The 56942-nt window shown below is 70.2% G+C and carries 54 protein-coding genes (1 of these 54 running past the window's edge); 32 read left to right on the forward strand and 22 right to left on the reverse strand.

Annotation, left to right across the window (positions count from 1 at the left end):
• From JHN45_RS12160 to JHN45_RS12205, 10 genes are all read left to right on the forward strand, one after another.
• Positions 1–426 (forward strand): NAD(P)/FAD-dependent oxidoreductase (locus tag JHN45_RS12160; protein ID WP_201049036.1); only part of this gene is annotated, 426 nt, incomplete at its 5' end.
• A 2-nt stretch (positions 427–428) separates the two neighbouring features.
• Positions 429–749 (forward strand): ferredoxin, encoded by a 321-nt coding sequence (fdxA, locus tag JHN45_RS12165; RefSeq protein WP_200709221.1) that lies wholly within the window; start codon positions 429–431, stop codon positions 747–749.
• A gap of 156 nt (positions 750–905) precedes the next feature.
• Positions 906–2243 (forward strand): amidohydrolase family protein, encoded by a 1338-nt coding sequence (locus tag JHN45_RS12170; protein WP_234467604.1) that lies wholly within the window; start codon positions 906–908, stop codon positions 2241–2243.
• 10 nt (positions 2244–2253) lie between these two features.
• The gene (locus JHN45_RS12175; RefSeq protein ID WP_200709222.1) at positions 2254–3216 is read left to right on the forward strand and encodes an ABC transporter permease; all 963 of its coding nucleotides are present in this window, start codon (positions 2254–2256) and stop codon (positions 3214–3216) included.
• Positions 3206–4084, forward strand: coding sequence for an ABC transporter permease (locus tag JHN45_RS52915; RefSeq protein WP_200709223.1), 879 nt, complete (start codon positions 3206–3208; stop codon positions 4082–4084). The genes JHN45_RS12175 and JHN45_RS52915 overlap by 11 nt, the downstream gene beginning before the upstream one ends.
• Positions 4085–4141: 57 nt before the next feature.
• Positions 4142–5722, forward strand: a complete 1581-nt coding sequence (locus tag JHN45_RS12185) for an ABC transporter substrate-binding protein (protein WP_200709224.1) — start codon at positions 4142–4144, stop codon at positions 5720–5722.
• Entirely contained in the window at positions 5719–6756 is a 1038-nt protein-coding gene (locus JHN45_RS12190; RefSeq protein WP_201049037.1) for an ABC transporter ATP-binding protein, read from the forward strand. Before JHN45_RS12185 ends, JHN45_RS12190 begins: the two co-directional genes overlap by 4 nt.
• Positions 6749–7735 carry an ABC transporter ATP-binding protein gene (locus tag JHN45_RS12195; RefSeq protein ID WP_201049038.1) on the forward strand — a complete coding sequence of 329 codons (987 nt, stop codon included), beginning with the start codon at positions 6749–6751 and terminating at the stop codon, positions 7733–7735. Before JHN45_RS12190 ends, JHN45_RS12195 begins: the two co-directional genes overlap by 8 nt.
• Positions 7735–8526 (forward strand): alpha/beta fold hydrolase, encoded by a 792-nt coding sequence (locus JHN45_RS12200; protein ID WP_201049039.1) that lies wholly within the window; start codon positions 7735–7737, stop codon positions 8524–8526. The genes JHN45_RS12195 and JHN45_RS12200 overlap by 1 nt, the downstream gene beginning before the upstream one ends.
• A complete protein-coding gene (locus tag JHN45_RS12205; RefSeq protein WP_201049040.1) occupies positions 8523–9311 on the forward strand; it encodes an IclR family transcriptional regulator in 789 nt (262 codons plus the stop codon). The genes JHN45_RS12200 and JHN45_RS12205 overlap by 4 nt, the downstream gene beginning before the upstream one ends.
• Here JHN45_RS12205 and JHN45_RS12210 read toward each other — a convergent pair.
• Positions 9265–10071 carry an alpha/beta fold hydrolase gene (locus JHN45_RS12210; protein ID WP_201049041.1) on the reverse strand — a complete coding sequence of 269 codons (807 nt, stop codon included), beginning with the start codon at positions 10069–10071 and terminating at the stop codon, positions 9265–9267. The two genes, JHN45_RS12205 and JHN45_RS12210, sit on opposite strands and share 47 nt — an antisense overlap.
• A 41-nt stretch (positions 10072–10112) precedes the next feature.
• Positions 10113–11276: an Lrp/AsnC family transcriptional regulator gene (locus tag JHN45_RS12215; RefSeq protein WP_201049042.1), complete on the reverse strand. Its 1164-nt coding sequence runs from the start codon at positions 11274–11276 to the stop codon at positions 10113–10115.
• Positions 11277–11359: 83 nt separating this feature from the next.
• Between JHN45_RS12215 and JHN45_RS12220 the strand changes: the two genes are divergently transcribed.
• Entirely contained in the window at positions 11360–12640 is a 1281-nt protein-coding gene (locus JHN45_RS12220; RefSeq protein WP_201049043.1) for an amidohydrolase family protein, read from the forward strand.
• A gap of 5 nt (positions 12641–12645) precedes the next feature.
• Here the strand turns inward: JHN45_RS12220 and JHN45_RS12225 are convergent, their stop codons facing one another.
• On the reverse strand, positions 12646–13716 hold the full coding sequence (locus JHN45_RS12225; protein WP_201049044.1) for an LLM class flavin-dependent oxidoreductase: 1071 nt from the start codon (positions 13714–13716) through the stop codon (positions 12646–12648).
• Between the two features lie 145 nt (positions 13717–13861).
• Here JHN45_RS12225 and mgrA point away from each other — a divergent pair, with 145 nt between their 5' ends.
• The 9 genes from mgrA to JHN45_RS12270 all read left to right on the forward strand — a co-directional run bounded on the left by mgrA (position 13862) and on the right by JHN45_RS12270 (position 23584).
• Positions 13862–14905 carry an L-glyceraldehyde 3-phosphate reductase gene (gene mgrA, locus JHN45_RS12230; RefSeq protein WP_201049045.1) on the forward strand — a complete coding sequence of 348 codons (1044 nt, stop codon included), beginning with the start codon at positions 13862–13864 and terminating at the stop codon, positions 14903–14905.
• Between the two features lie 52 nt (positions 14906–14957).
• A complete protein-coding gene (locus JHN45_RS12235; RefSeq protein ID WP_201049046.1) occupies positions 14958–15956 on the forward strand; it encodes a Dyp-type peroxidase in 999 nt (332 codons plus the stop codon).
• Between the two features lie 110 nt (positions 15957–16066).
• Positions 16067–16948 carry a xanthine dehydrogenase family protein subunit M gene (locus tag JHN45_RS12240; RefSeq protein ID WP_201049047.1) on the forward strand — a complete coding sequence of 294 codons (882 nt, stop codon included), beginning with the start codon at positions 16067–16069 and terminating at the stop codon, positions 16946–16948.
• Positions 16949–16950: 2 nt separating this feature from the next.
• Positions 16951–17460, forward strand: a complete 510-nt coding sequence (locus JHN45_RS12245) for a 2Fe-2S iron-sulfur cluster-binding protein (protein WP_307783089.1) — start codon at positions 16951–16953, stop codon at positions 17458–17460.
• A complete protein-coding gene (locus JHN45_RS12250) occupies positions 17457–19853 on the forward strand; it encodes an aerobic carbon-monoxide dehydrogenase large subunit (protein WP_201049048.1) in 2397 nt (798 codons plus the stop codon). Before JHN45_RS12245 ends, JHN45_RS12250 begins: the two co-directional genes overlap by 4 nt.
• An 11-nt stretch (positions 19854–19864) precedes the next feature.
• Positions 19865–20740: an XdhC family protein gene (locus JHN45_RS12255; protein WP_201049049.1), complete on the forward strand. Its 876-nt coding sequence runs from the start codon at positions 19865–19867 to the stop codon at positions 20738–20740.
• On the forward strand, positions 20737–21630 hold the full coding sequence (locus tag JHN45_RS12260) for a MoxR family ATPase (RefSeq protein WP_201049050.1): 894 nt from the start codon (positions 20737–20739) through the stop codon (positions 21628–21630). Before JHN45_RS12255 ends, JHN45_RS12260 begins: the two co-directional genes overlap by 4 nt.
• The gene (locus JHN45_RS53990) at positions 21627–22271 is read left to right on the forward strand and encodes an SRPBCC family protein (protein ID WP_200709239.1); all 645 of its coding nucleotides are present in this window, start codon (positions 21627–21629) and stop codon (positions 22269–22271) included. The genes JHN45_RS12260 and JHN45_RS53990 overlap by 4 nt, the downstream gene beginning before the upstream one ends.
• Positions 22268–23584, forward strand: a complete 1317-nt coding sequence (locus JHN45_RS12270) for a VWA domain-containing protein (protein WP_201049051.1) — start codon at positions 22268–22270, stop codon at positions 23582–23584. The genes JHN45_RS53990 and JHN45_RS12270 overlap by 4 nt, the downstream gene beginning before the upstream one ends.
• On the opposite strand, the gene JHN45_RS12275 is transcribed toward JHN45_RS12270, so the two are convergent.
• Positions 23559–24551: a LysR family transcriptional regulator gene (locus JHN45_RS12275; RefSeq protein ID WP_234467607.1), complete on the reverse strand. Its 993-nt coding sequence runs from the start codon at positions 24549–24551 to the stop codon at positions 23559–23561. The genes JHN45_RS12270 and JHN45_RS12275 overlap by 26 nt on opposite strands.
• A 278-nt stretch (positions 24552–24829) precedes the next feature.
• Here JHN45_RS12275 and JHN45_RS12280 point away from each other — a divergent pair, with 278 nt between their 5' ends.
• Complete coding sequence (locus JHN45_RS12280) at positions 24830–25582, forward strand: NPP1 family protein (RefSeq protein WP_201049072.1); 753 nt, start codon at positions 24830–24832, stop codon at positions 25580–25582.
• 25 nt (positions 25583–25607) lie between these two features.
• Here the strand turns inward: JHN45_RS12280 and JHN45_RS12285 are convergent, their stop codons facing one another.
• The 3 genes from JHN45_RS12285 to JHN45_RS12295 form a co-directional block, all read right to left on the reverse strand.
• On the reverse strand, positions 25608–27023 hold the full coding sequence (locus tag JHN45_RS12285) for an FAD-binding oxidoreductase (protein WP_201049052.1): 1416 nt from the start codon (positions 27021–27023) through the stop codon (positions 25608–25610).
• A 102-nt stretch (positions 27024–27125) separates the two neighbouring features.
• Complete coding sequence (locus JHN45_RS12290; protein ID WP_201049053.1) at positions 27126–29729, reverse strand: helix-turn-helix transcriptional regulator; 2604 nt, start codon at positions 29727–29729, stop codon at positions 27126–27128.
• Positions 29730–29793: 64 nt separating this feature from the next.
• Positions 29794–30303 (reverse strand): hypothetical protein, encoded by a 510-nt coding sequence (locus tag JHN45_RS12295; RefSeq protein ID WP_200709244.1) that lies wholly within the window; start codon positions 30301–30303, stop codon positions 29794–29796.
• A 306-nt stretch (positions 30304–30609) separates the two neighbouring features.
• Between JHN45_RS12295 and JHN45_RS12300 the strand changes: the two genes are divergently transcribed.
• The 6 genes from JHN45_RS12300 to JHN45_RS12325 all read left to right on the forward strand — a co-directional run bounded on the left by JHN45_RS12300 (position 30610) and on the right by JHN45_RS12325 (position 37641).
• Positions 30610–31980, forward strand: a complete 1371-nt coding sequence (locus JHN45_RS12300; RefSeq protein WP_201049054.1) for a chitinase — start codon at positions 30610–30612, stop codon at positions 31978–31980.
• Between the two features lie 53 nt (positions 31981–32033).
• Positions 32034–34259 (forward strand): RICIN domain-containing protein, encoded by a 2226-nt coding sequence (locus JHN45_RS12305; protein WP_374195609.1) that lies wholly within the window; start codon positions 32034–32036, stop codon positions 34257–34259.
• Between the two features lie 33 nt (positions 34260–34292).
• A complete protein-coding gene (locus JHN45_RS12310) occupies positions 34293–35591 on the forward strand; it encodes a ThuA domain-containing protein (RefSeq protein WP_200709246.1) in 1299 nt (432 codons plus the stop codon).
• A 119-nt stretch (positions 35592–35710) separates the two neighbouring features.
• On the forward strand, positions 35711–36418 hold the full coding sequence (locus JHN45_RS12315) for a TetR/AcrR family transcriptional regulator (RefSeq protein ID WP_201049055.1): 708 nt from the start codon (positions 35711–35713) through the stop codon (positions 36416–36418).
• The gene (locus JHN45_RS12320) at positions 36411–37157 is read left to right on the forward strand and encodes an SDR family oxidoreductase (RefSeq protein ID WP_200709248.1); all 747 of its coding nucleotides are present in this window, start codon (positions 36411–36413) and stop codon (positions 37155–37157) included. The genes JHN45_RS12315 and JHN45_RS12320 overlap by 8 nt, the downstream gene beginning before the upstream one ends.
• 19 nt (positions 37158–37176) lie before the next feature.
• The gene (locus JHN45_RS12325; RefSeq protein WP_201049056.1) at positions 37177–37641 is read left to right on the forward strand and encodes a hypothetical protein; all 465 of its coding nucleotides are present in this window, start codon (positions 37177–37179) and stop codon (positions 37639–37641) included.
• Here the strand turns inward: JHN45_RS12325 and JHN45_RS12330 are convergent, their stop codons facing one another.
• The 4 genes from JHN45_RS12330 to JHN45_RS12345 all read right to left on the reverse strand — a co-directional run bounded on the left by JHN45_RS12330 (position 37642) and on the right by JHN45_RS12345 (position 41472).
• Positions 37642–38400 carry an IclR family transcriptional regulator gene (locus JHN45_RS12330; RefSeq protein ID WP_200709291.1) on the reverse strand — a complete coding sequence of 253 codons (759 nt, stop codon included), beginning with the start codon at positions 38398–38400 and terminating at the stop codon, positions 37642–37644.
• Positions 38401–38645: 245 nt separating this feature from the next.
• Positions 38646–39656 (reverse strand): 4-hydroxy-2-oxovalerate aldolase, encoded by a 1011-nt coding sequence (gene dmpG, locus JHN45_RS12335; protein ID WP_201049057.1) that lies wholly within the window; start codon positions 39654–39656, stop codon positions 38646–38648.
• The gene (locus JHN45_RS12340) at positions 39653–40603 is read right to left on the reverse strand and encodes an acetaldehyde dehydrogenase (acetylating) (protein WP_200709251.1); all 951 of its coding nucleotides are present in this window, start codon (positions 40601–40603) and stop codon (positions 39653–39655) included. Before JHN45_RS12340 ends, dmpG begins: the two co-directional genes overlap by 4 nt.
• Positions 40600–41472, reverse strand: coding sequence for a 2-keto-4-pentenoate hydratase (locus JHN45_RS12345; RefSeq protein WP_201049058.1), 873 nt, complete (start codon positions 41470–41472; stop codon positions 40600–40602). The genes JHN45_RS12340 and JHN45_RS12345 overlap by 4 nt, the downstream gene beginning before the upstream one ends.
• 230 nt (positions 41473–41702) lie before the next feature.
• Here JHN45_RS12345 and JHN45_RS12350 point away from each other — a divergent pair, with 230 nt between their 5' ends.
• Positions 41703–43310: an FAD-dependent oxidoreductase gene (locus JHN45_RS12350; protein ID WP_201049059.1), complete on the forward strand. Its 1608-nt coding sequence runs from the start codon at positions 41703–41705 to the stop codon at positions 43308–43310.
• A gap of 54 nt (positions 43311–43364) precedes the next feature.
• Here JHN45_RS12350 and JHN45_RS12355 read toward each other — a convergent pair whose 3' ends face one another.
• Positions 43365–43979 (reverse strand): TetR/AcrR family transcriptional regulator, encoded by a 615-nt coding sequence (locus tag JHN45_RS12355; RefSeq protein WP_307783090.1) that lies wholly within the window; start codon positions 43977–43979, stop codon positions 43365–43367.
• Positions 43980–44015: 36 nt separating this feature from the next.
• The gene (locus JHN45_RS12360; RefSeq protein WP_200709254.1) at positions 44016–44876 is read right to left on the reverse strand and encodes an alpha/beta fold hydrolase; all 861 of its coding nucleotides are present in this window, start codon (positions 44874–44876) and stop codon (positions 44016–44018) included.
• A gap of 169 nt (positions 44877–45045) precedes the next feature.
• On the opposite strand from JHN45_RS12360, the gene JHN45_RS12365 reads away from it, so the two are divergent.
• Positions 45046–45918 (forward strand): VOC family protein, encoded by an 873-nt coding sequence (locus JHN45_RS12365; RefSeq protein WP_201049060.1) that lies wholly within the window; start codon positions 45046–45048, stop codon positions 45916–45918.
• A 54-nt stretch (positions 45919–45972) separates the two neighbouring features.
• On the opposite strand, the gene JHN45_RS12370 is transcribed toward JHN45_RS12365, so the two are convergent.
• From JHN45_RS12370 to JHN45_RS12385, 4 genes are read right to left on the reverse strand one after another with little or no spacing between them, the layout of a single operon-like run.
• A complete protein-coding gene (locus tag JHN45_RS12370; protein WP_200709256.1) occupies positions 45973–46164 on the reverse strand; it encodes a ferredoxin in 192 nt (63 codons plus the stop codon).
• Between the two features lie 13 nt (positions 46165–46177).
• Positions 46178–46990 (reverse strand): mycofactocin-coupled SDR family oxidoreductase, encoded by an 813-nt coding sequence (locus JHN45_RS12375; protein ID WP_200709257.1) that lies wholly within the window; start codon positions 46988–46990, stop codon positions 46178–46180.
• A gap of 16 nt (positions 46991–47006) precedes the next feature.
• Entirely contained in the window at positions 47007–47216 is a 210-nt protein-coding gene (locus JHN45_RS12380; RefSeq protein ID WP_200709258.1) for a hypothetical protein, read from the reverse strand.
• Positions 47213–48358 carry an amidohydrolase family protein gene (locus JHN45_RS12385; protein WP_236583613.1) on the reverse strand — a complete coding sequence of 382 codons (1146 nt, stop codon included), beginning with the start codon at positions 48356–48358 and terminating at the stop codon, positions 47213–47215. The genes JHN45_RS12380 and JHN45_RS12385 overlap by 4 nt, the downstream gene beginning before the upstream one ends.
• A 181-nt stretch (positions 48359–48539) precedes the next feature.
• Here JHN45_RS12385 and JHN45_RS12390 point away from each other — a divergent pair, with 181 nt between their 5' ends.
• Entirely contained in the window at positions 48540–49403 is an 864-nt protein-coding gene (locus tag JHN45_RS12390) for a mycofactocin-coupled SDR family oxidoreductase (protein WP_201049061.1), read from the forward strand.
• Between the two features lie 25 nt (positions 49404–49428).
• Here JHN45_RS12390 and JHN45_RS12395 read toward each other — a convergent pair whose 3' ends face one another.
• From JHN45_RS12395 to JHN45_RS12415, 5 genes are all read right to left on the reverse strand, one after another.
• Positions 49429–50406: an NADPH:quinone oxidoreductase family protein gene (locus JHN45_RS12395; protein ID WP_201049062.1), complete on the reverse strand. Its 978-nt coding sequence runs from the start codon at positions 50404–50406 to the stop codon at positions 49429–49431.
• Positions 50403–51590, reverse strand: a complete 1188-nt coding sequence (locus JHN45_RS12400) for an acyl-CoA dehydrogenase family protein (protein WP_200709261.1) — start codon at positions 51588–51590, stop codon at positions 50403–50405. Before JHN45_RS12400 ends, JHN45_RS12395 begins: the two co-directional genes overlap by 4 nt.
• Complete coding sequence (locus JHN45_RS12405; protein ID WP_201049063.1) at positions 51587–52354, reverse strand: SDR family NAD(P)-dependent oxidoreductase; 768 nt, start codon at positions 52352–52354, stop codon at positions 51587–51589. Before JHN45_RS12405 ends, JHN45_RS12400 begins: the two co-directional genes overlap by 4 nt.
• A gap of 27 nt (positions 52355–52381) precedes the next feature.
• The gene (locus JHN45_RS12410) at positions 52382–53530 is read right to left on the reverse strand and encodes an acyl-CoA dehydrogenase family protein (protein ID WP_201049064.1); all 1149 of its coding nucleotides are present in this window, start codon (positions 53528–53530) and stop codon (positions 52382–52384) included.
• Between the two features lie 139 nt (positions 53531–53669).
• A complete protein-coding gene (locus JHN45_RS12415) occupies positions 53670–55142 on the reverse strand; it encodes a FadR/GntR family transcriptional regulator (RefSeq protein ID WP_201049065.1) in 1473 nt (490 codons plus the stop codon).
• 192 nt (positions 55143–55334) lie between these two features.
• Between JHN45_RS12415 and JHN45_RS12420 the strand changes: the two genes are divergently transcribed.
• Positions 55335–56534 (forward strand): acyl-CoA dehydrogenase family protein, encoded by a 1200-nt coding sequence (locus tag JHN45_RS12420; protein WP_201049066.1) that lies wholly within the window; start codon positions 55335–55337, stop codon positions 56532–56534.
• 139 nt (positions 56535–56673) lie between these two features.
• Positions 56674–56942: the start of a cytochrome P450 gene (locus JHN45_RS12425; RefSeq protein ID WP_201049067.1), read on the forward strand. It continues 973 nt past the right edge of the window; the window shows 269 of its 1242 coding nt (coding positions 1–269); its start codon is at positions 56674–56676; its stop codon lies beyond the right edge, outside the window.

Raw genomic sequence — 56942 nt, forward strand, 5'->3', positions numbered from 1 at the left:
CGGGCGCACGCGGCGAGCGTGGAGAAGGTGCGCGCGCTCGGCATCGAGATCGTCACCGACTCCGAAGTGAGCGCGCTGCAGGGCGAGTTGGGGGTGGAGCGGGTCGAGGTGCGGCACCGGGTGGAGAAGACCGTCCGGCTGCTGCCGGCCCGTACCGTCGTCGCCGCCCTCGGTTTCATCGCCGATCTTGGACCGCTCCAGACCTGGGGACTGGAACTCCAGGCCCGGCGGATCGCCGTCGACACCCGCATGGCCACCAACCTCCCCCGCGTGTTCGCCGCCGGCGACATCACCGACTACCCGGGCAAGGTCCGGCTGATCTCGGTGGGCTTCGGCGAGGCCGCCACCGCCGTGAACAACGCGGCCACCGTCATCGACCCGGAGGCAGCGCTGTTCCCCGGGCATTCCACCGAGAAGGAGAGCTAGTCATGGCCTACGTCATCGGATCGGCCTGCGTCGACATCATGGACCGGTCCTGCATGGAGGAGTGCCCGGTCGACTGCATCTACGAGGGCGAGCGCAAGCTCTACATCAACCCGGTGGAGTGCATCGACTGCGGCGCCTGCGAGACGGCCTGCCCCGAGCAGGCGATCACCGTGGACCGGCTCGCCGACCCGGAGCACCGGGCCGACAACCGCCGCTTCTTCGAGGAACCCCTGTCCGGCCGTACGGCCCCCCTGGGCACCCCCGGCGGGGCGACCGCCCTGGGCCCGGTGGGCGCCGACACGGCGTTCGTGAGCGCCCTGTGAGCCGCCGCGGGTGGCGCAAATCTGCGCTTCCAGGGGTGGCGCATTCCTGCGCGTCCCGCGTGAATTCCAAGCGAATGCTGCACCGCAACACGGCTACACCACAGCCGACCCACACTCCTCCTTACCAGTCCCACGGAGGGGAGTGAACACGGTCCCATGACGGAGCGAACAGTCCTGGCGGGAATGACGTTGGTCGACGGCACAGGAGGTGCCGCACGGACCGACATGGCCGTGGTGATCGACGGTGCCGTGATCACCGAGGTTGGTGCCGCGGAAACGGTGGCGACACACCCGGCGGACACGGTGTACGACCTGCGGGGGATGACCCTGCTGCCCGGACTCATCGACTGCCATGTGCATCTGCGGTCCAACGCGGGCACCCGGCCGCAGGACGTGCAGCTGTGGAACATGCTGACCTCGACGGAGGAACAGACCCTGCATGCCGCGGCCAACGCCCGTGAGGCGCTGCGGTCGGGTTTCACCACGGTCCGGGACACCGCGGGCTCGCTGCCCGAGGTGGCCGTCAAGCACGTGATGGACGAGCACGTCCTCGACGGGGCGCGGGTCGTCGCCTCGGGGCTCGTGGGCATGACGGCGGGGCACGGCGACATGTTCTGCCCGGCCACGCTCGACGAGAAGCGGATGTGGCCGCCGGCGGACGGAGCGGACGAGTGCCGCAAGCGGGTCCGGCAGTACGCCCGGATGGGCGTGGACCTGATCAAGATCTGTACCAGTGGGGGCACGCTCTCGGTCGGCGACAAGACCGGGTGGCGCAACTACACGGACGCCGAGATCGACGCGATCGTCGACGAGGCGCACGCCCTGGACCTGCGGGTGGCGGCCCACGCGCACACACGGGCCGGGATCACGGCGGCGCTGGTCGCCGGGGTGGACACCCTGGAGCACGGCTCCGACCTCGACGAGGACCTCGTGGAGCTGATGCTGGGGCAGGGCACGTTCCTGTGCCCGACCCTGTCGATCAGCGAGTTCATGACGGAGCACGGCTCCGAACGCGGTCTGGTCGCCGAGCAGTTGGACAAGGCGGAGGCGCTGCGTGAGCGCCGGCTGGAGTCGGTGCGCCGGGCCCATCGGGCCGGAGTGCGGATCATCGCGGGCAGCGACTCCTCCAACACGATGCGTTTCGGGAACCACGCCCGCGAGCTGCAGCTGCTGCACGAGCAGATCGGCATGACTCCGGCGGAGGTCCTGGTCGCGGCGACCTCCGCCGCCGCCGAGGCCCTCGGGCTCGGTGCCAGGACGGGGACGGTCGCGCCCGGCAGGTGGGCGGACCTGCTGCTGGTGGACGGCGACCCGCTCGCCGACCTGAGTGTGCTCGCCGACCGGCGGCGGCTGCGCGCGGTGTTCCGCGAGGGCCGGGCCTTCGACCCGAACGCGGCCGAGGCCGTGCCCGGCGCGCTGGCCGCGCGACACCGCACTTCCGATCCGGACCGCCCGACTACGGCCCGGGCGTCGGCACCCGCCGTCGCGATCTAGGAGAGATCCAGTGCTGCGCTACCTCTCGATCCGTCTGGTCCGCTCGCTCACGGTGGTCCTCTGTCTCAGCGCCATCGTGTTCGCCCTGGCGCACCTGGTCCCCGGCGACCCGGCGGCCCTGATCGCCGGCGAGAACTCGACTCCCCAGCTGCGCGCCCAGATCACCCATCAACTGGGGCTCGACCAGCCCGTGTGGTCGCAGTACCTGAGCTGGATCGGGCACGCCGTGCGGGGCGACCTCGGTTCGTCCCTGCTGGACGGGCAGAGCGTCGGCGCCCAGGTCGCCGCCCGCCTCCCGGTGAGCCTGGAACTCGCCGTCTACGCGGCGGTGATCGCGGTCCTGTGGGGCATTCCGGCGGGCATCTGGTCGGCCATGTACCAGGGGCGCGCCAGGGACCGGGTGGTCAACAGCGCCGCGTTCCTCGGACTCGCCGTCCCGCCGTTCGTGGTCGGCACGGTCATGGTCCTGCTGTTCAGCACGCTGGCACCGGCCTGGCCGCTGTTCTCCTTCGTGCCGTTCTCGCAGGACCCGCTGCTCAACCTCCAGGTGCTGCTGCTCCCCGCCGTCTGCCTGGGCATCCCGTTCGGCGCGACCCTCTGCCGCTACATGCGGGCCGCCGTCCTCGACGTAGAGGGCCAGGACTTCATGCGGACGGCGGCGGCGAAGGGCGCGGGGCGACGGCGGCTGATGCTGCGGCACGCGCTGCGCAACGCGCTGGTGCCGGTGGTCACCGCCGGCGGGCTCCAGCTCGGGGTGCTGGTCGGCGGCACCGTGATCATCGAGCAGGTCTTCGCGCTCCCCGGTCTCGGTTCGCTGATCGTCAACTCCATCACCCAGCACGACTTCACGGTGATCCAGGGCGCGATCCTCGCCCTCGGTGCCTCCTATGTGCTGATCAACCTGGTGACCGACCTGGTCTATCCCCTCATCGACCCCCGAATCCGGACGACAGGAGCACGCCGTGACGGTTGAATCCACCGCGCCCGCCGTCACCGTCCCCGCGGCACGCCGGCGCAGGCCGCGCCTCGGCTGGAACGCGACGCTGACGACAGGTGTCTGCGTCCTCGGCGGAATGGTGCTGCTGTCCCTGGTCATAGGCGTCTTCGGCCGCTACGCGGCGACGGACGTCAGCGACTCGCTGCTCACCGGCCCCTCGGGCAGCCACTGGCTGGGCACCGACAACCTCGGCCGTGACCTGTTCACCCGGACCTTCGGCGCGGCCCGGCAGTCCCTGCTGGTGGCCTTCGGCGCGACCACGCTCGCCGCGCTCATCGGCATCCCCATCGGGCTCGTCGCCGGCTACAACGCCCGCCGGCTGGACGCGGTCCTGATGGCGGCGATGGACACCGCGATGTCAATACCCTCTGTCCTACTGGCACTTGTGCTCGTGTCGGTCTTCACCCCGGGCATGTGGGTCCTCATCGCGGGCATGGGCCTGATCTTCGTCCCGTACTTCGCCCGGATCGTGCGGGCCCCGGCGCTCACCGTCCGTGAACGCGACTTCGTCTCGGCGGCGCGTATCGCGGGGGTACCGACGCCGGTGATCATCGTTCGGCATGTGCTGCCGAACGTGCTGTCGTCCGCGCTCGTGCAGTACGCGAACACGGCGGCGACCTGCGTTCTCGTCGAGGCGTCCCTGAGCTATCTGGGCCTCGGCATCCAGCCTCCGACGCCCAGTTGGGGCCGGATGATCTTCGAGGGCCAGCGCTATATGAAGGACGCGCCGCTGCTGGTGATCGTCCCCGGCGTCACCCTGGCCATCGCCACCGCGGCCTTCGGTCTGATCTCCGACGGCCTGCAGGAACAGCTCAACCCGCGCGGCAAGCGCCGTACGCCCTGAACGGGCCCCCGCACCACGTCACCTCACCCTCACGTTCTTGAGAAACAGGCGGTCACGATGACGAACCACACCTTCACGCGCAGAGGCGCGCTGGCACTCGGCGGCAGCACATTCGCCGGCCTGTTCCTGGCGGCCTGCGGCGGTACGGCCACCACGGCCGGCAGCACCTCCGGGAAGCCGGTCGAGGGCGGAACCCTCACCATCGGGCTCGACGGGGAGCCCACGGTCGGCTTCGACCCGCAGGTGGCCCAGGCGTTCTTCGACCAGCAGATCGTCGCGCAGTTCTACGAGGGTCTGCTGAGCCTGGACAGCAAGGGGCAGATCAAGCCCGGTCTCGCCAAGAGCTACCAGCAGGTGGACGCGACCACCCACCGCTTCACGCTCCGCGACGGGGTCACCTTCCACGACGGCACCAAGCTCACCACCGACGACGTGATCTTCAGCCTGGAGCGGCTGATGGACCCGGCGATCAAGTCGCCGTACACCCAGCAGTACCGGATCAAGACGGTCACCGCCGTGGACGCCAGTACCGTCGAGGTCAAGCTCAGCGCGCCGCAGCCGTCGCTGTACAACTTCCTGGCCCGGCCGTGGAGCGGGGCCATCATGAGCAAGAAGTGGACGACGGCCCAGAGCGCGAACCAGCTCAAGCAGTCGGAGAACGGCACCGGGCCCTTCTCCCTGAAGAAGTGGTCGAAGGGCATCTCCATCACGCTCTCCGGCTACAAGGGCTACTGGGACAAGCCGAAGCCGTATCTCGACACCGTGATCTACCGGCTCATCCCCGACGAGACCTCCCGGGTGGCCTCGCTGCGCTCCAGCTCGGTGCAGCTGCTGTCCTTCCGCGATCTGCGCATGGTGAGCGACGTCAAGAGCACCAGCGGTGTCACCGAGGCGAACGGGCCCCTCGTCTCCAGTGTCTGGCTCAACATGAACACCCTCAGCGGGCCGCTCGCCGACAAGCGGGTGCGGCAGGCGTTCAACCTCGCCATCGACCGCGAGACCCTCATCAAGACGCTGGGCAGCGGCTCCGCCAGCTTCGGTTACGTCATCCCGCCGCAGGACCCGTACGGCATCACGCCCACGACCTCCGACCCGATGTACCAGCACAACCAGTCGAAGGCCGTGGCCCTGCTCAAGGCCGCGGGCAAGAGCAGTGTCAGCATCGAACTGACCGCCCCGAGCGATTCCGCCTACGGCCCGGACATCTCCGCCCTGGAGCTGATGAAGGCGCAGCTGTCCAAGGTCGGCATCACCCTCAACCTCAAGCTCGTGCCGTTCGCGAGTGTCGTGCCGAAGGTGCTGGGCGGCGACTACACCGACATGATCATGCTGACCAGCGTGCTGAACGCCGACCCGGCCCAGTACCTGGACCTGTGGTTCGCCAAGGGCAGCCCGGCGACCAAGGTCAAGGACCAGCACCTGTGGGACCTGATGGCCGCCGCGAAGAGCGAGCAGGACAATGCCAAGCGGATAACGCTCTACCACCAGCTCGCCCAGTACATCGCCGACGAGGCCTATCTGCTGGTGCCCTACGCCAAGGCGGTGCGCGGCGAGGCCTGGAGCAACCGCCTGCACGGCTACCAGCCGGACGCCACGGCGACCCGTCTCAACCTCAAGAACGCCTGGCTGACCTCGTGAAGGCGGACACCCTGACTCCCGCTCGGGCCGGTGCCGGAAAGGACGGCACCGACCCGGTCCTCGACGTCTCGGGACTGCGCATCGGCTTCGGCGGCTCGGACGTCGTCTCCGGTGTGGATCTCCGTGTCGAACAGGGCGAAGTGGTGGGCCTGATCGGCGAGAGCGGCTGCGGCAAGTCCAGCGTCGCGCTCGCCGCCATGGGGCTGCTGGGCCCGGGCGCCGACGTCCGGGCCGACCGGCTGGTGGCCTGCGGTACGGATCTGCTGGGCAGCGGCGACGCGGAGCTGGAGAGTCTGCGCGGCGACCGGGTCGCGATGGTCTTCCAGGAGCCGATGACCTCGCTGAACCCGTGCATGCGGGTCGGCACGCAGGTCGCCGAGGTGCTGCGGATCCACGGCAAGGCCGGCCGGAAGGAGGCGGAGGAGCGGGCGGTGGACCTGCTGCGGCTGGTGGAGATCCCCTCCCCCGAGCGCAGGGCCCGGCAGTACCCGCACGAACTGTCCGGCGGTATGCGGCAGCGCGTGGTCATCGCCATCGCGATGGCGGGCAACCCGCGCCTCCTGCTGGCCGACGAACCGACGACCGCGCTGGACGTCACCGTGCAGGCCGAGATCCTGCGCCTGCTGCGCACGCTCCAGCAGGAGCACGGCATGGGCATGTTGCTCATCTCGCACGACCTCGGTGTCATCACCGCGATGTGCAGCCGGGTGCAGGTGATGTACGCCGGCCAGGCGGTGGAGTCCGGCACCGTCGACCAGGTGCTGAACGCGCCCCGGCATCCCTACACCCGGGCGCTGCTCGCAGCGGTGCCCCGGATGCGGGAGGGCGACGGCACCCCGCTGACCGCGATCCGCGGCCAACTCACGGACGACGCCCGCCGGTTGCCCGGTTGCCGCTTCGCGCCGCGCTGCCCGCTGGCCGCCGACGCCTGTACCGAGCCCCAGCCCTTGCGGCCGGTCGGTGACGGGTGGGTGTCGCGCTGCTGGCGTGACCTGGACGACGCCCCGACCGCAGCCGGAGGAAACGATGACTGAGACGCAGCCCGACCCGGCCGGGAGCGAGCCGCTGCTCGAACTCTCCGGTATCGGGCACGAGTTCGGCGGTCGCCCGGGCCGTTCCGGTGTCCGCGCGGTCGACGACATCACCCTCGCTCTGAGTCCCGGCGAGACGGTCGGCCTGGTCGGCGAGTCCGGGTGCGGCAAGAGCACACTGGGCCGGATCGCCACCAGGCTGTACCGGCCCACGCGGGGCGCGGTGCGCTTCGAGGGCAAGGACATGACCCACAAGCCGAAGAGCGCCGACCTGAAGGCGTTCCGGCGTGCGGTGCAGATGGTGTTCCAGGATCCCAACGGCTCGCTGAACCCGCGGCTGCCGGTGGGCGCCAGCATCGAGGAACCACTGCGCGCCCGGGGCGTGGCACGCGCCGACCGGCGCACCCGGCTGGCGGAGGTCCTGGAGGAGGTCGGCCTCGACGCGTCGGCCGCCGCCCGCTATCCGCACGAGTTCTCCGGCGGTCAACGCCAACGCCTCGCGCTCGCGAGGGCGTTGGCCCCGCAGCCGTCCGTCATCGTCCTCGACGAGCCGACGTCGGCGCTGGACGTCTCCATCCAGGCGCAGATCCTCAATCTGCTCCAGGAGATCCAACAGCGCGACCGCATCGCCTACTTGTTCATCTCGCACAACCTCGGTGTGGTCCGCCACCTGAGCGAGCGGGTCGCGGTGATGTACCTCGGGTCGATCGTCGAACTCGCCCCGGCGAAGGAGCTGTTCGCGGATCCGCAGCACCCGTACTCGATGGCGCTGCTCTCGTCCGTCCTGGAGCCGGGGGACGACGGGCCGGGCGAGCAGATCGTCCTCAAGGGCGAACTGCCCTCCCCCTCGGACATTCCGGCGGGCTGCCCCTTCTCCTCCCGCTGCTGGCTGGCCGACGACCGCTGCCGCAGCGAACGCCCCGCGCTCACCGAACAGACACCGGGCCATCTGACGGCATGTCACAAACCAGGGAGTCACTGATGACGGACCCACTGCGTCGCGGCTACGCACCCAGCCGTTTCGGTCAGTTGCACTATGTCGAGTGCGGTACGGGCGAGCCCGTGCTGATGCTCCATCAGACACCCCGGTCCTGGACCGAGTACCTGCACGTGCTCCCCCGCGTCGGTGCCGTGCACCGGGCGATCGCCATGGACACCCTGGGCTTCGGCGCCTCCGCGAAACCCGACGAACCCCACTCGATCGAGCGCTGGGCGGACGCGGTCGACGACCTGGTCGAGGAACTGGGCCTGGAGCGCTTCCATCTCGTGGGCCACCACACCGGCGGGGTGATCGCGGTGGAGGTCGCCGCGCGCCACGGGAAACGGGTCGGGAGCCTGTTCCTGTCCGGCACCCCCTTCATCGACGACGAGAAGCGCCGCACGGTGAACTCGCGCAAGCCCGTCGACCATGTCGTCCCCAGCCCCGACGGCTCTCATCTGCTCGAACTGTGGAACCTGCGGCGCCCGTTCTACAAGGACGGCGACGAGGCCGCCCTCAACCGGTTCATGGTCGACGCGCTCACCGTCCTGGACCGGGTGGAGGAAGGGCATGTGGCGGTCCGGGGCTCGATGATGGACCAGCGGCTGCCCCATGTCACCGCCCGCACCCTCGCCGTCTGCGCCTCCGAGGACCACTTCTCGATGCCGGGCCTGGAGAAGTTCGCGGACGCCGGCTGCGAGACGCTGGTCATCCCCGGCGGACACGTCCCCGTGCCGGAGCAGCTGCCGGAGGAGTTCTCCCGGCACATCCTCGACTGGGTGGCGGCGGGATGACCACCGCCGGCACGGTCCGGGAGGGCGACGAGCGGCCCAATTCGGTCCTCGGCAAGGTGAGTCTGATCCTGTCGGCCTTCGGCGACGACGACTTCTCGCTGGGTCTGGCCGAACTGCGGGACCGTACCGGCATCGCCAAGGCCACGGTCCACCGGCTCTGCCAGGAGCTCGTCGCCACCGACTTCCTGGAACGGGACGGCTGCAACTACCGCCTGGGCGTGCGGCTCTACGCGATGGGTCTGCGCTCCCCGCACCAGCGCACGCTGCGTGCGGCGGCCAGGCCCGTCATCGAGAGCCTCGCGCAGAGCCTCGACAACGCGGTGATCCTGGCGATCCCGCACGACTCCGAGCTGCTGTGCGTCGAGAACCTCGGCACCCACCGCAACCAGGCCCGCTCCACCGCCGACGGCAGACGCATGGAGCTGCACTGCACCGCCGCGGGCAAGCTCACCCTCGCGCTGCTCCCCGAGCAGTACCCGCTCGGGGAGGTGCTGCACTCGTCGGTCCGCCGCACCCCGCACACGCTCGGCCCCGCCCAACTGCCCGGCGAGATCCGCCGTATCCGGGAACAGGGCTACGCGATCGAGGTCGAGGAGAAGCGCCTCGGCTACCTCGCCGTCGCGGTGCCGGTACGCGGACGCGACGACACCTACCTGGGCGCCCTGTCGGTCATCGCGCCCACGGCCGGCAGCAGGATCACCCGGCTGCTCTCGGCCCTCACCCAGGCATCGACCATCATCACGACCCGACTCGCCCGCTACGACTCCCTTCACGTTCCCCTCTAGGAACGGGCCCCGCACCGCTCTCGACCAGGGCCGCCACGAACCCCTCGGGGTTGTCCCCCATCATGTGGTGGCCCGCGTCGGGGACTTCCACGACCGGGATGCCGGCCTGCCGGACGGCGGGCTCGTCCGCGTACGGGCGACTGCGGGTGCCGATCAGCAGCACACGCGGCTGCGGAAGGCCGTAGAGGAGCTCCCCTGTTCCCGGGTTGGTCCCGGTCACCAGGCCGACGGCGCTGCGGTGCACGATCGCGGGGTCGGCCACGCGCATGCGGGCCGCGTAGTCGGGTTCGAGGCCCGCCAGGACCGTGTGGAATCCGTGGCTGACGAAGTCCTCCTCGCCGTACGCCGCGATGGCCCCGCTGAACAGACCGCCGCCCGCGCGCAGGTTGGGCTCGGCGACGACGAGGCGGGAGACCAGGTCGGGGCGGGCCGCGGTGAGGACGATCGCGATCGCGCCGCCCATCGAGTGGCCGACGAGCACGGCGTCGGTGATCCCGCAGTGGTCGAGGACGGCGGCGACCGTCCCGGCATGGGCCTCCAGGGTGCCCGGGAAGTCCTGTGGGCGGTCGCTGTAGCCGTGGCCGAGGAGGTCGACGACGATCGCGCGTCCGCCGCGCAGGTCGGGGTGGGCGGCGATCCCCGCGAAGTCGGCGGATCCCGCGCAGCCGAGGCCGTGGACGTAGACCCGGGCGGGGCCGTCGCCGGGGAGGTCGATCCAGCGCAGCCGGCCGCCGGCCTCGGGAAGGTACAGGGAGCGCATCTGTGGTCCTCGACAGCCTTGAGAAATAGGGACGTCGGTGCTCATCGCCAGACGCGCTCGCCGTCCGGTACCGCGAGGAGCTGGTGGGTGCCCTGGGGTTCGCGCAGCGGTACGACGCCGACGCAGCGGCCGTCGCGGTCCAGCAGGCGGCCCATGTGTTTGACCGTGCGCAGGACCACCGAGCGGTCGTCGATCACCAGCCGGGGCAGCCGTCGCGACAGATGCGCCTCGAAGGTGTGCACATCGGCCAGGGCGCGCAGCCACACGTCGATCACCAGGTTGTGCGGTCCCGCGGTGATCGCGCAGGAGCGGACCTCTCGGACACTGGACAGGACCCGGCTGGTCTCCTCCAGGTACTGGGCGGGCACCGACGCGAAGTACACCGCCGACAGCGGCCAGCCGGACAGCGGCCGGGCCAGGTCGCAGCGCAGGCTGACCCGGGAGGCCAGCAACGACTGGAGGCGGCGGCGCACGGTGGTGAGGCCGACGCCGGTGGCGGTCGCCAGGGCGCGGATCGACATCCGGCCGTCGGAGCTGAGCAGTTCGAGGAGGTGCGCGTCCAGGGAGTCCCAGGGCGCGGCGGGGCCGGTGCCGGTGTCGGGCGGTATGTCCGAGGCGTGGCTCGCCTCGATGCGGGCGCACTGGGCCGCGTCCAGGCTGCGCAGCCGCCAGCGGCTGCCCTCGGTCGGCACGCCGGTGGAGACGTGGGTGCGGGTGGCCCGTACACCCGGGGTCTGCTGGAAGAGCCGGGTGGTGAGGTGGGCGAGTTCGTCGAGGTCCCTGGTCTGCACGGCGGTCACGATGTCCCGGCCGCCCGCGGTGATCTTGACGTTGGCCACGACGTGTTCGGCGGCGAGGGCGCGGGCGACCTCCTCGGCGACGCCCGGCTCGGTGTCGACCTCGACGATGCCGGTCACCACGATGCGGGAGTCCGACAGCCGCGGGTAGGCGGTGACCCACGCGAGCCCCGCGTCCTCCAGCCGCTGCCAGCGCCGGGCGACCGTCACCGGGTTCACGCCGAGGACGTCGCCCACCAGGGTCCACGGGGCCCGGGGGTGGATCTGCAGCGCGTGCACGACTCCGCGGTCCAGTTCGTCGAGATCGGCGGCAGTGAATTCCTGCGCCTCCTGGGACGGCGCATTCCTGCGTGCCCGACTGAAATCGGGATCGGAAGCTGCACCGTGGCCCGGCGTTGTCTCGTCCATTGCAGACTCCCTTTCGCCTGTTCCTGATACCGAGGTTCCCCACCCCAGAGGTTCCTGATACCGAGGAGTGATTCGGTCCCACCATGACGGATGCCATGACGCAAGAGACCTTTCGGACCGCTTTGCGCGTCGAGAACGCCCGCCTCATCGACGGTACCGGTGCCGTCCCGGTGGCCGACGCGGTCGTCGTCGCGGACGCGACGGGCACGTTCACCTACGCCGGACCTGCGGCTACGGCCCCGCCCGTGCCCGGTGACGGCCCGGCGGTCCGGATCATCGACGCCGGCGGCCGGACCGTGCTCCCCGGGTTCTTCGACTGCCACACCCACCTCGCGTACGCGCAGGGCTCGCCGCCCGGGCGGCGCGGCGAACTCGACCCGGTGCTCGTCACCTACGACACCGCGACCCGGCTGCGGCAGACCCTGGACGCGGGCATCACCACCGCCCGTGACCTGGGCGGACTGTCCGCCGGATTCCGTACCGCCGTGGCGACCGGCCGGATCGTCGGCCCCCGGCTGCACACCGCCGTACGGATCATCAGCCACACCGGTGGCCACGCCGACTTCCGTCTCCTGGACGGCACGGACCTCAGCGGCGGTGAGATGGCCGAACTGGCCGACACCGTGGACGAGTCCCGGCTCGCGGTCCGCAGGATGCTGCGCGCGGGCGCCGACGTGATCAAGATCTGTGCGAGCGGCGGCATGGCCAGCCCCTACGACCAGCCCGAGGACGAGGGGCTGATGGAGGAGGAGATCCGGGCCGTGGTCGACGAGTGCCGGCGCCACGGCGGCAAGCCGGTCGCCGCGCACGCGCAGGGCACCGCGGGCATCCTCAACGCGATCCGCGGCGGTGTCACCAGCATCGAGCACGGATACGGGCTGGACGAGGAGGCGCTGGAGCTGGCGGGCGAGCGGGGCACCTTCGTCGTGCCGACCCTGTCCACCGTGTTCGCGGGCATCGACAAGGATCTGATGCCGGAGCACCACTACCAGAAGAAGGTCCGCTGGTCGGGCATCACCAAGGAGAACATCGCCCGCGCCATCGACCGGGGCGCCCGGATCGCGCTCGGCACCGACGCGGCCGTGTGCCCGCACGGCCAGAACCTGCTGGAGCTGCGCTTCCTCGTGGACCTGGGCATGGACCCCATGGCCGCGATCGTGGCCGGCACCCGTGTCTCCGCCGAGCTCCTGGGCCTGTCCGACCGGCTTGGCACCCTGGCCGCCGGCAAGACCGCCGACCTCGTCATGTGCGAGGGCGACCCGCTCAAGGACATCGGCGTGCTCGGCGATCCGGGCAACATCGTGTGCGTCGTCCAGGACGGTGTCGTACGCAAGGATCTGCTGCCCCCGGCCGGGGCGCGCTGACGGCCTCACCGGCGGAGGGCCGGCAGGACCGAGGAGCCGATGGTCTCGATGAGGTCGGTGGGCGGGTCGTAGGAGCCGACGTGCTGGAGGAAGACGTCGGTCACTCCCGAGGCGCGCAGGGTGCGGAGTCGTTCGGTGATCTGGGTGGGCGTGCCGAAGAGGCAGAACTCCTCGGCGAAGCGGACGGCCGTCTCGTCGCTGATCCAGGCCGAGCAGATCTCCACGGCCGCGTCCCAGTCCTCGGCGTGCACGAGGTCCGGGTAGACGCCCTCGATCGTCGCGGGGACGTCGACCTCGATGCCTGCGAGGGCGAGGAAGGACGCGCCGCCGTTCTGGGCGATCGAGGCGCAGATCGGTTTGATCAGGCGGGCATCGGCCTCGATGTCGTCGGTCACCTCGCAGAACGCGGACACGGTCACCGGCAGTTTCCCGTCGCTCCGGCCGGCCGCCTCGGCACCCTCCCGGACCCGGGCCAGGGCGGCGGTCAGGGTGCGCGGTGAGACTCCGCTGAGCAGGATGACCCCGTCGGCGATCTCCCCGGCGAGGCGCAGGTTCCGCGGTCCGCTCGCCGCCAGGTGCAGCGGCACGGACGGCTGCGGGTCGCGGAGCCGGGAGCGGACCTTGCCCTCGAAGTCCCACTCCTGCCCGTCCAGCAGAGCCCGCAGCATGGTCAGCCCCTCGCGCAGCGCCGCCGAGCCGGTCTGCGGCAGGCCCACGGGTCCCACGGAGCTGTTGCCCACGCCGAGGCCGAGGGTGAACCTGCCGGGCGCGAGTTCGGCGACACTGCGCGCGGCCGACGCGACGACGGACGGATGGCGGGTGGCCAGGTTGGTGACGGCGGTGCCGAGGCCGATCCGCTCGGTGGCGAAGGCCGCGGCGGTGAGGGTCGTGAACACGTCCCGCCACAGCAACTGCGAGTCGGGGAACCACACTTGGTCGAAGCCGAGATCCTCGGCCCGGCGCGCGGTCCGGGCCACCCGGTCCGCCCGGTCGCAGGGCGGGATGCGCACGCCGATCCGCAGCGGTTCCTCGTCGACGTCCACCGGGTCGACGCCCACCGATATGTCGCAGTTCATGAAAAGGACCCTAGGGACGAGCGGGAGGCCACCGAATAGCAGCGGTCCGCTCAGCGATCCGCTGCCGGATTGTGCGCCGACACTGCTGAATGCGATGAGCGGGATCGGTTGGACGCGCGCGGCGGGCGCGGGCAGAGTGGGCGCGGTGAACCACATCGCAGATCCGGGGCGCTACGACAGCACGATGCGCTACCGCCGCACGGGCCGCTCGGGGCTCGACCTGCCCCTGCTCTCGCTGGGCTACTGGCACAACTTCGGTGACGACCGCCCGTTCGAGACCCAGCGCGAGATCGCGCTGCGCGCCTTCGACCTCGGCATCACCCACCACGACCTGGCCAACAACTACGGCCCGCCCTACGGCGCCGCCGAGTCCAACTTCGGCCGACTGCTGAAGCAGGATCTCGCGCCGTACCGGGACGAGCTGGTCGTCTCCACCAAAGCCGGCTGGGACATGTGGCCCGGCCCCTACGGCCAGGGCGGCGGTTCCCGCAAGTACGTGCTGGCCTCGCTCGACCAGTCCCTGAAGCGCACCGGCCTCGACTACGTGGACATCTTCTACTCCCACCGCCTCGACGCCGGCACCCCGCTCGAAGAGACCATGGGCGCGCTGGACACCGCCGTCCGCCAGGGCAAGGCGCTCTACGTCGGCATCTCCTCCTACGACGCGGAGCGCTCCCGCGAGGCCGCCGCGATCCTGCGTGAACTGGGCACACCGCTGCTCATCCACCAGCCGTCGTACAGCATGCTCAACCGGTGGATCGAGCACGACGGGCTGCTCGACGCGGCGCGGGACGAGGGCTTCGGGGTCATCGGTTTCACGGCGCTGGCGCAGGGGCTGCTGACCGGGCGGTACCTGGACGGGATCCCGGAGGGCTCGCGGGCCGCTCAGGGCACGTCGTTCGACGCGGGCTGGCTGACCGAGGACATGGTGCGCCGGCTGCGCGCGCTCAACGACATCGCGGCCAAGCGCGGTCAGACCCTGGCGCAGATGGCGCTCGCCTGGGCGCTGCGCGACGAGCGGGTCACCTCGCTCGTGATCGGCGCCTCGCGCACGGAGCAGCTCGAACAGAACGTGGCCGCGCTGGACAACCTCGACTTCAGCGCCGAGGAGCTGGCCGAGATCGACTCGTACGCCGTCGACGGCGGGGTGGATCTGTGGCGGGACGCGCGGACTGGGAAACTCGGCTGAGTTCCGAGGTGCCGCCTGGCGCCTCGGAGGACGCAGCGGAGGCGTGGAGTACATGACAGTTGACGGCTCGGTGGAGAGCACGGACGGCAGCGTCGGCGGCGAGGGGACCGTCCCGACCACGCAGGCGGTGCTGGAGTCCCTGACTCCCAGCGCGACCTTCCTCGTCGTCACCGTGGAGCCGGGTGGCGAGGAGGCGGTGCGCCAACTCCTCGGCGATCTGGGCGGGTTGATCCGCTCCATAGGGTTCCGTGCCCCGGACGGGCGGCTCAGTTGTGTGACCGGTGTCGGATCGGAGGCGTGGGACCGGCTGTTCGACGGGCCGCGCCCCGCCGAGCTGCACCCGTTCCGCGAACTCACGGGTGACCGCCACACCGCCGTCTCCACCCCCGGCGACCTGCTGTTCCACATCAAGGCCGTACGGGCCGACCTGTGCTTCGAGTTGGTCACCGAGATCATGGGCCGACTGGGCGGCGCGGTCGCCGTGCGCGACGAGGTGTCCGGGTTCCAGTACTTCGACGTACGGGATCTGCTGGGCTTCGTCGACGGCACGGAGAACCCCGTCGGGGAGACGGCCCGCCAGGCCGTGGTGATCGGTGGCGAGGACCCGGAGTTCGCGGGCGGCAGCTATGTGATCGTGCAGAAGTACGTCCACGACATGGCGGCCTGGAACGCGTTGACGGTGGAGCAGCAGGAACGGGTCGTCGGACGCACGAAGTTGACCAACATGGAGATGGACGACGACGTCAAACCGGCCGACTCGCACATCGCCCTCAACGTCATCACGGGCCCGGACGGCACCGAGCGGAAGATCCTGCGCGACAACATGCCGTTCGGCAGCGCGGCACAGAGCGAGTTCGGCACCTACTTCATCGGGTACGCCCGTACGCCCTCGGTCACCGAGCAGATGCTGCGCAACATGTTCCTGGGCACGGACTCCGCGTCCCACGACCGCATTCTGGACTTCTCCACGGCCGTCACCGGGAGTCTCTTCTTCGTCCCCTCGGCGGACTTCCTGGACGACCTGCCCGCTTCCCCCGGGCAGGCAACTTAAGTGAACGGTTAACCAGCCGTTGACACCCCTGTCCGCCGGGCGCCCAATGAGGCCCGGACACGGCGCTCGGCCGACCGGCCAACTGCCGTGCAGGACAGGGGGATTGCGGTATGCAGGTTCCCGCTCCGTTCGAGTACCAGCGGGTCGGCAGCGTGGGCGAGGCAGTCGCGCTGCTCGACCGGCTGGGCGACACGGCACGGCTGGTCGCCGGCGGGCACAGTCTGATCCCGATGATGAAGTTGCGGCTGGCCAACTTCGAGTACCTGATCGACATCAACGACCTGCACGACGAACTGGGTTACGTCCGTGTCGAACCCGGACTGATCCGCATCGGCGCGATGACCCGCCACCGCGAACTGCTGGAGTCGGACGAACTGGCCGCCGCCTTCCCGGTGTTCCGCGACGCCGAGCGGGTCATCGCCGACCCCGTGGTGCGCAACCGGGGCACGCTCGGCGGCTCCCTCTGCCAGGCCGACCCGTCCGAAGACCTGTCAGCCGTATGCACGACCCTCGACGCCAGCTGTGTGATCCGGGGCATGGACGGCCAACGGGTCGTATCCATGGAGGACTTCCACCGGGGCCCGTACGAAACCGCCGTGGGCGACGCCGAGATCCTCACCGAGGTCCGCTTCCCGGTCCGCCCGAACGGATCCAGCGCGTACGAGAAGGTCGAACGGCGGGCCGGTGACTGGGCGGTGGTCTCGGCCGGTGCCGCGGTGTGGCTGGACGACGACGGACTGATCGCGGACGCCCGGGTCGGTCTCGCCGCCGTGGGACCGAACACTGCCGGAATCCCCGGCATCGCCGACGCCCTGCGCGGCCGGCGCCCGACCGAGGAACTGTACGGCCAGGCAGGGGACATCGCCGCCGAGGCCTGCTCCCCCGTGACCGACCGGCGCGGCAGCGCCGAGTACAAGCGCCATCTGGCAAGGGAGTTGACCGTGCGCGTGCTGCGCCGGTCGGTGGCCCGCATCGACGGACAGGAGGTGTGATCGTGCAGGTCAGTATGGTCGTCAACGGCGAAGAGGTCACCCGGGAGATAGAAGGGCGGCTGCTGCTGGTCCACTTCCTGCGCGACCACCTCCGGCTGACCGGCACCCACTGGGGGTGCGACACCAGCAACTGCGGTACGTGCGTGGTGTGGTTGGACGGCGAACCGGTCAAGTCCTGCACCGTGCTCGCCGCGATGGCGGGCGGACACGAGGTGCGCACCGTCGAGGGGCTCGAACAGAACGGTGAACTCGACCCGGTACAACGCGGGTTCGTCGAGTGCCACGGCCTCCAGTGCGGCTTCTGCACGCCCGGCATGATGATGACCGCGCGTGCGCTGCTGGACCGCAATCCCGACCCCTCCGACACGGAGATCCGGGAGGCGATCTCGGGGCAGATCTGCCGCTGCACCGGTTACGCGACCATCGTCCGGTCGATCCGATGGGCGGCTGCCGAGGAGGCGGGGACCCGAACTGCCCTTGACGCACAGGCCACTTCAGGGAGCGCGTCATGACCGCCGTCTCCGAGAACGGCCACCGCACCGCGTTCGTCGACAACGACAAGAAGCCCTGCGGCCACGGCCGGATGCTCCGCAAGGAGGACCCACGATTCGTCCGCGGCAAGGGCCGCTACGTCGACGACCTGGACCTCCCCGGCATGCTCCATCTGGCCGTCCTGCGCTCGCCGTTCGCGCACGCCCGCGTCCTCTCCGTCGACACCACCCTCGCCGAGGCCCACCCGAAGGTCCGCCTGGTCGTCACCGGCGCGATGCTCGCCGAGAAGGGTCTGGCCTGGATGCCGACCCTCTCGAACGACGTGCAGGCGGTCCTCGCCACCGACAAGGTCCGCTTCCAGGGCCAGGAGGTCGCCTTCGTCGTCGCGGAGGACCGCTACGCGGCCCGGGACGCACTGGAGTTGATCGATGTCGAGTACGAGCCGCTGGATCCGGTGATCGACGTCCGCACCGCCCTCTCCCCGGACGCGCCCGTCATCCGCGACGACCTGGAGGGCAAGGCCGACAACCACTGCTTCGACTGGGAGACCGGCGACGAGGCCGAGACCGAGGCGGTGTTCGCCCGTGCGGACGTCGTGGTCACCGAGGACATCGTGTACCCGCGTGTGCACCCGGCGCCGATGGAGACCTGCGGCGCGGTAGCGGACTTCGACCAGGTCGACGGCCGCCTCACCCTCTGGTCCACGACCCAGGCCCCGCACGCCCACCGCACCCTCTACGCGATCGTCGCCGGGCTGCCCGAGCACAAGATCCGGGTGATCTCCCCCGACATCGGCGGCGGCTTCGGCAACAAGGTGCCGATCTACCCCGGTTATGTGTGCGCGATCGTCGGTTCACTCCTCACCGGCAAGCCGGTGAAGTGGATGGAGGACCGCGCGGAGAACCTCATCAGCACCGGCTTCGCCCGCGACTACGTGATGCGCGGCGAGATCGCGGCCACCCGCGACGGCAGGATCCTCGCCGTCCGCACCCAAGTCCTCGCCGACCACGGCGCGTTCAACGGCACGGCCGCACCCGTGAAGTACCCGGCGGGCTTCTTCGGCGTCTTCACCGGCAGCTACGACATCGAGGCCGCCCACTGCAAGATGACCGCCGTCTACACCAACAAGGCACCCGGCGGCGTCGCTTACGCCTGCTCCTTCCGCATCACCGAGGCCGTGTACCTGATCGAGCGGATCGTCGACTGCCTCGCCTACGAACTCGCCATGGACCCGGTCGAGTTGAGGATGAAGAACTTCATCCGGCCCGAGCAGTTCCCCTTCCGCACCAAGACGGGCTGGGTCTACGACTCCGGCAACTACGCGCCCACCATGGAACTCGCCAAGGAACTCGCGGGCTACGACGCCCTGCGCGCCGAGCAGGCCGAGAAGCGGGCCCGCGGTGAACTCATGGGCATCGGCGTCTCGTTCTTCACCGAGGCGGTCGGCGCGGGACCCCGCAAGGACATGGACATCCTCGGCCTCGGCATGGCCGACGGCTGCGAACTGCGGGTGCATCCGACCGGCAAGGCGGTCGTACGACTCTCGGTGCAGTCGCAGGGGCAGGGGCACGAGACGACGTTCGCGCAGATCGTCGCGGAGGAACTGGGCATCCCGCCCCAGGACATCGACGTCGTGCACGGCGACACCGACCAGACCCCCTTCGGCCTCGGCACCTACGGCAGCCGCTCCACCCCCGTCTCGGGCGCCGCCGCCGCGCTGGTCGCCCGCAAGGTGCGGGACAAGGCCCGGCTGATCGCCTCCGGGATGCTGGAGGTGTCGGTCGCCGACCTGGAGTGGGAGAAGGGTTCCTTCCATGTCGCGGGCGACCCCGAGGCCTCGGTCACCATCCAGGCCATCGCGATGCGGGCGCACGGCGCGGGCGACCTGCCCGAGGGAGTGGAGGGCGGGTTGGAGGCGCAGATCTGCTACAACCCGGAGAACCTCACCTATCCGCACGGCGCCTACATCTGCGTCGTCGACATCGACCCGGGCACGGCGAAGGTGACGGTCCGCCGCTTCGTCGCGGTGGACGACTGCGGCACCCGTATCAACCCGATGATCATCGAGGGCCAGGTGCACGGCGGCCTCACCGACGGCGTCGGCATGGCGCTGATGGAGATGATCTCCTTCGACGAGGACGGCAACTGTCTCAGCGGCTCGCTGATGGACTACCTGATCCCCACCTCGCTCGAAGTCCCGGACTGGGAAACGGGGTTCACCGTCACGCCCTCCCCGCACCACCCCATCGGCGCCAAGGGCGTCGGCGAGTCCGCGACGGTCGGCTCGCCGCCCGCGATCGTCAACGCGGTGGTCGACGCCCTGAAGCCGTACGGCATCCGGCACGCGGACATGCCGCTCACACCCTCGCGGGTGTGGGAGGCGATGCAGGGCCGACCGACTCCGCCGATCTGAAGGTGACTGTGATGACCGGCAAGTTGAGTGCGCGGGCCCTCGAACTCACCGAGCGGCGCGTGCCGTTCGTCCACGCACGCGTGGTGCGCGCCCAGGCACCCGCCTCGGCGCACCCGGGCGACGAGGCCATCGTCCACGGCGACGGCACCATCGACGGTTTCGTCGGCGGCCAGTGCGCCGAGGGCTCGGTCCGTACGGCCGCGCTCGGCGCCCTGCACGACGGCGGACCGCTGCTGCTGCGCGTCCTGCCGCAGGGGGACGCCGAGTTCCCCGAGACACCCGGGGCACGGGTCGTCATCAACCCCTGTCTGTCCGGCGGCGCGTTGGAGATCTTCCTGGAGCCGGTGCTGCCGCCGCCGCTGATCGAGGTCGTCGGGACCACGCCGGTGGCGGAGGCATGCGTAGCCTTCGCCGCACTGCTCGGCTACGCCACCGCACGCTCGCTGCCCGACGGCCCGCCCTCCGAGCACACGACGGCGGTGATCGTGGCCGGGCAGGGCAGGGGCGACGCGGAGTCCCTGCGCGCCGCCCTCGACGCGGGCGTCGGTCATATCGCGCTGGTCGCCAGCCACCGCCGAGCCGCCGCCCTCCTCGACGAACTCGGCCTGACGGAGGCTGAGCGGGCCCGCGTCCAGGCTCCCGCCGGGCTGGACATCGGCGCCCGTACGCCGCCCGAGATCGCGCTGTCGATCCTCGCGGACGTGGTGCGGGTCGTCCATGCGGCGAAGGCTCCCGTGCCCGAGCGCCCTTCCCAGGCCGTGGACCCGGTGTGCGGGATGACCGTCACCGTGGGCGCGGACACGCCTCATCTCGCCACCGGGGACGGGGAGTTCTGGTTCTGCGGTACCGGCTGCCGGGACCGCTGGTCCACAGGTGCCACGGGGTGAGCGCACTCTTCACGGACGCCGACGACGTACGGCGGCGGCTCGACGAGGTCGGCCACCTCGTCGACGACGGCACAGCGACCGCTCTCCTCCTCGCCACCCTGCTCGACCGGCCGCTGCTCCTGGAGGGCGAGCCCGGCGTGGGCAAAACCAGCGCTGCGAAGGCCCTCGCCAAGGCCCTCGGCACCCCGTTGATCCGACTCCAGTGCTACGAGGGACTGACGGCGGGCGAGGCCTTGTACGAGTGGAACTACCAGCGCCAGTTGCTCGCCGTCCGGCTCACCGAGGCACATGGGCGCGAGCTGTCCGACGCCGACCTGTTCAGCGCGGAATTCCTGCTGGACCGGCCCCTGTTGCGGGCGGTGCGTCATCAAGGCCCATTGCCACCGGTCCTGTTGATCGACGAGATCGACCGGGCCGACGACGAGTTCGAGGCCCTGCTCTTCGAGTTCCTGGGCGAACGGTCCATCAGCGTCCCGGAGTTGGGCACCTTCACCGCCGTACGGCCGCCCGTCGTGGTGCTGACCTCCAACCGCAGCCGGGAACTCCACGACGCGCTGCGCAGGCGCTGCCTCTACCACTGGATCGACTTCCCCACGCCCGAGCGCACGGCGGAGATCCTGCGCCGGACGGTACCGGCCGCGAACGAGCCGCTGATCGCGTCCACCACCGAATTCATCGGCCGGGTAAGGGAGTTGGACCTCGACAAGGCGCCCGGCATGGCGGAGGCCATCGACTGGGTCTCCGCCCTCGCGGCACTGCGGGTCGCGCGGCTGGCCCGCGACGACATCGTCCGCACGCTGAGCACGGTCGCCAAGAGCCCCGACGACCGCATCGCCGTCGTCGGGGCCCTCGACGCACTCGGCTATCCCGAAGAAGCGAGGAGACCATGAAGATCGACAACGAGTTCAGCGTCGGTGTGCCGGTCGAGCGGGCGTGGCAGGCGCTCACCGATCTGGAGGCCCTCGCCCCGTGCATGCCCGGCGCCGAACTCACCGGCGTCGACGGCGATGTCCACCGGGGCAAGGTCAGGGTCAAAGTCGGGCCCATGGTCAGCCAGTTCGCGGGGACGGCACGCTTCGTGGAGCGGGACGAGGCCGCCCATCACGCCGTGATCAGCGCGGCCGGCAAGGACATGCGCGGGGGTGGCAACGCGTCCGCCACGGTCGACGCCCGGTTGCGCGGCGAGGGTGCGGCCACGATCGTGACGGTCAGCACGGACCTCAACATCAGCGGCAGGCTGGCCCAGTTCGGCAGCGGCATGATCAAGGAGATCTCGGAGAAGCTGTTCGCGCAGTTCGTGGCGAACGTGGAGACACAGCTGCTGGCGACGCAGGACCAGCCGGAGGAAGTACCGACGGCGGAGGTGGAAGTGGAGGCGGAGGCTCAACCGGTCTCCGTGGCGCCGCCGCCAGTGCCGGCCGAGCCGCTGGACCTGATGCAGGTGGCCGGCGCATCGGTGTACAAGCGGCTGATCCCCGTCGTCGTCGCGGCCGTCGTGGTCGCCGTGGTGGTCTATCTCCTGGTCCGATGACACCAACAGGTCCGCTGCTGCCCGCCGTCGACCGGGCCGCCTTCGCCACCGCGCTGGCCACCCGGCTCAGGGAACACGGCGTGCCGGTGGGTCCGACCGCCACAAGGGACTTCGTGCTCGCGCTCGCCGCGGTCCCGCCCAGGACGCGGACCTCGCTGTACTGGACGGCCCGCGTCACCCTCGTACGCGACCATCCCCAACTGGCCCGCTTCGACGAGGTCTTCGACGCGGTGTTCGGCCAGTCCGTGCTCGCCCTCGACCCGAACGCGCGCCGCGATGGGCACGACGCGGGGGCCGGAGGCCAGGACTCCGGAGGCACCGACTCTCACAGCAGCGCCTCCGTCGGTGGTTCCGGTCTGCCGTGGGTGACCCTGCCGCCCGCCGTGGACACCGCCGACCACAGTGCGGACCACGTCCTCACCGTCCCCGAGCGGCTGCCGAGCGATCTGGCGGCAGCGGTGGACACACCGTTCGGTGAACTGAGCGCCGAACAGGCCGAGTTGCTGGGCCGCTGGCTGGAGTCACGGCTACGGGAGTGGCCCGTGCGCCGCAGCCGACGCCTGGCCGTGCGGACCGGCGGTCATCGGGTGGCGGTCCGGGAGACGGTGGCGCAGGCCCGGCGCACCGGTTGGGAGCCGGTACGGCTGGTCCGGGCGGGGCCGGTGGACCGGCCGCGCCGGGTCGTGGTGCTGTGCGACGTGAGCCGGTCGATGCAGGCGCAGACGGTGGCGTATCTGTACCTGATGCGGGCCCTCGCGGTGACGACCCGTGCCGAGGTCTTCGCGTTCGCCACGTCACTAACTCGGCTCACGCCGGTGCTCGCCCATCACTCGGCGCAGGAGGCCTTCGACGAGGCGACCGAGCGGGTCACCGACCGCTTCGGCGGCACCCGCATCGCCCACTGCCTGGGCACCCTCCTCGCCTCGCACCACGGCGGCACCCTGCGCGGCGCGGTCGTACTGATCGCCTCGGACGGCTGGGACGGCGATCCCCCGCACCACCTGGCCAAGGTCATGGCCAGACTGCGCCGCCGCGCCCACACGGTGATCTGGCTCAACCCCCGCGCCGCGGCCCCCGGTTTCACCCCCCGCACAACGACGATGACGGCGGCCCTGCCGTACATCGACCTACTCTTGCCGGCAGACAGTTTCGGCGCGCTGTTACGGGTACCGGCCGAGATCGCAAAGCACGGGAGGTCGCGCGAAGCGCGCCTCCCAGGGGCGCGGGGAACTGCGCGACCGGCCCCCACCGGCCCGCAGAAAAACGACTACAGACCCATCGGAGCCCTCAACTCCACAACGTCACATGAATAGCCGGCCGAAACCTCCCCGCCGTAACCCCCGCACCCCGCAACATCGCCTGCGTCGCCCGAGGCGTAGTGACAAACCGCCGCAACTCCGCGGCAGCGGCCGGCGCTTCACGTTCGGGAAGTGTGAGCAGGTTCCACGAACCCCGCGCGGGCAGTTGGGGCCCGTTCAACCGACGGAGGTCACCCTCGGCGAGATCCTTGGTCACGGCGAAGGCGACCGCGAGAGCAACTCCCTTGCCCCGCTTGGCCTCGTCGACGGACGCGGCATGGCTCTGAAAGATCCGCTGGTTGTGTTCCGGGACACCCAGCCGCCGCAGCACCGACGGCACCATCCCCGTCCGCCCGACCGCCGAGGGCCCCAACAGCCAGGTCTGGCCGCGCAGTTCGGCCGCACCGACACTCGCCGAGGTGGCCAGCGGATGGTCGGACCCCACCACAGCGATCACCTGGTAGTTGAGGAAGTGCGTGCAGGTCATCGTGGAGTCGAGGGTGGCGGGGCGGGGCCCGATGGCCACGTCGACGGAGCGGGTGAGCAGCAGGGAGGCGAAGTTCTGCGGGCTGTGCACGCTCAGTTCGACGTCGAGATCGTCCGCGCGCCCCGCGAACAGTTCGATCAGACCGGGTGCGGCATGTTCCGCGAACAGGCTCGACGCGGCGACGCGCAGCAGTCGCCGTCCGGAACCGGCCTGCTTCACTTCGAGGATCGTCCGGTCCTGGAGTCCGAGCATTTCGGCGGCCCGGCTGGCCAGCCGCAGTCCGCCGGGGGTGAACGCGAGCCCGTTGGCCGTGCGGGCGAAGAGCTTGTCGCCGAGTTCTCTGCGCAGATGGGCAATGTGGATCGACACGGCCGACTCGGTCACGGCGAGGTCGGCCGCGGCTGCCTTCACGGAACCGAGGCGGACGGTCGCTGCGAAGGCCCGTAATTGCGCCGGGGTCAAACGGAACCTCCCGCACTCACCACGGGTGCCCATTCACCTGTGCCGTGGACCTCAAATTAGCGCACCTGTTCGCCGAGAGCCATGGTCGCGCCGAGAGCCGCGGGGACACAGGAAAAGCACAGGCAGGAGAGTTCAGCGGTGCGCCAAAGCCCGTACATCGCAAGGGTGTTGACGTGCGCACATCCGACTGCGAAGGTCTGGACCTGGCGCATCCAGTAGCGCCCCCACAGCCCAGAACTGGAGTCGGCGTGCCCGAACTGACACCCCCCACCGACAGCCCGGCGAGATCCCCGAAGTCCCGCGGCCGGCGCCTGCGCCGTTCCGCCGTCGTCACCGTGCTCGGTGCGTTGGCCCTCGTGGTCGGACAGGCGACGGCCGCCCAGGCCAATGTCCTCACCCTGCTTCCGCAGAACGCCGACGGCCTGGAGCAGACCTTCTCGCCGGCCTACGACTACGACGGCGACGGCTGCTACGCCACGGCCGCCATCGGCCTGGACGGCACCATCAACCCCGGGCTGAAGCTCGGCGGCGACGTCAACGAGCACTGCCACGACATGGCCCAGCTGAACAACGCCAACACGTACTCCCGCGAGAAGTGCAACAACGACTGGTGCGCGGTGATGTACGCCAGTTACTTCGAGAAGGACCAGGTCACCCTGGGTCCGGCGGCGATCGGTCACACCCACGACTGGGAGCACGTCGTGGTGTGGATCAAGGACAACACGGTCCAGTACGTGTCGGTGTCGCAGCACTCCGCCTACCAGGTGTCGGCGGCCTCGGGGGTGCGCTTCGACGGCACACACCCCAAGATCGTCTACCACAAGGACGGCATCGGCTCGCACGACTTCCGCTTCGCCAACACGAACGACGAGCCCGCGGAGAACGCCACCGGCAACTGGTTCTACCCGCGTCTGGTGGGCTGGAACGGCTACCCGGCGGGCCTCAAGGACAAGCTCCTGGCCGCCGACTTCGGTTCGGCCACGCTGAAGATCAGGGACAGCGACTTCAACTACGCCCTGTCCATCGCGAAGCCGTCCGGCATCTCGTTCGACCCGAACGCGTGATGCCGGCCCGGCCTCGGAGTCGGTGTCACGGGCGGGTCTCGTAGCGCGGTTTCGGAGTCGGGTGGATGTTCTGGTTGAGGCGGAAAACGTTGTCCGGGTCACGGTCGGCCTTGATGCGGGCCAGCCGGGCGTAGTTGCCCCGGTAGCTGGCCCGGACACGTTCCTGTCCCTCGTCCATCATCATGTTCACGTAGGCGCCGCCCGCCGAGTACGGGTGCAGGGCCTCCTGGTAGTCGACGGCCCACCTCTTGACGAGTTCGGCGTTGGCGGGGTCCCTGTCGACGCCGGCGAAGACGGACGCCCAGCGTGCGTCGCGATACGCCCACGGGGTCTCGTCGTTGCCGACGTCGTGGGCGGCGCCGTCGATCGGGTAGAGGTGCATCGTGGACTGCGGGGTGGGAACCTCGGCGCCGAACTTGGCGTGGAGTCCGACGGCTTCGTCCGGCAGGTCGTTGACGAAGTCGGCGCGCCAGTACCACTGGTCGCCGGGCGGGTAGAGCCCGTCGAACATGCCCTGCATGTCGGGGTGTTGCATGGGTCCGGCCGCGTGCAGCAGCGGTGCGGGCAGTGCGTCGAGCAGCGGAGCCATCTCGCGGGCGGCGGCTTCGGTGTCGCCGCCGGTCCAGCACCACACCACGCCCGCCGTCTTGCGTAGTTGGATCTCCTCGGGGAACGGCGGGGCGGGCGGCACGCTGCCGTGCAGGAAGAACGCGTTCAGTTCGCGGGGTGCGGTCGGCAGGAACTCCCGGTAGGCGGTGAGGACTTCGGCGCTGATCTCGACCGGCCAGAAGGTGGGTCCGGCGACGACCGTGCTGATCTCGTGCAGCCGGAACAGGAACGAGGTGACGACGCCGAAGTTGCCGCCGCCGCCACGGACCGCCCAGAACAGGTCGGTGTTCTCGTCGGCGCTCGCCCGCACCCGGCTGCCGTCGGCCAGCACGAGGTCGGCCTCCAGCAGGTTGTCGATGGTCAGCCCGCACTTGCGGGTGAGGTGGCCGAGCCCGCCGCCGGTGGCGATACCGCCGACGCCGGTGGTGGAGATGATGCCGCTGGGCGTGGCGAGCCCGTACGCGTTGGTCGCGCGGTCCACCTCGCCCCAGACACAGCCGCCGCCGACCCGGACCGTACGGGCCCCGGGGTCCACCTGGATCTCCTTGAGCGGGGAGAGGTCGGCGACCACTCCCCCGTCGACGGTGCCGAGTCCGGCGCCGTGGTGGCCGCCGCCGCGCACCGCGAGGGGCAGGTCGTGGGCGCGGGCGAAGGCGATCGCGCGGGCCACGGCGTCCGCGTCGGCGCAGCGCGCTATGAGCGCGGGCCGTTTGTCGATCATCGCGTTGTAGACGGCGCGGGCCTCGGGATAGGCGGCTTCGTCCGGGCCGATCAACTCCCCGGTGAAGTCGGTCAGTTCACGGCGGGCGTCCTGTGCGGGTGTGCTGGACATGGGGTCCCCGTTTCTTGGCGCTCTGGATGACCCGCTTGTTGTATTTCGCCCGTACCTGTGCCGTCATCCGTGCGCGTCACCCACGTTGACGCACCCGGCTACCTACGTTTCGCCGTACGGCGGCAGCCCGAGCTCCGCGGCGCGCGCGGCTGCCTGCCGTCTGGTGGGCGCGTCCAGCTTCTCCAGGACGGCCCGCACATGGTTGTCGACGGTACGGACGGACACGACGAGCCGGTCGGCGATCTCCGGGTTGGTCAGACCGTCCACCAGCAGTCGTACGACCTGGAGTTGGCGGTCCGTGAGACCGGCCGGGTTGCCCCGGGTCGCCGCGTGCGGGCCGCGCGGGACGTGGCTTACGCCGAGGCGGCGCAGTTCGGCGCGGACCAGTCGGGCGAGGGGTTCGGCGCCGAGGGCGTCGAGTTGGGCGAGCGCGGTGAGTCTGTCGGCCGGGTCGGGGCTCTCGGCGAGCGCGGCGGCGTGTTCGTAGGGACACCCGGCCTGCTGCCAGAGGTCCGCGGCCCGCTTCCACTCCCCGGCCGCCTGGAGCGCGTACGGGTGGTCGCTGTCGTCGGCGGGCACGGGCGGCTGCCCGGCCTTGCTGAGCCAGTAGCCGAGTTCGGCCCGATACCGCCCGTAGCCGAGGCTCCGCGCATGCGCGTGGACCGGCCCGGCGGCCTCGGCGGCCGCCGCGTGGTCGCCCCGCAGCCAGGCGGCCTCCGCCCGTACCGCCGCCACCGGACCCGTGCGCTGCAGCTCCCCGGTCCCTACGGCGATCTCCCAGGCCTGCGTGAGGGGTTCGTCCGCGCCCGGCCTGCCGCACCGGACGCGCACGCGGGCCAGGACGGTCAGCGCGGGACAGCGGGCCGGTACGAACTCGTGCATCCCGTACTCGGCGTGCCGCTCGGCCTCCTCCCAGTCGGCGGCGGCCAGCCGGCGCATGGCCTGTTCGACGTGCAGGTAGTTGAGGAACCCCAAGTGCTCGGCGCGGTCGGCGAGTTCCATGGCCGGGGGCAGGAAGCGGTCGGCCTCGGCGTACTGGAGGTTGTCGAGGAGGGTCCAGATGATGTTGGCGTAGGACCGGCAGGCGTGTTCGACCTCGCCGGCGGCCAGTGCCACCGCGAGGCTCTCCTCCAACTGCCGTCGCCCGTCCGGGTCTCCGCTGCGCCAGCGGGCGGAGCCCACGTTGTTGAGGGCGTGGGCCAGGATCGCGGGGTCGTCCACGCGCCGGGCCAGTGCGATGGCGCGTTCGCCGTGTGCGATGGCCTCGGTGAAGCGGTCGGACAGCATCCGCAGCTGGGCGGTGTTGCTGAGCGCGAGCGCCAACAGCCGGTCGTCACCGGCGTGTTCGAGGACGGCGATGGCCTCGCGCGCCGCGTCCCGCGCCTCCTCCGCGTGGCCCGCCCACCATTGGATGCGGGACAGCCAGCGCAGATCCGCGCCGAGCGCGAGGGCGTCGCCGAGGGAGCGGCGCAGGGCCACGGCGTCGCGCTGGGCGGCGACGGCCTCGACGGAGTCGGCGAGGGTGTAGCACTCCACTGCGTAGCGTTCGAGCAGGTCGGCGAGTTCGGCGGGGGTGTAGCGGTGCCGCTGTCGCAGCACGAGCCGCAGATGGGCGGCGGCCTCGCGGTGGGCGCCCGCCTCGGTGGCGTCGCGGGCGGCGGCGGGACCGTAGCGGGCGATGGCGTCCTGGTCGCCCGCTCGCGCCGCGTGGTGGACGATACGGGCCGGGTCGGAGCCGGGCCGGGCCACGAGCGCGGTGAGTACCCGCCGGTCGAGTTCGATTCGGCGGGCCGCGGGCAGCGAGTCGGCGACGGCCCGGCGGATCAACTCGTGGCGGAACGCGACCCGTTCGGGGGTGACCGTGAGCAGTCCGCGCTGTTCGGCGGCGGCGAGCCCGGCCACGCCGTCCGCCAACAGCGTGTCGACGAGGGTGCGTTCGACGGCGGAGGGCACCACGGCGAGTTGTTCCAGGGCGTCGACGCTGCGACCGTCGAGTCCGCGCAGCCGGGCGAGCACCGCGTCGACGACGGTCGGGGGCACGCTCCCGGTGCCGCCGGCCGCGAGGATCTCGGTGACGAAGAAGGGGTTGCCCGAGGTCACCTCGTACACCTGGGCGGGGTCGAGACTGCTGGCCGAACTGAGCGTGTGCACGGCCGACTTGGAGAGGCGGGCCAGCGGCAGCCGGTGCACTCGGTCCGCGCGGGACACCTGTCCGAGGAGGTGGCGCAGCGGGTGCTCGCGGCTCAACTCGTCGTCCCGGTAGGTGAGGACGAGTACGGCGGGCAGCTGTGCCATCCGCCGGACCAGGAAGCGCAGTGCGTCCAGTGAGGCCTCGTCGGCCCAGTGGACGTCCTCCACGACGAGTACCGCCGGATGCGGTACGCCGGACAGCTCTCCCAGCAGGGCTTCGTAGACGCGGTGGCGGTCGCCGCCCTCCATGACGGCCCGGGCGAGTTCGGCGCCGACGCTGCCGATCAGGTCGCGGAACGGGCCGAGGGGGCGGCGGGTGGCGAGGTCGTCGCACTGGCCCAGGAGGATGCGGGTGTGCTGCGGCAGCCGCTCGGGCATGGCCCTGACCAGGCTGGACTTTCCGATGCCGGCCTCGCCGAGGACGAGCGCGACGGATCCGGCCCCGTCCGCCGCCTCACGCGCGGCCGTGGCCAGCCGTACCAGCTCCGGCTCGCGTTCCAGGATCCCCCGATCCACGGCGTCGATTCTGCCACTCAGGGGGGAAATCCCGTACGGGTGTCACATTCCGGACCCGCCCGGCTCAGCGGGGAGTTCGAGCACCCCGCTGCCCCGGCCGGACCGGTCTGATCTGGTGCCGGCGGCGCGGTTTGGGGGCGTCGAGCATGCTGACGCCGTTGTAGCTCCGGCCGTGCAGGTAGAAAGTGGGCGCGGCGACGAAGGTGACGGCGATGGCGATCACGCTGATCGGGAAGAGGACCGGCAGCGACTGTCCCTCGGGGAGGGTCTTGCCGCCCTCGTGAATGGCGTAGGCGAAGGCGGCGAAAAAGACGACGGCACAGACCACGCCGATGATCCGGAGGACGGCGGCGAAGGTGCGGGTGAAGGACTGGTCGCGGACCTCGGCCAGCAGGGACGCCGAACACTCGGTGCAGGTCAGCTCCACCGTCTGTTTGCCCGACGGGGGCCGCTTGACCACGTAGTGGGCGGCGGACCAGGTGATCGTGCGCGTCCTCGGTGTGAGGAAGCCGCCCGCGACCTTGTCGCTGAGTATGTGCCGGACTGCGACCTCCGCGGTCCCCGCTGTGTTCATGGTTCCTCCGACACGCGCCCTGACGATCATCACGAAGCCCGGACAGTGTGACCTGTGGGAACCGGCCGCTCAATGGTCCTGGCGATTTCTTTTCCTTCGCCTACAACTTCTCAACTCAGGCACGGCCTGCGGGACTTCTCCGGTCGCACCTCTTGACGGCTTTGGTGCAGACCTTTAGGTTCACCAGCCAACAGACCTCCCATGAATGCACTCTGCGCTCACATATGTGAACACGCGTGTTCACCTCTCACCGCCCTCCCGCCGGCGGCGTCCACCCCCCACCCCAGGACGAAAGGCCCCCTCGTCATGCAACGCCTCGCCCTGCGCTGCGCCCTCGCGCTGTCCCTCGGCCTCACCGCCGTCGGCACCCTCGGAGCCCCCTCCGCCTCGGCGGCGACCGGCACCATCACCGGCCTGGCCGGCAAGTGTCTCGACGTGGCCGGCGCGAGTTCGGCCGACGGCACCGCCGTACAGCTCTACGACTGCAACGGCACCGCCGCCCAGCAGTGGACCGTCGGCACCGACGGCACCATCAGAGCCCTCGGCAAGTGCCTCGACATCACCGGCAATTCGACGGCCAACGGCGCCCAGCTCCAGCTGTGGACGTGCGCGGGCAGCGCCAACCAGCAGTGGACGGTCACCGCCGCGCGCGACATCGTTAACCCGGCCGCCAACAAGTGCCTCGACGTCACCGGGAGTTCCTCGGCCAACGGCACCCGCACCCAGATCTGGACCTGCACCGGCGCCGCCAACCAGAAGTGGACCGCGCCCGCCGCGGGCGGCACGACCCCGCCCACGACCGCTCCGATGGCCGTGGCGCCGTATCTCTACAACGGCTGGGGGAATCCGCCCAGCCCCACGACTGTCATGAACGCAACCGGCGTGAAGTGGTTCACCCTCGCGTTCGTCCTGAGCAACGGCTACTGCAACCCGCAGTGGGACGGCGGCCGGGCGCTGACCGGCGGGGTCGACCAGTCGACCATCACCACCGTGCGCGCCAACGGCGGTGACGTCGTCCCGTCCTTCGGCGGCTACAGCGGCAACAAGCTGGAGAGCTCCTGCTCCAGCGCGAGCGAGCTGGCCGCGGCCTACCAGAAGGTCATCAGCGCCTACTCCCTCAAGGCCATCGACATCGACATCGAGGCCGACGCGTACAGCAACGCGACCGTGCAGCAGCGCACGGTCGACGCGCTCAAGACCGTCAAGGCCAACAACCCGGGCATCAAGGTGTACGTCACCATCGGCACCGGGCAGAGCGGCCCCGACACGAGCCTCATCAACCGGGCCGCGTCGTCCGGGCTGACCGTGGACGCATGGACGATCATGCCGTTCGACTTCGGCGGCGCGGGCCAGAACATGGGCACGCTCACCCAGAGCGCGGCCGAGGGCCTCAAGACCGCGCTGAAGAACGCGTACGGCTACAGCGACGACGCGGCCTACCGGGACATGGGCATCTCGTCCATGAACGGCATCACCGACAACAACGAGACCGTCACCACCGCCGACTTCCAGACCATCCTGAGCTACGCGCAGGCACACCACCTGGCGCGGCTGACGTTCTGGTCCGCGAACCGTGACCGGCCCTGCCCGGGCGCCTACCCGAACGACGACACCTGCTCGGGCGTGAGCCAGAGCAACTGGCAGTTCACCAGCATCTTCGCCCAGTACACCGGCTGACGGACGCCCCCTGCGACTTTCCTCCCCAACCCCCCATCACCACAGGAGAATCCGTGCTCAGACGGAAAAGACTGACCGGCCGCCACGTGATACCGAGAGCGCTCACGGCTGTCGCGCTCGTGGCGACCACCGTGACCGGCATCGAGTTCGCCGCGCAGGGCTCGGCGAGCGCGGCGAGCACGGCCGCCGCCGCGATACCGACCGGCTACACCACCGTGGTCAACAAGGGCAGCGGCAAGTGCGTCGACGCCCGCTCGGCCGCGAGCGCCGACGGCACCGCCGTCCAGCAGTACACGTGCAACGGAAGCACCGCGCAGAACTGGCAGTTGGTCGCCACCGACAGCGGCTACTACCGCGTCAACAGCAACCTGAACGGCGCCGAGGCCTGGGACGTCACCAACGTCTCGACCGCCGACTCCGCGCCGATCCAGCTGTGGACGTACTCCGGCGGCAACAACCAGCAGTGGCTGCCGGTCGTCGAGTCGGACGGCGCCTACCACTTCGTCAACCGCAACAGCGGCAAGTGCCTCGACGTGCCGAGCGCGTCGACCGCCGACAGCGTGCAGTTGGCGCAGTACACCTGCAACGGCACGGCCGCGCAGTCCTTCACGCTGAGCGGCGGCGGTACGACGAACCCGCCGGGCACCCCCGACTTCGGCCCCAACGTGACGGTGTTCGACCCGTCGATGTCGGCGTCCAGCATTCAGTCCAAGCTGGACTCGGTCTTCGCCCAGCAGCAGACCAACCAGTTCGGCTCGGCCCGCCAGGCCCTGCTGTTCAAGCCGGGCACGTACAGCGCGAACGCCAACGTCGGCTTCTACACGCAGGTCGCGGGTCTCGGCTTCTCGCCTGACGACGTGACGATCAACGGCGCGGTGCACGCGGAGGCCGACTGGTTCCAGGGCAACGCGACACAGAACTTCTGGCGCGACGCCGAGAACCTGTCGGTCAACCCGACCGGCGGCACCGACCGTTGGGCCGTCTCACAGGCCGCGCCGTACCGGCGCATGCACGTGCGCGGCAACCTGGCGCTGGACGACGGCGGTTGGTCCAGCGGCGGCTTCATCTCCGACACCAAGGTCGACGGCCAGATCCAGTCGGGAACCCAGCAGCAGTTCCTCACCAGGAACTCCACGATGGGCAGTTGGTCCGGCTCCAACTGGAACATGGTCTTCGTCGGCGACCAGGGCGCACCCGCCCAGTCCTTCCCGACGTACACCAACGTCGCCAGCTCCCCGACGATCCGCGAGAAGCCCTTCCTCTACGTCGACAGCGCGGGCGCCTACCAGGTGTTCGTGCCCGGGCTGCAGTCCAACGCCGTGGGCACGACGTGGAGCGGGAAGACCCCGGCGGGCAAGTCGCTGCCGATCGACCAGTTCTACATCGTCAAGCCCGGCGCCACCGCCGCCGACATGAACACGGCCCTGGCCGCCGGCAAGAACCTCCTCGTCACCCCGGGTGTCTACCACCTCAACCAGACGATCAACATCACGCGCCCCGACACGGTCGTCCTGGGCATGGGCCTGGCCACCTTCGTGCCGGACGGCGGGATCACCGCGATCTCCACGGCCGACGTGGACGGCATCGAGCTGGCGGGTCTGCTGGTCGACGCGGGCACCACCAACTCCACGACGCTGGTGCAGATCGGCCCGTCCGGCTCGACCGCCTCGCACGCCGCCGACCCGACGCAGTTGTCCGATGTCTTCGTCCGCATCGGTGGCGCCACCATTGGCAAGGCCACCAACTCGGTCGTAATCAACAGCGCCAACACGATCATCGACCACACCTGGATCTGGCGTGCCGACCACGGCAACTCCGGCACGGTCGGCTGGACCACCAACACGGCGGACACCGGACTGATCGTCAACGGCGCCAACGTGACCGCGTACGGCCTGTTCGTCGAGCACTTCCAGAAGACCCAGGTCGTCTGGAACGGCAACGGCGGCCGGACGTACTTCTTCCAGAACGAGATGCCCTACGACCCGCCGAACCAGGCCTCGTGGATGAACGGCACCGGCAAGGGCTACCCCGCCTACAAGGTCGCCGCCGGAGTAACCACCCATGAGGCGTGGGGACTTGGCAGCTACTGCTACTTCAGCTCCAACTCCAGCGTGGTCGCCGACCATGCCTTCGAGGTGCCGAGCGTGTCCGGGGTCAAGTTCCACGACATGGTGACCGTCTCGCTGGGCGGGGTCGGCACGATCAGCCACATCATCAACAGCACCGGCGGACCGTCCAACTCCAGCACCAACGTCGCCTACTTGACCAACTACCCGTAGACCCGAGACCGCACGGAAAGGATCGATCACTCCATGAACAGCATCAGATCCGGTTCCACCCGCGCGCTCCTGCGGGTCCTCCTCCTGCTGGCGACGCTGCTCGGCCTCGCGTCCGTGCCGCCCGCCGCCCAGGCGAGCACGGCGGCGACCCCGTTCAAGATCCTCGCGCTGTACAGCGGGACCTACGACGCTGCGCACATCGACTTCGACAAGGAGGCGAACGTCTGGTTCCCGCAGCAGGCGGCGGCCAACGGCTACACCTACACGTCCAGCACCAACTGGGACCTGCTCGCCAACGGCGGGGTCAACGCGTACCAAGTCGTCCTGTTCCTCGACGACCTGCCGCAGACCGCCGCCCAACGCTCCGGTTTCGAGGCGTACATGAGGGGTGGCGGCGGCTTCATGGGCTTCCACGTCTCCGCCTTCACGACCGACGCGGCGAGCTGGTCCTGGTACCACAACACGTTCCTCGGCTCGGGGAACTTCGTGTCCAACACCTGGGGTCCGACCTCGGTCACCCTGAAGGTGGAGGACCATTCGATCCCGCCCACCGCCGCCCTGCCGGCCACGTTCACCTCGTCGGTCAGCGAGTGGTACAGCTGGTCCAACGATCTGCGGCAGAACCCGGACATCAAGATCCTGGCGTCGATCGACCCGAGCAGCTTCCCGGTCGGCACCGACCCCAACCAGTCCTGGTACAGCGGGTATTACCCCATCATCTGGACCAACACGAAGTACAAGATGCTCTACGCGAATTTCGGCCACAACGCGATGAACTACACGACCAACACACGCCTGTCGTCGACGTTCGCGAGCGCCACCCAGAACCAGTTCCTGCTGAACGGTCTCAAGTGGCTGGGCGGGGGCGACACTTCGACGCCGCCGACGGACACCCCGATCTCCGAGACCTCCTGGTACTCCGTGCAGAACGGCGGCAACGGCACCTGTGTGGACGCCCGTTCGGCGGCGACGGCCAACGGCACGGCGATCCAGCAGTACGCCTGCAACGGCACGACGGCGCAGCAGTACCAGTTCCGCTCCACCGACAGCGGGTACATGGAGATCACCGCGCGCGGCAACCCCGCGCAGGTCATCGACGTGACCGACCGCTCGACGGCGGACAACGCGCCGTTGCAGCTGTGGGCCTACTCCGGTGGCACGAACCAGCAGTGGCAGCCGGTGCGTGAGACGAGCGGGCGCTACCACTTCGTCGCGCGGCACAGCGGCAAGTGTCTGACGGCCGCCACCGCGGCGACCAACAGCGTCCAGCTCACCCAACGGACCTGTGACGGCTCGACCGCGCAGTCCTTCACGCTCGCCGTGCAGTCCTGAGCCACCGCACGGCAGAACAAGGGCGCCTCCCACCGCACGGACGCGGTGGGAGGCGCCTTTTTTTCACCGCTAACAGATGACTGTTGTCATCGGTACAGATCACTGTTATCGTCGATTACATGAACACGAGATCGCTGATTATCGAGGCGGCGGCGGAGCTGATCGCCCGGTCGCCGAGCGGCGATGTGTCGACGCGCGCGGTGTGCGAGGCGGCGGGTGTGCAGCAGCCGGTCCTCTACCGCCTGTTCGGCGACAAGGACGGGCTGCTCGCGGCGACGGTCGACCACGTGTGGGACCAGTACCTGGAGACCAAGCGCGCGGCCGAGAAGTCGGCGGACCCGCTGCGGGACCTGCTCGCCGGCTGGGACAGCCATGTGGCGTTCGCGCTGGCGCATCCCAACGCCTACAAGCTGATGTTCGCCCCCGCCCTGCGGGCCACGCCCGAGGCGGCACAGGAGGCCCTGCGCATCCTCCGCGAGGTCCTGGACCGGCTCGCCGCGCAGGGCAGGATGCGGATCGCGCCCGAGATCGCCGCACAGATGGTGATGACGGCGACGACCGGTGTAGCACTGGGCCTGATCACGCGCCCCGCCCTCTACCCGGACAAGGAGCTGTCGACCTCCGTCCGCGACGCGATGGTCCGGGCGATCCTGCTGGACCCCCCGTCGGACCCGACGGTCCACGACGTCCGGACGGCGGCGGCCACCACCCTCCTCTCGTCACTGGACGACCTCACCCCCGAACCCTTCACGCCCGCGGAGTCGGCCCTGCTGGGCCAGTGGCTCACGCAGATCCCCCGCTCCGGGAAGGACACCCACCATGCCTGACACCGAGACCACCACCACCCGCGTCGCCCTGGTCACCGGCGGCTCCGGCGGCATCGGCCGCGCGGTCGCCGAGCGGCTGGCCAAGGACGGCATCGCGGTCGGCGTGCACTACGCCGGCAACAAGGCGAAGGCCGACGAGACGGTCGCCGCGATCGTCGCGGCCGGCGGCCGAGCCATCCCGGTCGGCGGCGACGTCGCCGACGAGGACGCGATGGCCGCCGCGTTCGACGCGGTCGAGGCGGAGTTCGGCGGCATCGACGTGGTGGTGAACACCGCCGGGATCATGACCCTGTCCCCCATCGCCACCATGAACCTGGACGACCTCGACCGCATGCACCGCACCAACATCCGCGGCACGTTCGTCGTCTCCCAGCAGGCGGCCCGCCGGGTGCGCGGCGGCGGCGCGATCATCAACTTCTCCACCACCGTCACCCGCACCAAGTTCCCGACCTACGGCGGCTACGTGGCGAGCAAGGCCGCGGTCGAGGCCATGACCCTGGTCCTGGCCCGCGAACTCCGCGGCAAGGACATCACCGTCAACGCCGTGGCCCCCGGCCCCACCGCGACCTCCCTCTTCCTCGACGGCAAGGACGAGACCACGATCGAGAACCTGGCCAAGGCCGCCCCGCTGGAGCGCCTGGGCACCCCGGAGGACATCGCCGAGTCCGTCGCCTTCCTGGCCGGCCCGGCCCGCTGGGTCAATGGTCAAGTACTGTTCGCCAACGGCGGGTTGGCGTGACGGGGAGAAGAATCCAGAGATGACCTACGTGCTACAGGCGGTGATCGCCGGGGACGACCTGCTCCGCGCCGCCGCACAGAAGGTGCCGGGCGCCCGAGTGGCCTCTCTCGGCCAGGGCCTGTCCCTGCTGCCGATGACGAACGAGGTCGTCGACGCCGTCTCGGACGGCGGCACCGCCCGGTCCCTGGGGTTCTGGCGGCTGCCGGCCGGCTTCGAGAGGGTGCTCGCCGAGTGGTCCGCCGTAGGACCGGTCGCCTATGTGGAGGCCGAGTACTTCGGTGGGGCCGGCGAGCAGCGGGTCGTCGTGTGGGCCGACGGGGCACTCGTGCTGGGGCCGTTGGACGAACGGCCGTTGGGGATCAGCCCGATCTCGCAGGCCCTGCGCCGGCTGGGCGCCACCAGCGGTCCGGGCCAGGACGAGTTCACGGCCGTGGGCCTGGACCGCCATCGGCACAACGACGGCTGGATCTCCTCGACCCCGTAACTACCCCACGGCGTCCGCCACTTCCCGCCGGAACGACTCCCCGTCCCCGAACAACTCCTCGGACACGGCCCGTACGGCGTTCACCACCAGCGGAGCCACCAACTCCAGCGGTGCGCGCCCGTCGCCGACGACCGAGATCGCGCCGACCGGGCCGTCGGGGCCGCGCAGGGCGAGGCCGACGCAGCCGAGGTCGGGGAAACACTCGCCCCGGTCGATCGCGAGGCCGTTGCGCCGGCGTACGGTGCTCAACTCCCGGTGGAGCAGGTCGAGTCGGCCGATGCTGTGGGAGGTGCGGCACTCCATCGACTGCTGGTAACGGGCGTCGATCTCCTCCGGGCTGAGCCAGGCGAGCATCGCCTTGCCGAGGCCGGTGCAGTGCGCGACCGCCCGCCCGCCGACCCGCGAGGGGATGTCGACCGCGGCCCGGCCACCCACCTTGTCGAGGTAGTAGATCTCCGGGCCGTCGAGCACCGCGAGATGGACGACCATCTTCGTGCGGACGGCCAGGTCGAGGAGTTGGGGCGCGGCTGCCGCGCGCAGTGTGCTGTGTCCGATCTCCCGTCCGCCGAGACCGAGCGCGCGCGGTCCCAGCGCGTACCCGGCGACCGTGTGGTGCAGCCAGTCCAGGCGCACCAGTTGGTCGAGGATCCGGTGGGTGGTCGAGCGCGGCAACTGGGTGCGGCGGGAGACCACTTCGAGGGTGAGGTGTGTCTGGGGCCGCTCGAAGAGGTCCATGATCAACGTCACGCGCTCCATCATCGACGGTGGCAGCGCATGCCGGTCGGCCTCGTATCGCGGCTCCAGTCGAAGGGCAGACGTCATCGTCAATGCCTCTCTGCTCAAACTGAAATCAATTCTAGTTCGGCGCCTTCGTCAACGTATCAACGCCGTCGGACACAGGCCAAGAGGCGTGCACGAGTTTATTGGTACGCCCGGTCTAATCAATGCGCAAAGAGCCGCTCCCCGGTGCGTGGTCCGGGGAGCGGCTCTGCGGAGACGTGCGGTCAGCAGCCGCGCGTGAGGTCGAGCGCGATGTCCACGATCATGTCCTCCTGCCCGCCGACCAGCCCCCGCCGGCCGACCTCCTGGAGGATGGTGCGCGCGTCGAGACCGTACTGTCCGGCCGCCGTCTCGGCGTGCCGCAGGAAGCTGGAGTAGGCGCCCGCGTACCCGAGGGTCAGGGTCTCCCGGTCGACGCGCACGGGGCGGTCCTGCAGCGGCCGTACCAGATCGTCGGCGGCGTCCTGGAGGGCGAACAGGTCGCAACCGTGTTCCCAGCCAAGGAGGTTGGCGACCGCGATGAAGGGCTCTATCGGGCAGTTGCCTGCACCCGCGCCCTGTCCGGCGAGGGACGCGTCGACCCGGGTCACCCCTTCCTCCACCGCCGTGACGGAGTTGGCGACCGACAGGGACAGGTTCTCGTGCGCGTGGATGCCGATCTGGGTGTCCGGGTCGAGGACGTCCCGGTAGGCCCGGATACGGTCGCGGACGCCGTCCATGGTCAGCCGGCCGCCGGAGTCCGTGACGTACACGCAGTGCGCGCCGTAGGACTCCATCAGCCGCGCCTGGCGGGCGAGTTCGGCGGGGTCGGTCATGTGGGCCATCATCAGGAAGCCCGAGACGTCCATGCCGAGTTCGCGTGCCGTGGCGATGTGCTGCGCGGCCACGTCGGCCTCGGTGCAGTGGGTGGCGATCCGGACCGAGCGGACACCGAGGGAGTACGCCTGCTTGAGCTCGGCGATGGTGCCGATGCCGGGCAGCAGGAGGGATGTCAGGGTCGCCCGGTGGATGGCGCCGGCCGCGGCCTCGATCCATTCCCAGTCGGTGTTGCTGCCGGGGCCGTAGTTGAGGCTGCCGCCGGAGATGCCGTCGCCGTGGGCGACCTCGATGGCGTCCACGCCCGCCTGGTCCAGGGCCGCGCTGATGGCGGCCACGTTCTCGGGCGTGATCCGGTGCCGGATGGCGTGCATGCCGTCCCGGAGGGTGACGTCCTGCACATAGAGCCTGGGGGTCACCGGGTCACCTCGCTGGAGAAGCGCTGGGCGATGCGCTCGGCGACCCGCAGGGCGGCCGAGGTCATGATGTCGAGGTTGCCCGCGTAGGCGGGCAAGTAGTGGGCGGCGCCCTCGACTTCGAGGAACACGGACACCTTGGTGGTCACCTCGGAGGCGTCACCGGTGAAAAGGGTGTGGACCGGATCGCCGGCCGGGATCGGGGTGAACTGCACCTGCTGCTTGAGCCGGTAGCCGGGCACGTACTCGGCGACCGCGTCCACCATGCCCTCCACGGAGGCCCGCACCTGCTCGTGGTCCGCGTCGCCGATCAGGCAGTACACGGTGTCCCGCATGATCAGCGGTGGCTCGGCCGGATTCAACACGATGATCGCCTTGCCGCGCCGGGCGCCGCCCACCTTCTCGATCGCGGCGGACGTCGTCTCGGTGAACTCGTCGATGTTGGCGCGGGTTCCGGGTCCGGCCGACTTCGAGGCGATCGAGGCGACGATCTCGGCGTAGGGCACCGGTGTGATCCGGCTGACCGCGTAGACGATCGGGATGGTGGCCTGGCCGCCGCAGGTGACCAGGTTGAGGTTGTCGACATCGTTGGCAAGGTGCTCGTCGAGGTTGACCGGCGGCACGACGTACGGGCCGATGGCCGCGGGTGTGAGGTCGACCAGCCGTTTGCCGTACGGAGCGAGGCGCTTGGCGTTCTCGACGTGTGCCTTCGCGGACGTGGCGTCGAAGACGATCTCGATGTCGTCGAAGCCGTCCATCCGGATCAGCCCGTCCACGCCCTCGTGCGTGGTGGGCACCTTCAGGCGCGCGGCGCGGGCGAGGCCGTCCGAGTCCGGGTCGATGCCCACCATCGCGGCCATCTCCAGGGTGTCGGACAGCCGCAGCACCTTGATCATCAGGTCGGTCCCGATGTTCCCGGAGCCGATGACGGCCACCTTGGTCTTCGTCATCCCTGTTCCTTCGAAGAGTCCGATGAGTCGGATGAGTTGGCTGATTCCACTGCGTCGGAGAACGTCGCGGTCACGGTGCCGAGGCCCGACATCTCGGCCCGTACGGTGACTCCCGGCGGGGTGGGCACGAGCGGCCCCAGCGCCCCGGAGAGCACGACCTGCCCGGCCCGCAGCGGATCGCCGAACTCCCGCGCGGTGCGCGCCAGCCAGAGCAGCGCGGCGAGGGGATCGCCGAGGCAGGCGGTGCCGTCGCCCTCGGACGCCAACTCCCCGTCGGCGTACAGCCGCATCGTCACGTCCCGGGGTTCGAAGGCCTTCAACTCGACCCGCTCACCGCCGAGTACGAACAGTCCGCTGGACGCGTTGTCGGCGACGGTGTCGGTGATCGCGATGTCCCAGTCGGCGACCCGGCTGTCCACGATCTCCAGGGCGGCGACGCCGTACGCGACGGCGGACCGGACCCGCTCGATGTCGAGATCGTCGTCGTCGAGATCGGCCGCGAGGACGAACGCGATCTCCGCCTCGACCCTGGGCTGCAGCAGCCGTTCGCTCGGCACGGCCGGCAGCGCGCTGACGTCCATGTCGGCGAGGAGCACCCCGAAGTCGGGCCGGTCGACGCCGACTTGGCGCTGCACCGACTCGGAGGTCAGCCCGATCTTGCGGCCGACGACCCGTGCTCCGGCCGTGATCCGGTCGGCCACGACGCGCTGTTGGACGGCGTAGGCGAGGCTGATGTCGGTGGCGCCGAGCAAGTCCCTTACGGGAGCGCACGGTTGACGGTCACGGGCCGCGCGCGTCAGTCGTACGACCGCCTCGGCCACCGCAGCCTCGCGGTCCGCCACGGCCCTCGGTTCCCAAACGTCTGTCATTCGCATCCTCAACTCGTGATGGTCTCCAGCCTGGGCATCCGTCCCCCTTCACGGGCCCGCGCGTTCCGCTCACCGGGACTCGATCCGGGTGTGGACAAATGGTCTCGCTGAGCGAGATGACCGGTCGGAGCCGGGGAGTTGGCTCGATACCGTCGCCCGCACATTGCTTGAGGTTGTGGCGTTGAGCCGCGCTCGCCGTCGAGAACGTCAGCACACCTGAGGAGGTCATCTTGGCCAGCAACGAGGACGTCTACGACGTGATCGTGGTCGGGTCGGGCGGAGGTCTGGTCGGTGCCTATGCCGCCGCCTCGCGCGGACTGCGCACCCTCGTCATCGAGAAGACCGACCGGGTCGGCGGCACCACCGCCTACTCCGGTTCCGGTCTGTGGTACCCCGGCTCGGCCCCCATGCGGCGGGCCGGGCTCGACGACAGCGTCGAGGACGCGCGGACGTATCTGCGCGACAGTGTCGACGACGAGTCGCGCGAGCCGCTCCAGGAGGCGTATCTGCGGGCCGGCGTCCAGCTGATCGACGAGCTGGAGCAGAACCCGTGGTTCCAGTCGTTCGAGCACCTGCCGGTGCCGGACTACTATCCGTCGGTCGCCGGCTCGTCCCCCACGGGGCACACGATCTTCCCGCCGAAGGTCACCGTCGCCGAGCTCGGCGAGCACGCCAAGCTGGTCCGCGCCTGCCTGCCCACTCAGCGTTGGGGGCAGGACGAGGGTCCGGTCCTGAGCGGTGGCCGCGCGCTGATCGGCCGGACGCTGGCGGCGTTCCTGGAGACGGGCCACGGCACGCTCCGCCTCGACACCGCGTTGGAGAGCCTGGTCGTCGAGGACGGCCGGGTCGTCGGTGTCGAGGCGGTGAGCGACGGCGAGCGGGTCACGTTCCGTGCCACGGGCGGGGTGATCCTCGCGGCCGGCGGCTTCGAGCGCAACCGCGAGCTGCGCGAGAAGTACCAGCCGGTGCCGGAGCGCGGCAGCGAGTGGAGCCACGGCGCCCCGGGCAACACGGGCGACGCGCTCCAGGCCGGCATCGCGGTCGGCGCCGACACCGACCTGCTCGACGCGGCCTGGTTCACCCCGGGACTCGTGTGGCCGGACGGCCTGCCGCTCTTCCACACGGGCACCCGTGGCGGAATCTGGGTCAACGCCGCCGGCGAACGCTTCGTCAACGAGACCCGCCCCTACGACCAGGCGGGCCGCGAGATAGTCCGCCTGCACGCCACTTCGGGCGTCTCGCACATCCCCGCCCACTGGATCATCGACCAGCGCCAGCTCGACCGGGACGGCTTCGGCGGCCCGTACGACGAGCCGGTCCGCCCCGAGTGGTTCGAGTCGGGCGCGCTCAAGAAGGCAGACACGCTTGAGGAGTTGGCGCAGCTGATCGACGTACCGCTGGACGCCCTGCGCAAGACCATCGAGGAGTACAACGGCTACGCGCACAGCGGGGTCGACGAGACGTTCCACCGCGGCGAGACGCCCTGGGACCAGATGGCCCAGTACGTCCTGGGCTTCCCGGGCCATCCCGAGCTGAACCACCCGGCGCCGCCGCCCACGACCGAGTGGCCCAACCCGATACTGCCCCCGCTGGACACTCCGCCGTACTACGTCGCGACCATCCTCCCGGCCGACATCGGCACCAAGGGCGGCCTGAAGATCGACGAACACGCGCGGGTGCTGCGCCCGGACGGCGGCCCGATCGCGGGGCTCTACGCGGCCGGCAACACCGCCGCCGCGATGACGGGCCGCGTGTATCCGGGTGCGGGGGCTCCCGTCGGTTCGAGTATCGCGTTCTCGTATCTGGCCGTGCTCGACATCGCGGACACCGAGGACTGACACAACGTCAAGTGCCCGGAACACCAAGGGTGTTCCGGGCACTGTCATGAGGTTCTACGGAGTGAGGAGCAGCCGTGCGGCCAGGCGCATGGTGGTCTCCGCCTCCTCGGCGGAGAGCTCCTCGGTGAGCACGGCCACGAACAGTCCCCACCAGCCGTAGATGAGCAGGCGCGCCCTGCTGCGGTCGGTCGCCGTGGCCTCGCGGACGCCGCCGCCGAGCAGGCGCAGGATGGCCTGGCCCAGGGCGCTGTCGACGAGGTCCGCGCGGGCCGGGACGATGCTCGTGTACTCGTTGAACGACGACAGGGCCACCGCCGAGGCGAGCAGCGGGCTGTCCAGCAGCTTCACGCTGAGCGTGATGAGGAGTTCCGCGATCTCGGCGGCGGGATCCGAGTCCTCGGCGGCGACGGACGTGTTCCCGTGGCCGCCGACGAACTGCTCGATGTGCCACTCCAGGACCGCCATGAACAGATACGGCTTGGACGGGAAGTAGCGGTACAGGGTCGCGATGGCGACGCCGGCCTCCTTGGCCACGTCGTGCATCTGGACGCTGGCCAGTCCCTCGCGGGCGCCGAGTTCGGAGGCGGCGCGGAGGATGCCGACCCGGCGGGCGGCCTGGCCGCTCGACATCGGGGCCGCCGGTTGCCGTCCCTCAGCGGGTCTCGCCACGTCGTCCCCCCGGTCGTTGGGTGCTCCCGCCGACGCTCAGGACGCCTCGGGGCGGGTCAGGAAGGCCAGGACCGCGCTCTCCCAGGCCTCCTTCTGCTCGATCATGGCCCAGTGGCCGCAGTCGGGCAGCACATGCAGTTCCGCTTTGGGAATCGTACGCATCGGGATCAGCGCGCTCTCCAGCGGTGTGACCCGGTCGTCACGGCCCCAGGTCAGCAGCGTGGGTGCGGTGATCTTGTGGAGGGCGGCCCAGATGGGCTGGTCGGAGTGGGCCTGGGCGGCCTGCATGGCGGCCATGGCCTGCCGGCCGTAGATCCGCCGGGAGGCCTCCAGGGTCGCGGGCTCGGTGGCGCTCGCCCAGCGCTCCTCGATGAGTTCCTCGGTGAGGAGGGACGGGTCGTGGACCATCGACCGCAGCCACTGGAGCAGGTTCTCGCGGGTCGGGTTCTCGGCGAACTCGACGAGCAGATTGAGGCCTTCGCTGGGACCGGGCGAGAGAATGTTTCGACCCACCCCGCCGATGGTGACGACCCGGCGGAACAGGTCCTTGTGCGCGACGGCGAGTCCGGCGGCGACGAAGCCGCCCATGGAGTTCCCGATGACGTCGACGCGTTCGAGGCCGAGGCCGTCGAGAAAGCGCAGGACGGCTTTCGGGGCCGCCATCATCGGGTTCTCGTCGGTGGGGTCGCTGACCCCGAAGCCGGGGAATTCCAGGGCGAGGCAGCGGAAGTGCTTCGCGAACAGGGGGAGATTTCCACGGTAGTTGCGCCAGCCGGTCACGCCCGGACCGGAGCCGTGCAGCAGGAGCAGGGGTGGCCCGTCGCCCGCCTCGTGGTAGCGCAACGTGCCCTCGTCGGTGTGCAGTTCGCGCAGGGTGTCCTCAGCGGTGAGTGTCATGGCGGTGCGTGGCCTCCGGTCGCGGGGTGACAGGCGACAGTCACCGTGCCACCGCGTCCCTGCCGGGTGTCGTACTCCTCCCGATCAGTGGGACGTCCACGACTCCTGGTCCGCCCGTCTCATTAGCGTCGGACCGCAAGGACTTGACGACGGTGATGGGAGAACCCTGATGGGTGTGCGCTCACTCGGGTATGTCCGGCTGGAATCCAGTGACATCGAGAAATGGAAGGTGTTCGGGGCGGATTTCCTCGGCCTGATGCCAGTTGAGGGCGGCGACCCGGAATCGCTCTACTACCGGATGGACGACTATCCGGCCCGCATCGTGGTCTCCCCCGGTTCACAGAGCGGAATGACCGCCCTCGGCTTCGAGGTGATCGACGAGCGGGAGCTGGCCAGGCTGGTCGCCGACGTCGAGAAGACCGGCATCAAGGTCACCGCCGGCACCGACGACGAGGCCGCGGAGCGCCGGGTCACCGGCTTCGTCAAGTTCAACGACCCGGGCGGCAACCCGGTCGAGCTGTTCTACGGCGCGATCCTCGACCACGTTCCGGTGCAGACTCCCCTGGTCTCGGGGTTCCTGACCGGTGACATGGGCTTCGGGCACGCCATCCTCTCCGCCGAGGACGCGCGCGGGACCTTCGACTTCTACGTGAACGTCCTCGGCTTCATCGAGCGCAACACGATGCGCTCGCCGGGCGGTACGACCTGGTTCATGGGCTGCAACCCCCGCCACCACACCCTCGGCGTCACTCCGGCGCCGGGTCCCGGGCGGCTGCTGCACTTCATGGTCGAGGGCAAGACGCTGGACGACGTGGGGCGTGCCCTCGACCGGGCCGCGAAGCTGAACGTCCCGATGATGCACTCGCTGGGCAAGCACACCAACGACCGCATGGTGTCGTTCTATGTGTGGTCGCCGGAGAATTACGCCGTCGAGTTCGGCTGGGACGGCCTGAAGGTCCCGGAGCCGGTCCCGGTCTACGAGATCACCGACGGCGCGTTCTGGGGCCACCACTTCACCCCGCCGCCGCAGCCCGCCGGCTGACCCGAGCACGCACGACAAGAGCCCCACGGTCCACGACCGTGGGGCTCCTCCGTGTCAGCGCTCGACGGTGACGGCCCGCTCCGGGCAGGCCAACTCCCCGTCCCTGGCGGCCTGTTCGAGTTCCGGCGGCACCTCGCCGTCGTAGGGCAGCGCATAGCCGTCGTCGTCGAGCCGGAACACCTCCGGCGCCGCCGCCGCACACCTCGCGTGCCCGGAGCACAGCGAGGAGTCGATGGTGATCTTCATGCACAACTCCGTTCTACGGCTTGTTCGTCGAGCCCGCGTCGACGGTGAACTGGAGGCCGGTGACGTAACGCGACTCGTCCGAGGCGAGGAACAGGACGGCGTTCGACACGTCGCGCGGCTCGACGTACGGGGCGAGGGGGTTCATCGCGACGAGCGCGAACAGCGGCTCCCGCGCGGCGAGTTCCTCGATCGGCATGCCGACGGTGATGCCGGTGTCGCTGACGCCGGTCGGGTGCACGGTGTTCACCCGGATGCGGTGCGGGGCGAGTTCGTTGGACAGCGCCTTCATCAGGCCGACCACACCGTGCTTGCTGGCCGTGTAGTGGGCGTACGGCACATGGCCCCGGATGCCGGCCGCCGAGCTGGTGATGACGACGGAGCCGCCCTGCCCGGCCTCGATCATCCTGGGTACCGTGGCCCGCACCGTGTTCCAGGGGCCCTTGAGGTTGACGTCCATGGTGACGTCCCAGGCCTCCTCGGACAGCTCCCAGGCGGCACCGATGCTCATCACGCCCGCGTTCGCCACCACCGTGTCGAGCCGTCCGAACTCCTCCCAGGCCGCGTCGGCGGCGGCCCGCAGCTCCACCACCGAGCGCACATCGGCCTGCAGGGCGATGCAGCGGCGGCCGGTCGCCCGCACCAACTCCGCGGTCTCCTCCAGCTGTTCCTTCGACGCCAGCGAGTAGGGCAGCTCGTCGCTGATGTCGTGACACACGTCGGTCACGACGACATCGGCTCCCTCCTCCGCCAGCCGCACGGCGTGGGAACGCCCCTGCCCCCGGGCGGCCCCCGTGATGAGCACCGCCTTGCCCTCCATGCGACCCACGCCAACTCCCCTTCGTTCAGCGGACATTCAGATCCTCGGCGGCCTCGCGCAGGGCACGCAGCCGGGTGTCGAGGAGTTCACGCTCGGCCTCGTCGCCCGCGCCGAGTTCGGCGAGCCGGCGGACGGTGAGGCCGATCTCCTCCTGGAGCCGGCCGTACGCCTCGTCGCGGGTCAGCAGGTCGAGGTCGGTCCAGTCGGAGCGCTCGGACTCCGGGCGCCTGCTCATGCGTCGAGGTTGTAGAGGCGGCGGGTGTTCAGCTCGACGATCTTGTGCACCTCGTCGTCCGGTACGTCGGCGAGAACCTCGGCCGCGTAGGCGCGGCTCTTGGGCCAGTAGGAGTCGGAGTGCGGGTAGTCGCACTCCCAGGTGATCTTGTCGACGCCGATGTGGTGGCGTACCTCCACACCGAACCGGTCGTCGATGAAGCAGCCGTGGAAGTGCTTGTGGAACAGATCGGAGGGCCGCACGGTCTGGTTGACGTTCTGGTAGAAGCGGTGCCGCTCCCAGGTGCCGTCGGCGCGCTCCAGCAGATACGGGATCCAGCCGATCCCGCCCTCGGACAGACCGATCTTCAGCCGCGGGTGGTTGTGGAGGACCGGGGAGAACAGCAGGTCGGCGGCCGCGTACATCGAGTTGGTGGCGAACAGGGTGATCGTCACCGCGAAGGGTGCCTCCGGGGCGGTCTTGGGCGCCGCGCCCGAGGTGCCGAAGTGCAGGCACAGCGGCATGTCGGTCTCCTCGGCCGCCGTGAACACCGGGTCCCAGTGGTCGGTGTGGAACGACGGCAGGCCCAGCGGGACCGGGTTCTCCGGGAACGAGATCGCCTTGGCGCCCTTGGCCGCCGTACGCCGGATCTCGGCGGCGCAGGCGTCCACGTCCCACAGCGGCAGGATGACCAGCGGGATGAGCCGGCCGGGGGCGGTGGCGCACCACTCGTCGATCACGAAGTCGTTCCACGCCTGCACGCAGAGCAGGGCGAGTCGGCGGTCCTGGCCGTCCAGGAAGATGGTGCCGGCGAAACGCGGGAACGACGGGAAGCACAGCGCGCCCCACACACCGTCCAGGTCCATGTCGCGCAGCCGGGCCTTCGGGTCGTAGCAGCCCGGGATCATCTCGTCGTAGCGGGTCGGTTCGAGGCCGAACTCCTCGGGCGACTTGCCCGCTACGGCGTTCAGGCCGATGTAGGGGTAGATGCGGCCCTCGTAGTTCCACACCTCGGCCGGGGCCTGGCCCTCTCCACGTGCCTGTTCCACGATCCGCGGACCGGCCTCGCGGTACTTCGCCGGCAGGCGGTCCGTCCACAGGCGCGGCGGCTCGATCAGGTGGTCGTCGGTCGACAGCAACTTCATCCACGGCTGCAATGGCATCGATGCGCTCCCTCGAATCTCATGGACTCTCTAGCACCGGCCGAATTGTGTGCACTGTTCAGGTCCCACTGAACGGAAACCGGCCAGCAGTCTGGGGACTTGATACCGATCATGGATCACGAACAGCACCATCGGACAGTATTCAGGCTACTCTTTTATCTCCGGCGGAAGGAGCCCCAGGATGGGCCGAGTACAGGACAAGGTCGTGTTCATCACCGGGGCGGCGCGCGGACAGGGCCGCGCCCATGCGCTTCGGCTGGCCGCGGAGGGCGCCGACATCATCGCCGTCGACCTGTGCGAGGACATCGCGACCAACGCGTATGCGCTGGCCACTCAGGACGACCTGGACGAGACAGTGCGGCAGGTCGAGAAGCTCGGGCGACGCATCGTCGCGCGCAAGGCCGACGTACGGGATCCGGCGGCGCTGAAGGCGGCCGTGGCGGAAGGCGTGGCCGAACTCGGGCGGCTGGACGCCGTGGTGGCGCAGGCCGGCATCGCCCCGCTCGGCCCCAAGCAGGGCGTGCAGGCCTTCATCGACGCCGTCACCGTCGACTTCAACGGTGTCGTGCACGCCGTCGAGGCCGCGCTCCCGCATCTGCCGGACGGCGCCTCGATCGTGGCGACCGGGTCGATCGCGGCCCTGACCCCGGCGACCGTCGACAGCCCGACCAACGGGCCCGGCGGCCTCGGCTACTCCTTCGCCAAGCGCCAAGTGGCCTCGTTCGTCCACGACTTGGCGACGGTACTGCTGTCCCGGCGGATCCGGGTCAACGGCCTGCACCCGACCAACGTCAACACGGACATGCTCAACAGCGACATCATGTACCGCTCGTTCCGGCCCGACCTCGAAAACCCGACCCGTGAGGATGCGCTGGAGTCCTTCCCCGCGACGACCGGGATGGACATTCCCTACGTCGAGCCGGAGGACGTCTCCGACATGGTCCTCTTCCTGGTCTCCGACGAGTCCCGCTATGTCACCGGCATGCAGATGCGGGTGGACGCCGGCGGCTATGTCCGCAAGCGCCCCCAACTCCCCACGTTCTGACGGCTTTTGGTTCGAATGGCTTTTGCTAGGACGTGAGGCCCAGGACCACCTTGCCGGTGGTCCTGCGCTCGGCGACCTCGGTCAGGGCGCTCGCGACCTCGTCGAGGGTGTGGACGCGGGAGACCAACGGGCGCATCCCGTCCCGGACCATCGCGGCCAGGGCACGGTCGGCGGCGGCCACGGCCTCCGGGGCGTACTGACGCACCGTGCGGATCTCGAAGCCCCGCACGACCAGATCCTTGAGCAGCACCAGGTTCAGCGGGATGCGGGGGATCTTCCCGTCGGCGTACCCGACCGTGACGAACCGGCCGCCCCGGCGCAGCGCGCGCAGGGCGGCCTCCGCGTGGTCGCCACCCACCGGGTCGATCACGAGGTGCGCGCCCCCGCCGCCGGTCAACTCCCTTGTACGGAGCTTGAGATCCTCGTGGACGTAGTCGACACCGGCCTCGGCGCCGAGCTTGCGGGCGACCGTCAGCCGCTCCTGGCTCGACGCGGCGGCGACCACGCGCATACCGAGCCGCGTCGCGATGTCGACCGCCGCCGAACCGACCCCGCCGGCCGCGCCGAGCACCGCCACCCACTCCCCCGCGCTGCCCTGTCCGACGGTGACGAGGGAGTGGTAGGCGGTGGCGTACGTGACGTGGAACGCGGCGGCGTGCACCATGTCGAGGCCCTCGGGGACCTGGCGCAGGCTCGCGACGGGCACGACGACCTGTTCGGCGAAGGCGCCGGTGAGCACCGCTCCGGCGACGGGTGAGCCGACGGGTGGGCCGGAGACGTCCGGCCCCAACTCCGCGACCACACCGGCGAATTCACTGCCCGGTGTGAAGGGCAGTGGTGCGGGCACCTGGTAGCGGTCGGCCACGAGCAGTACGTCAGGGAAGTTGACCGCCGCCGCGTGGACGCGGACCAGTACCTCGCCGGGTCCGGGCCGAAGATCGTCGAGTTCGACGACCGAGAGGCCACCGGGCGGCCCGTACTCCGTGCAGCGTGCGGCCTTCATCGGGTCCTCTCCACTGTCGGCATCGCCGGGTCGCGGGGCAGCCCCAGCACCTGCTCGGCGATCGTGTTGCGCTGGATCTCGGCCGTGCCCGCGCCGATCGACGAGGCGCGGGTACGCAGGAACCCCCATACCCAGCGCCCGCGTTGGACGGCATGCGGGTCGCGACGGTCGAGGATGCCGTACGGTCCGAGCAGGTCGAGCGCGAACTCGTGCAGTTCCTGCTCGAAGGTCACTATGGACAGCCGCGCCGTCGAAGAGGCGGGCCCCGGCTCGCCCTTGGCCATGATGTCGGCGATGGTGCGCATGCCGGTGAGCCGCATGACACGGACACGGATCTCGAAGTCCGCGAGCCGGTCCCGGACGATCGGGTCGGCCGTCGCCCCGCGCTCGTGGGCGAGTTCGATCAACTCGTCCAACACCCGTCGGTACAGGGCCGCTTGATTCATCGCCCCGGCCGCGCGCTCGTGCCCGAGGCTCGTGCGCACCAGCGGCCAGCCGCCGTTCTCCTCGCCGATGCGGTCGGCGACCGGGACGCGGACGTCGTCGAAGAAGATCTCGCAGAAGTGCGCGTCGCCGGTCAGGTCACGCAGCGGCCGTACCGTCACTCCCGGGGCGTGGGCGTCGATCAGGAGGTAACTGATGCCGTCCTGGCGGGAGTCGGGCGGTCCGGTGCGGACGAGAGTGAAGAAGATGTCGGCGATGTCGGCCGAACTGTTCCACACCTTCTGCCCGTTGACGACGTACTCCGCACCCTCGCGCCGTGCCGTCGTGCGCAGCGCGGGGAGGTCCGAGCCCGCCTCCGGTTCGGAGTAGCCCTGGGCCCACACCATGTCGCCTCGCAGCATGGGGCGCAGATGGCGCTCCTTCTGCTCGGGCGTGCCGTACTTGATGAGGGTGGGGGCTGCGATGCCCAGTCCGGTGCCCAGGGGGCCGGGGACGCGGGCGCGTGCGTACTCCTCCTGGTAGCTGACCTGGCGTGCGAAGGACAGGTCCATGCCGCCGTACTCGCGGGGCCAACTCGGGCCCGCGTAACCGGCGTCGAAGAGCGTGGCGAGCCATTTCTTCTGCCAGGCCACGCGCTCGACGGGGTCCTTGGGGCGGCGCCCCGGGTGATGATCGGTGAGGAAGGCCCGTAGCCGGGCGCGGAATCGGTCGTCCGACTCGCCGGTCCCGTCCGCTGTCATCGCGGGGCCATGCGGATGGCGCCGTCGAGGCGGACGGTCTGGCCGTTGAGGTACGGGTTCTCCAGCATCTCCACGGCGAGGCGCGCGAAGTCGTCCGGGTCGCCGAGGCGCTTGGGGTGCGGGACGGAGGCGGCGAGGCCGTCGCGGATGTCGGCGCGGAGACGGCCGAGCATCGGGGTGTCCATGATGCCGGGGGCGATGGTGTTCACCCGGATCTGCCAGCTGGCCAGGTCGCGGGCGGCGACGAGGGTGATGCCGTGGACTCCGGCCTTGGCGGCGGTGTAGGAGGTCTGCCCGATCTGGCCGTCGAACGCGGCGACCGACGCGGTGAGCACCACGGCTCCGCGGTCACCGTCGATGATCTCGTTACCGGCGAGGCGGGCGGCGGAGAGGCGCAGGACGTTGTAGGTGCCGATCAGGTTGACGCGTATGACCTCGGCGAAGGTGTCGAGTTCGCCGGGGTTGCGGTCGCGGTCGATGATCCGGGTGCGGTCGCCGCCGCGACCCGCGCAGTGCACGACGAAGCGCAGGGTGCCGAGTTGCTCGGCCGCGTCGAGGGCGGCGGTGACCTCGGCCGGGTCGGTGACGTCGGTGCGGACGAAACGTGCGGCCTCGCCGAGGTCGGCGACGGCCTTGACGCCCTGTTCCTCGGAGATGTCGGCGAGGACGACACGTCCGCCGCGTTCGGTGATGCGCCGCGCGGTGGCCAGGCCGAGCCCGGAGGCTCCGCCGGTGACGAGTGCCGCTGAACCGTCGATGTTCACACCCAACTCCTCATGGTCTTCGTGGTGTTAAAGGCCCAGGGACTTGCTGATGATGAGCTTCATGACCTCGCTGGTGCCGCCGTAGATACGCGTCACCCGGGCGTCCGCGTACAGGCGGGCGATCGGGGATTCGAGGATGTAGCCGTAGCCGCCGTGCAGTTGGAGACAGCGGTCGACGACGCGGCCCTGTGTCTCGGTGCAGAACAGCTTGGTGCGGGCCGCGTCCACGGGGTCCAGTTCGCCCGCGACGAGTGCGGTGATCGCCGCGTCGAGCAGGGCTTGCGCGGCCGTCAACTTGGCATCCAGCGCGGCGAGTTCGAACTTCGTGTTCTGGAACTGGGCCAGTGGCTTCCCGAACACGTTCCGGTCGCGGACGTAGGCGACGGTCAGGTCGACGGCGGTACGGGCCTGGGCGACCGCGCCGACCGCGATGGCCAGACGTTCCTGGGCGAGGTTGCGGCCGAGGAGGGTGAAGGCGGCGCCCTCCTCGCCGAGGAGGTTGGCAGCGGGCACACGGACGTCGTCGAAGGCGAGTTCCACGGTGTCCTGGACGGCCAGGCCGATCTTCTCCAGCTTGCGCCCGACGGTGAAGCCGGGCATGTCCTTCTCCACCACGAGGAGGGAGAGCCCGGCACGCCGGTTGTCGGGGTCCACGGTGGTGCGGGCGACCACGATCACCAGGTCGGCGTGGTGGCCGCCGGTGATGAAGGTCTTCGCCCCGTTGAGGACGAAGTGGTCGCCGTCGCGGACCGCCCGCGTGGTGATGCCGGCGAGGTCGGAGCCGGTCGCGGGCTCGCTCATCGCGATCGCGGTGTACAGCTCGCCGGAGGCCAACCCCGGTAGCCAGCGCGCCCGTTGCTCGGAATTGGCCAGGCCGGTGAAGTACGGGACGACGATGTCCAGGTGGGTGCGCAGACCGCCGAGCGTGACGCAGGCGCGGGCGCACTCCTCCTGGATCACGGCGTTGTAGCGGTAGTCGTCCTGACCGCCTCCGCCGTACTCCTCCGGGATCGCCGTACCGATGATGCCGAGCTTGCCCAGTGCGGTGAACAGGTCCCGGGGGACGAGTCCGGCGCGCCGCCAGTCCTCGTACGACGGGAGCACCTCGCGGGCGATGAAGTCACGGACCAGCAGACGGAAGTCCTCATGGGTCTCTTCGAACAGGGTCCGGCGCATCGGATCTCCTTCGGCTCGACCTATTCAGTATACCTAATTAGCCTCGCCCGACACAGCCCGATGCGGCGGACATGTACAGCAGAACGCCCCCGTGGGCCCGAAGGCCGCACAGGGGCGTCGCTGGTCGATCGTCAGGAGATCAGTGCCACCAGGGGATCAGCGCGTCCAGGTGGCGGCGCATCCGATGCCGGGCAACTCCGGCGTCACCCTCGACGATCGCGTCGAGAATCCGCTGGTGGACGTGCTGGACCTCCTCGGCCGCCGTGTCACCGGGCAGCGGTCGGTCGTGGCCCGAGGCATGGCGGCGGAACAGCTCGGTGATGATCGACAGGAACAGGGACAGCACCGGGTTGTCGGAGAGCGCGGCCAGTTCGGTGTGGAAGAGGTCGGCCTTGCGCGGGTCGTCGGCGGGCCCCTCGGTGCTCCAGCGGACGGCCTTGCCGAGCCGTTCGGTCACCTCTTTGTCGCCCTCCGCGACTCTCGCGGTGACCCGGGCGACGATGCCGAGTTCGATGGCGTTGCGCACGATCCGCAGGTCGTCGGCGGTGACGCCCTGGTACTCCAGGAACAGCGCCATGGTGTCGATGCTGGCCTGCGGTTCGGGCTCGGTGACGATCAGACCGCCGCCCGGTCCGCGGCGCATCCGGGCGACCGAGTGGTACTCCAACAGCCTTACGGCTTCCCGCAGTACGGCCCGGCTGATCGAGTAGCGGGCCAGCAGGTCGGCCTCGGAGCCGAGCACCATGCCGGTCTGCCAGCCGCGCGCGGCGATGTCGTCGTGGATGCGGGCCGCGACCACCTCGGCGAGCTTGGCCCGCGGCCCCTCGACCAGTTCGGGCTCCACGACATTGCCCGCGATCCGCTGCCCGCGCCGCACCCGGTGCTTCTCGATCCAGCCGGCCACCGACTCCAGATGCGCGGTCAGCTCCGTCTGCGCGCGGGCCCCGTCGTCGGCGATCACCGCGTCGACGACGGCTTTGTGCGCACGGTGCGAGGTGTCCTTCGCCGCGTGCATCTCGGTCTTGGAGACACGGCGGGAGGTGTGCGCGTAGCGAGCGGTGAGCCGGGTGAGCACGTCGACGAACAGGTGCAGCACCGGGTTGCCCGACAGCTGGGCGAGTACGGGATGGAGGGGGTCCTGCGAGTGGACGCCGGGGTCGTCCCAGTGGTCGAGTTCGGCGTCGAGCGTGGTGCGCAGGGTGTCGATGCCCTGCTCGGTGATGCGGTCGGCGGCGAGTCCGGCGGCGATCGGTTCCAGCAGAAGGCGGGCCTGGAGCAGGTCGGTGACGCTCGTGCCGACGTATTCGAGGTAGATCACCATGGCGCGGGTGGCCGGTCCCGCGTCGGGTGCGCAGACGATCAGGCCACCGTTCGGGCCGCGCCGCATCCTCGCCACCTGGTGGTGCTCGACGAGCCGTACCGCCTCGCGCAGTACCGCCCGGCTCACCCCCAGCCGCTCCCTCAGGTCCACCTCGGAGCCCAACGACTCGCCCACCGGCCAGCCCTGGCGGATCACGGTCGCCTCGATACGGCGGGCGGTCTGCGCGGCCAGCTTGCCGACCGGGACACCGGTCTCGCCGTCGGCGGGCTCGCGGTCGACGGCAGTCGCCATGGCCAACTCCTCTGGGGCGGATATTGCGGATCCCCAGTCTATTCGTCACCTGGGCCGGAGGCGTGCCGTTCGGGTACCTGGAACCTAGATGAGGCCACTTTTTCTCGCTTCGGGCCCTGGCAAGTGGGTGATCGCCATGGTTAGAGTAGCCTCATTTATGGGCCGCGGCACGAGAACAGGGAGCCGACAGCGATGCGACTTGAGTCCACGCCCGAGCTCGAAGCGTTCCGGCGGAAGGTGCGCGCCTTCGTCGCCGAGCACTCCCCCGGCATCAAGACCCATACGGGGGTGCGCGCACCGGAGCCGGAACTGATGCCGGCAATCCGGGAGTGGACGGCCAAGCTGTACGAGGCGGGCTTCCTCGGCATCGACTGGCCGGCCGAGTACGGCGGCCGGCCCGACGCGCACCCCCTCGAATCCTCGGTCGTGGCGGAGGAGATCGCCCGCGCCCGCACCTGGCAGCCCATCGGCGCCGCCTCGCTGGCCTCGGCCGCACTGCTGGAGTTCGGCACCGACGCGCAACGGGCGCGCTTTCTGCCCCGTATCCGCTCCTGCGAGGACGTGTGGTGCCAGCTGTTCAGCGAACCGGAGGCGGGCAGCGACCTGGCGGCGCTGCGGACGCGGGCGGTCCGCGAGGGCGAGGGCGACGACGCCGTGTTCGTCGTGGACGGACAGAAGGTGTGGACGACCAACGGCCAGCACGCCGACATGGGTTATCTGCTCGCACGCACCGACCGCGAGGCCCCGAAGCACAAGGGCATCACGGCGTTCGCCCTCGATCTGCGCAGCCCGGGCGTCGACATCCGGCCGTTGCGGGAGATCACCGGGACCACCGACTTCAACGAGGTGTTCCTGGACACGGTCCGCGTCCCGGCCGCGAACGTGATCGGGCGGGTGAACGACGGCTGGCGGGTGGCGATGAGCAGCCTCGGCCACGAGCGTTCCGGGGTGGCGGCGCGCGGTGTCGAACTGGTCGCCGTACTCGACGACCTGCTACGTCTCGCCGCGCGCACCTCGGTCGACGGCGGTCCCGCGCCGGACGACTCCGCGGCCCGGCAGGCGATCGGCGAACTGGCCACGCGGGTGCAGGTGAACGCCGCGCTGATCGGGCTCGCCCAGTCCCGCATGCTGCACGGCACGGAAGGGCCCGTGGACTCCCTTCTCGGCAAGATCTTCTTCAGCGAGCTCAACCACGACCTGGTCGACTTCGGCCTGAGCCTCCAGGGCACGGACGGGCTGCTGGTCGAGGGTGACGAGGACGTCGTGGCGGATGGCTGGTGGCAGGACGCGCATCTCTACTCGCGGGCGTACACGATCGCCGGCGGGGCGAACGAGGTGTTGCGGACGCAGGTGGCCGAGCGGGGGCTCGGGCTGCCGCGGGAGCCTCGCTGACCCGTTCCGGGGATTGAATGAACCACTCGGTCAATACAGTCGCCGCATAATTCTTCAGCGACCTCTCGAAGATTGATTGTACCGATCGGTCGACGTATGGTTCCGTCAGATGCGGGGCCGACGAGAGGACGACAGAACCATGACCGAGAGCGTGGCCGGAACCGACGTCTCCGAGGAACTGCCGGAGTACCCGTCGCCCCGATCGGGCGAGTGCCCGTTCGCGCCGCCGCCGGGCCTGCTGAAACTGCACGACTCGGGCAAGGCGCTGGTGCGGGCCAGGACGTGGGACGGCACGACCCCCTGGGTCGTCACGACCCACGCGGCCCAGCGGCAGCTGCTGACCGATCCCCGGCTCAGCGCGAATATCGGTGCGCCCGGATATCCGCACACGACCGAGGCGATGAAGGC

The sequence above is a fragment of the Streptomyces sp. MBT53 genome (assembly GCF_016654115.1).
Taxonomy (GTDB): domain Bacteria; phylum Actinomycetota; class Actinomycetes; order Streptomycetales; family Streptomycetaceae; genus Streptomyces.

Coding starts and splice junctions, on each gene's coding strand:
- fdxA (WP_200709221.1), top strand. CDS start 429: ATGGCCTACGTCATCGGATCGGCCTGCGTCGACATCATGGACCGGTCC.
- JHN45_RS12170 (WP_234467604.1), top strand. CDS start 906: ATGACGGAGCGAACAGTCCTGGCGGGAATGACGTTGGTCGACGGCACA.
- JHN45_RS12185 (WP_200709224.1), top strand. CDS start 4,142: ATGACGAACCACACCTTCACGCGCAGAGGCGCGCTGGCACTCGGCGGC.
- JHN45_RS12195 (WP_201049038.1), top strand. CDS start 6,749: ATGACTGAGACGCAGCCCGACCCGGCCGGGAGCGAGCCGCTGCTCGAA.
- JHN45_RS12200 (WP_201049039.1), top strand. CDS start 7,735: ATGACGGACCCACTGCGTCGCGGCTACGCACCCAGCCGTTTCGGTCAG.
- JHN45_RS12205 (WP_201049040.1), top strand. CDS start 8,523: ATGACCACCGCCGGCACGGTCCGGGAGGGCGACGAGCGGCCCAATTCG.
- JHN45_RS12210 (WP_201049041.1), bottom strand. CDS start 10,071: ATGCGCTCCCTGTACCTTCCCGAGGCCGGCGGCCGGCTGCGCTGGATC.
- JHN45_RS12215 (WP_201049042.1), bottom strand. CDS start 11,276: ATGGACGAGACAACGCCGGGCCACGGTGCAGCTTCCGATCCCGATTTC.
- JHN45_RS12220 (WP_201049043.1), top strand. CDS start 11,360: ATGACGGATGCCATGACGCAAGAGACCTTTCGGACCGCTTTGCGCGTC.
- JHN45_RS12225 (WP_201049044.1), bottom strand. CDS start 13,716: ATGAACTGCGACATATCGGTGGGCGTCGACCCGGTGGACGTCGACGAG.
- JHN45_RS12235 (WP_201049046.1), top strand. CDS start 14,958: ATGACAGTTGACGGCTCGGTGGAGAGCACGGACGGCAGCGTCGGCGGC.
- JHN45_RS12240 (WP_201049047.1), top strand. CDS start 16,067: ATGCAGGTTCCCGCTCCGTTCGAGTACCAGCGGGTCGGCAGCGTGGGC.
- JHN45_RS12250 (WP_201049048.1), top strand. CDS start 17,457: ATGACCGCCGTCTCCGAGAACGGCCACCGCACCGCGTTCGTCGACAAC.
- JHN45_RS12255 (WP_201049049.1), top strand. CDS start 19,865: ATGACCGGCAAGTTGAGTGCGCGGGCCCTCGAACTCACCGAGCGGCGC.
- JHN45_RS53990 (WP_200709239.1), top strand. CDS start 21,627: ATGAAGATCGACAACGAGTTCAGCGTCGGTGTGCCGGTCGAGCGGGCG.
- JHN45_RS12270 (WP_201049051.1), top strand. CDS start 22,268: ATGACACCAACAGGTCCGCTGCTGCCCGCCGTCGACCGGGCCGCCTTC.
- JHN45_RS12275 (WP_234467607.1), bottom strand. CDS start 24,551: ATGGGCACCCGTGGTGAGTGCGGGAGGTTCCGTTTGACCCCGGCGCAA.
- JHN45_RS12285 (WP_201049052.1), bottom strand. CDS start 27,023: ATGTCCAGCACACCCGCACAGGACGCCCGCCGTGAACTGACCGACTTC.
- JHN45_RS12295 (WP_200709244.1), bottom strand. CDS start 30,303: ATGAACACAGCGGGGACCGCGGAGGTCGCAGTCCGGCACATACTCAGC.
- JHN45_RS12300 (WP_201049054.1), top strand. CDS start 30,610: ATGCAACGCCTCGCCCTGCGCTGCGCCCTCGCGCTGTCCCTCGGCCTC.
- JHN45_RS12310 (WP_200709246.1), top strand. CDS start 34,293: ATGAACAGCATCAGATCCGGTTCCACCCGCGCGCTCCTGCGGGTCCTC.
- JHN45_RS12315 (WP_201049055.1), top strand. CDS start 35,711: ATGAACACGAGATCGCTGATTATCGAGGCGGCGGCGGAGCTGATCGCC.
- JHN45_RS12320 (WP_200709248.1), top strand. CDS start 36,411: ATGCCTGACACCGAGACCACCACCACCCGCGTCGCCCTGGTCACCGGC.
- JHN45_RS12325 (WP_201049056.1), top strand. CDS start 37,177: ATGACCTACGTGCTACAGGCGGTGATCGCCGGGGACGACCTGCTCCGC.
- JHN45_RS12330 (WP_200709291.1), bottom strand. CDS start 38,400: ATGATGGAGCGCGTGACGTTGATCATGGACCTCTTCGAGCGGCCCCAG.
- JHN45_RS12340 (WP_200709251.1), bottom strand. CDS start 40,603: ATGACGAAGACCAAGGTGGCCGTCATCGGCTCCGGGAACATCGGGACC.
- JHN45_RS12345 (WP_201049058.1), bottom strand. CDS start 41,472: ATGACAGACGTTTGGGAACCGAGGGCCGTGGCGGACCGCGAGGCTGCG.
- JHN45_RS12360 (WP_200709254.1), bottom strand. CDS start 44,876: ATGACACTCACCGCTGAGGACACCCTGCGCGAACTGCACACCGACGAG.
- JHN45_RS12365 (WP_201049060.1), top strand. CDS start 45,046: ATGGGTGTGCGCTCACTCGGGTATGTCCGGCTGGAATCCAGTGACATC.
- JHN45_RS12370 (WP_200709256.1), bottom strand. CDS start 46,164: ATGAAGATCACCATCGACTCCTCGCTGTGCTCCGGGCACGCGAGGTGT.
- JHN45_RS12380 (WP_200709258.1), bottom strand. CDS start 47,216: ATGAGCAGGCGCCCGGAGTCCGAGCGCTCCGACTGGACCGACCTCGAC.
- JHN45_RS12385 (WP_236583613.1), bottom strand. CDS start 48,358: ATGCCATTGCAGCCGTGGATGAAGTTGCTGTCGACCGACGACCACCTG.
- JHN45_RS12390 (WP_201049061.1), top strand. CDS start 48,540: ATGGGCCGAGTACAGGACAAGGTCGTGTTCATCACCGGGGCGGCGCGC.
- JHN45_RS12395 (WP_201049062.1), bottom strand. CDS start 50,406: ATGAAGGCCGCACGCTGCACGGAGTACGGGCCGCCCGGTGGCCTCTCG.
- JHN45_RS12400 (WP_200709261.1), bottom strand. CDS start 51,590: ATGACAGCGGACGGGACCGGCGAGTCGGACGACCGATTCCGCGCCCGG.
- JHN45_RS12410 (WP_201049064.1), bottom strand. CDS start 53,530: ATGCGCCGGACCCTGTTCGAAGAGACCCATGAGGACTTCCGTCTGCTG.
- JHN45_RS12415 (WP_201049065.1), bottom strand. CDS start 55,142: ATGGCGACTGCCGTCGACCGCGAGCCCGCCGACGGCGAGACCGGTGTC.
- JHN45_RS12420 (WP_201049066.1), top strand. CDS start 55,335: ATGCGACTTGAGTCCACGCCCGAGCTCGAAGCGTTCCGGCGGAAGGTG.